Here is a 55,438-nt window from a genome sequence, read left to right on the forward strand (position 1 = left end):
CACCCGCCATGCCTCGGATTTCGCAGTTATGTGAAGCGGGGAATCAGTTTATTGTGATCTACGACTAACTTTGCGATATCTGAGAAGTAGGAAGAGAGTCTGTGATGCCCCCTTCCCAAAATTTCGAAGGCCAAGGATGGCCTGAGAGAAGCGCACATGGATGTGCTTGTAGCGGTTTTGGGAAGGGGGCATCATAGACTCTCCCCTCCCAAGCTAGCAGGCTACAAAAAGACTATTCCCCCGTACCAAAGGGCTTAACCAACACAATCAGGCGCGGCAGCAAAGTCAGGGCGCCTGCCAGGGCCATGAACATGGCGAAGCCGGTGAACAGGCCGAAGTAGATGGTCGGGATGAAGTTCGACAACACCAGGATCGAGAAACCGATGATGATGGTCAGGGACGTGTAGAACATTGCCCGGCCGATGCTGCGGTGGCAGCGGTGCATGGTGGCGATGTAGTCGCCGTCTTTGGCGAATTCGGTCTTGAAGCGGTGGATGTAGTGAATAGTGTCATCCACGGCAATGCCGACCGTAATGGCCGCCACGGTGATCGTCATCATATCCAGCGGAATGCCCAACCAGCCCATCAAACCCAGTACCGAGCCGGCAGCGATCAGGTTCGGAGCCATGCCGATCAATGCCAGAAGAATCGATCGGAATAGGACCAGGAACATCAACATGATGGCCAGGAACACCACGCCCAGGGTCTTGATCTGGGATTCAAACAGACTCTGCAGCATGTTGTTGTACATCACCGTCATACCGGTGAACAGCACCTGGTCGTCGTCGAAGCCCAGCTCGCCGGTCAGGTGCTCGCGAATGGTGTCCAGCAGCTGGTCGCGTCGAAGATCGGGCTTGGTTTCCAGGATACGGACACTGAAACGGGCCTGGTCCTGTTCCTCGGAGATGTACGGGGTCAGCAGGATGTCCCGGAGATCTTCCGGTACCGCGGTCGGCACGAACGCTAACTGAAGGGCATCCAGCGGCTCCCCCCCGTTGACCTGTGCCAGCAGGTCCAGCGTCGTGCTGATGGACAGCACCTTGCCGGTATCCGACAGGCTTTCCAGGTAATTGTGGACGCCCCGCAGGCGCTCCATCTTCTGGTAGGTGAACCAGGTGTCCCGGTACTCCTCGGCCTCGCCGCAGTCCTCCACAAACGGATCACAATCGCTGGCAAAGGGATCCCCGGAACCGGCATCTACCGGAGGAGGATCGTCGGTGATCACCACATCCAGCGGCGTGGTGCCCCCCAGGCGATTGTCTATGGTGATCATGCCCTGATGGATTTCCGTAGTGGACTTGAAGTAGTCGATGAAGCTGTTCTCAACTGTGAGCCTGCTCATTCCAAGCACACACAGCACCGCGATCACGACAGAGCCGCCGAGCACGACCTTACCGTGGTGTTCGGTGAAGCGGGCAAAGGCGTCGGTGAACGGGATCCGGTCGGAAGTGACATAGCGGTCAATGGGCGGCGGCAGCAGCGCCAGCAACGCCGGAAAGACCAGGAACGTAATCAGGAAGGCGACGGACAGGCCAATGGTCATCATCCAGCCAAAATCAATCACCGGACGGATGCCGCTGAAAGTCAGTGAGCCGAAGGCCACGATGGTGGTGATGGCCATGTAGAAGCAGGGTTTGATCATGGCCAGCAGGGTGCGCCGCAACGTATCCCGGGGGGCTGCCTCCGGCTCATCGTGCTGGAATTCCCGGTAGCGGACGATCAGGTGAATCGTCAGGGACAGGGTCATGATCAGCAGTAGCGACACAAAGTTGGAGGAAATCACCGTTACCGGCCACTGCGCCCAGGACAGGTAACCGATCACCAGCCATACGGTGAAACTGCAGCACAGCAGGGGCACCAGCACCCAGCGCCACTGGCGGAAGATGATGGCCAGGGTCAATAGCAGGAAGATCAACACGCCCACGCCAAACGTGGACAGGTCGTTCTTGATGAACTGGATCATGTCCGCAACGATCATGGGCACGCCGCCCAGGTAGATTTCGGCGTCGCCCCGATAACCATCCAGAATGGTGCGGACCTGATGGATGGTCTGGTCCCGTTCCTTGCCGAGCTGTTCAGTGAAACGAATGAATTCGGCGCTGACCTGCTCCAGCTTGTCCTTGTCTGCCGCGGTGGCGTCGGTGCTGTCGGCTTTCTCACGCAGCTGCTCACGCTCGCGCAGCAGTTCGAAATAACGTTCCGGCGTGGGCAGATTGACCTGGATGGCCGTGGTCCCGGCATCCTCGCTGATCAGCAGGTTGGGGTAGAGCGGATTTTCCAGCAGGGCATCCCGGGCGGTTTCCGGCGCCACGTCGTTCTCGTCCATGGACCGGATTTCCGAATCCACCGTGTCGAGGGTCAGGTCCGGGCTGTGGAGCAGTGGCACGTTGAGGATGCTGTTGGTGGAGCTGACGCTGTCCAGCCCCTCCAGGTCGTCCCTCAGTTGGCGAAGGGTGCCGAGGGTTTCTTCAGTGAACAGCTCGCCATCCGGAGTAAAGGTGACAATCAGAAAATCGTCAGAGGTGGTGAAGCGCCGGTTGATCTCGCGATACTGTTCCAGCGACCGGTCGTTCTCCAGCACCAGAGATTCCGCCGAGGCATCAAGCCGGAACTGGTCCAGATTGACGCTGGCGAGTACGAGAATGCTGGCGAACACAATCAGGACAACAACCGGGTGAGGGAGAATCAGCCGGTCATAGAGGGAACGGATCAGGGTCATCGGCACATAGTCCACACTGTTATAAAACGAGTGCAGAGTTTGCCACAAACTGTCAGTTAACTGTGACCCTGTTTGAGGCCTCTTCCCGGGAGTCGATCAAGTTTTTCAGGCGTTGGTCATGTCCATTGGCGGATTTTCCAATGGCTCAGTCGAGGACCTTGACCGGAATCTGCTGAACGTCGCTGGCGGGCACCTCGGGTACGGTCAGGCCCAGGTTGTTCTTGTCGAACACCCGGTCCGCGCGGTAACTGGAGCGCACCATGGGGCCGGAAGGTACTTCCATAAAGCCCTTTTCCAGGCCGATGTCGCGGTAATGGTTGAACTCTTCCGGTGTGACGTAGCGCTCCACCGGCAGGTGGTTCGGGGTGGGGCGCAGGTATTGGCCCAGGGTGAGGATATCCACGCCGACGGCGCGCAGGTCGTCCATGGTTTCCAGGATCTCTTCCTCGGTTTCACCCAGACCAAGCATCAGGCTGGTCTTGGTGAGGACGTTCGGGCGGTATTGCTTGGCATGGGCCAGTACGCTCAGGGTCTTTTCATAACCGGCACGGGGGTCACGCACGCGGCTGGTGAGGCGCTTGACGGTTTCCACGTTCTGGGCAAACACATCCAGGCCGGAGTCCACTACCTTTTCCACATCCGACATCACCGCATCAAAATCCGGAGTCAGCGCCTCGACGGCCACTTCCGGCGTGCGCTGCTTGATGGCGGAAACGCAGGCCGCGTAATGGGCCGCGCCGCCGTCGTCCAGGTCGTCCCGATCCACGGAGGTGAGCACGATATAACGCAACCCCATCAGTTCCACCGACTTGGCGGTGTTCTCCGGCTCTTCATGGTCCAGCCAGCCCTTGGGGTTACCGGTATCCACCGCGCAGAACCGGCAGGCGCGGGTACACACGGATCCCATCACCATGATGGTGGCGGTGCCATTGGTCCAGCATTCGCCAATATTGGGGCAATGGGATTCCTGGCAGACGGTGCTGAGGCGGTGTTCGCTGACATTCTTGCGAACGGCTTCATAGCGCTCTCCGCCGGGCATGCGGGCCCTCAGCCATTTGGGTTTGCGCTCAACGACCGGCGTATCCTTGTGTCCGGATTGCTTGATTCCGTCCTTGATGGCAGAAAAACCATGCTCATTGCGGAATTTGGATCCACTGGTGATACGGGGCTTTGCGCTGTCGCTCATTGCAACCGGACTCTCGTTAAAACTTGGGGTAGCCTTAAAGGGTAATCTGCGGGCAGGGTAGATACAAGGCGGGTACGGACAATCACGGGGGTAACCGGGCCCGACATTCGTCGAACCCGGGTGTGGATGCCACGCCGAATGGAACCGAGCCAGAGCTTCTGGCGTGAAATGAGTACCGCCAGTATTCTATAGGTCATTATGATTAAGGCGTTGTAGGAAGTGCCGGGGATCACGCCGGTGTTCACTCATTGAAGAGAGAGTCTCCATGACTACGAAAACGATTCGTTCCATTGTGATTGCGACAAGCATTGTCCTTGCAGGAAGCCTGTCGACGATACCAGCTTGGGCCCAGTCTGAAGCTGCGGGCAATGCCCAGCGAGCTGCGGAAATGTCCGAGAGAGGCAAAGGCAAGGCCCGCGAAGCTCAAGAGAAGGCGAAAGAAGCCCGTAACAAGGGCAATGAAAAGGCAGCAGAAATGCGCGATCGCGCCAATGAAGATGCCGAGGACGCACGGGATCGCGCGGAAGACGAGGCTGAACAGGCGCGTGAGCGTGCTGAAGACGAAGCCGAGCGTAATCGTGAGCGTGCGGAAGACAAAGCTGAACGTGCCCGCGAGCGCGCCGAAGAGGCTGAGGAAAGGGGCGAGGATGCCCGGGAGCAGGGAGAGGCTTCCAAGCGCGATAACGAAAACCGCAAGGCCGACCCAGCATCAAAAGGCAGTGAAAAAGGACAAGAGAAGAAGAAAGAGAATGCCAAAGCCTGGTGGAATGTCTGGGGCTGAGACAGGTTAGGTCCAGAACGCGGAAAGGCCGGAATAATGTTCAACCCGGCCTTTTCCAGCGGGGCGCTAGTGCCCCGCTGTTCTGGAAAACAGGTTGATAACCGCCACACCCGCAATGATCAATGTCATACCTGCGATCGCCGGCAGGTCGAGTTTCTGCCCATAGATCACCCACGAAACCAGCGCAATCAATACAATGCCCAGCCCGGCCCAGATGGCATACGCCACGCCGATAGGGATGACCTTCAAGGTCAGGGACAGAAAGTAGAACGCCAGCACGTAACCTACCACGACGACGATTGAAGGCATGAGCCTGGAGAAGCCATCGCTCGATTTCAGGGCTGACGTGGCGACAACTTCTGCAACAATCGCCACGCCCAGGAATAACCAGTTCTTCATAGCGTTCTGTACTCGTCTTTAGAGTGGCTTTTACCACTTGCATCGTTGTCTGGGAAGATTGTGTCATAACACCAGGTGAACACGAATGCATACAACAGGTAGAAGGCGATAAACGCCACATCGACGACCAGCGCTTCGATGAGCCCGATGTTCATCCACCATACAGTGAATGGAAGGAAGAACACCAATAGCCCCATCTCGAAACTGATTGCGTGTAATAGACGGATCTTCAGTGATTTTCGGGTCGAGCCGGTGATCTTCTTCAGCCCATGGTCAAACATCAGGTTGAACACATAGTTCCAGACGGTTGCCATGGTTGCTCCAGCGATGCCGAGCACACTGGTTTTGTCTGGATCAAAGCCGAAAACGAATATTGCCAGCGGAACGGAAAGTAAAATTCCGAATGCTTCAAAGGATACTGCCTGGCGGATTCTGTCTGTGGTGGTTCTCATACCCTGGATCCACTAATGCGGGTCGTCCCGCGTTAAATTCCCAGGATGGGTGAGGTCGTCCTCAGGAGTGGAATGTCCCTGTACTGCGCGTCGGTCAGAGACAAATGACAAAAAAGGGCCGCGACGTTAATCGCGACCCTCTCGAATACTGGTAGCAAGGGGCGGAGTCGAACCGCCGACCCCAGCATTATGAGTGCTGTGCTCTAACCAACTGAGCTACCTTGCCATTTCGCTTTGGGCTTCGCCCCAAACGAGGCGCGTATTTTCAGTATTTGGGCCCTTCCTGTCAAGGCTTGAGGCCCGTTTTTTCCTGAAAAGTTAAACGTTGAAGCGGAAGTGGATAACGTCGCCATCCTGGACGATGTAGTCCTTGCCTTCCAGGCGCCATTTGCCGGCATCCTTGGCGCCGGCTTCGCCGTTGTACTGGACGAAGTCGTCGTAGCTGACCACTTCGGCACGGATAAAGCCGCGCTCGAAATCGGTGTGGATGACTCCGGCCCCCTGAGGGGCTGTGGCACCGATTCTGACGGTCCAGGCGCGGACTTCCTTCACGCCGGCGGTAAAGTAGGTCTGCAGGCCCAGGAGGCTGTAGCCGGCGCGAATCACCCGGTCCAGGCCGGGTTCTTCCATGCCCATCTCGTCGAGGAACATGGCTTTCTCGTCGTCTTCCAGTTCGGAGATCTCGGCTTCCATCTTGTTGCAGATGGGCACCACCACGGCGTTCTCGGATTCGGCAATTTCCCTGACGGTGTCCAGATGCGGGTTGTTCTCGAAGCCGTCTTCGTTAACGTTGGCGATGTACATAGTGGGCTTGACGGTCAGCAGGCACAGTTCCCGGATCAGGGCCATCTGGTCCTTGTCCAGGTTCATGCTGCGCACCGGCTTGCCCTCGTTCAGCACGGGCAGCAGTTTCTCGAACATCTCCAGTTGGGCCTTGGCTTCCTTGTCACCGCTCTTGGCCACGCGCTGAACGCGTTTGATGGCTTTTTCCACGGTTTCCAGGTCGGCCAGGGCCAGCTCGGTGTTGATAATGTCGATGTCGGAAGCAGGGTCGATCTTGTTGGCCACGTGAATGACGTTGCCGTCTTCAAAGCAGCGAACAACGTGGGCGATGGCGTCAGTCTGGCGGATGTTGGCCAGGAACTGGTTGCCCAGGCCTTCGCCCTTGGATGCACCGGCAACCAGGCCTGCGATGTCCACAAACTCCATGGTTGTGGGGACCACCCGCTCTGGCTTTACGATATCGGCCAGCTTGGTGAGGCGAGGGTCGGGCATGGCCACCACGCCGGCGTTGGGTTCGATGGTGCAGAACGGGAAGTTTTCCGCGCCAATGCCTGATTTGGTCAGTGCGTTGAACAGGGTGGATTTGCCGACGTTGGGAAGGCCGACGATGCCGCAGTTAAATCCCATGGAATGCCTCTGCTGGTGCTGGAAAATTTGGGCGGATTATACCGGTGTATGGTGGCGTAAGCGAGTAAGGGGAAGTCTTCAGGGGTGTCGGATTACGCTTCGCTAATCCGACCTACGTGAGGGGCAGCTTATTGTAGAACTGTAGGTTGGATTAGCCGCAGGCGTAATCCAACAAGGCCGGCTCACGGATTCGGCTTGAAACTGTGGAGCCGGTTCATGGCGGCGGGGAGTTTGCCGCTGGCTGCGTCCGGAAGCACGCGCATGATTTCGTCGATCACCGCGTTCAGCTCTTCGGTTTCCTGTTTGCCGAGGCGGCCGAGTACGTAACCGGTAACCTTGCGGCTGTCGCCGGGGTGACCAATGCCAACCCGCAGTCTCAGGAAGTCATTGCTGCCCAGGTGGGTGATGGTGTCCCGCAGGCCGTTATGTCCGCCGTGTCCGCCGCCTTTCTTGAGCTTGGCGGTGCCGGGGGGGATGTCGAGCTCGTCGTGGGCGACCAGGATCTGGTGGGGCTGAATCTTGAAGAAATCCGCCAGTGCCTTGATGGACAGGCCGCTGCGGTTCATAAAGGTGGTGGGGGTCAACAGGTGCAGGTCGAGACCCTGCCACTGGATGCGGGCATAAAGCCCATGGTATTTGCGTTCGGGGCGGAGCGTCTGACCCGCAGCGCGGGCCAGAGCTTCGACGAACAGGGCGCCGGCGTTATGGCGGGTATTCTCGTAGTCAGCTCCGGGATTTCCCAGACCAACCACCATGAGGATATCCTGTGCCATCCGCCGTTGCCCTCGTCAGTACAGGAGTGATTACTCCTTGCTTTCGCCTTCTTCGCCTTCTTCACCTTCTTCCGCGTCATCAACCTTGGCGCCGCGCGGCTTGTGGATAGCCACAACAGACTGGTCGTGATCTTCACCCTGAAGCAGGGCGGCGATACGAACGCCTTTCGGCAGTTTCAGGTCGCTCAGGTGAACTACCTGGTCCATTTCGACAGTGGCCATATCCACTTCGATGAACTCGGGCAGGTTCTGCGGCAGACAGATCACTTCCACTTCGTTGATCTGGTGGTTGGCTACGCCGCCCTGAAGCTTGATGGCCGGTGCGCTCTCTTCGTTGAGGAAGTGCAGCGGAACGTTAACGTGGATCTCGTGGTCCTTGTCGACACGCAGGAAGTCGGCGTGGGTCAGCAGCGGCTTGTAAGGATGACGCTGCAGATCCTTCAGGATCACGCTTTCTTTCTTGCCATCGAGTTCGATGGTCAGTACGTGAGAGAAGAAGGCCTCGTTCTCCAGAGCTTTTTTCAGCTCGTTGTGCCAGATGGAGATCGGAGTGGCTTCCTTGTTGCCACCGTAGACGATGGCCGGGATTTTACGTTCCTCACGACGCAGGCGGCGGCTCGCACCTCTCCCCTGATCGCCACGAGGAAATGCTTCGATAACAAATTCCTGGGACATGATATGTACCTCAATCGTCATCTGAACTGCCCGCGACCAGGCGTTTGAACAGATGAAGTTTCTTGAATAGCCTCAGAAAACTTTCTTCGGCTGACTAAAAGAGTCGGGAGCCTTGCAGGGCTCCCGACTCAGATGCTTTTTCAGCGTGTTGTAACTTGCTGAGTTGCCTTGTATTTCCGGATCAGGCGTTCTCGAACATGGCGCTGATGGACTCTTCGTTGCTCACGCGACGAATGGACTCTGCGAGCAGGCCGGCCATGCTGAGGACGCGGATTCTATCACAATTCTTTGCTTTGTCACCCAACGGAATGGTGTCGCAGACCACAAGTTCGTCCAGTTCGGACGAATTGATGTTGTCGATGGCCGGGCCGGAAAGGACAGGGTGAGTGATGTAGGCCACAACCCGCGCGGCGCCGTGCTCCTTGAGTGCGTTGGCGGCTTTGCAGAGCGTGCCGGCGGTGTCGATGATATCGTCCACCAGGATGCAGGTCTTGTCTCTCACGTCACCGATGATGTGCATGACCTGGGATACGTTCGCCTTTGGGCGGCGTTTGTCGATGATGGCCAGGTCGGCGTCATCCAGTCGCTTGGCGACAGCCCGTGCGCGAACAACGCCGCCCACGTCCGGGGAGACGACCACGAAGTTTTCAAAGCGCTGCTTCTCAATGTCTTCGAGCATGACCGGGGTGGCGTAGATGTTGTCCACCGGAATGTCGAAGAAGCCCTGAATCTGGTCCGCGTGCAAATCCAGTGTCAGTACGCGATCCACGCCGATGCTGGAGATCATGTCTGCCACGACTTTGGCGCTGATGGCTACCCGCGTTGAGCGAACGCGACGATCCTGTCGGGCGTACCCGTAGTAGGGAATAACGGCGGTGATACGTGTTGCGGAGGCACGGCGAAGTGCGTCAGCCATCACGATCAGTTCCATCAGGTTATCGTTAGTGGGGTAGCAGGTGGGCTGGATGATGAAGACATCATGGCCCCGGACATTCTCATCGATCTCGACGGTGGTTTCACCATCGCTGAAGCGGCCGACAGTGGCCTGACCCATGGGAATGTGGAGTTTCTGGGCAATAGCTTTGGCAAGGTCTGGATTGGCGTTGCCAGCAAAAATCATCAGTTTGGACACGACGGCATCCTTCACGGTATCGGCGTTTGATTCAGAAGAAGCGGGAGAAAGGTGGCTGGGGTGGCAGGATTCGAACCTGCGCATGACGGGATCAAAACCCGTTGCCTTACCACTTGGCGACACCCCAGTATCGTGCTTTTTTGGCATCATTCTAGCTCTGTCAGCTTTGTGTGAAGCGGTGAAATATTCACCCCTTGAGCGACGAACCCCGTGATGCCGGAGGGTTTGCTTTCCCAGATAATCCGGGCTGCGGATTCTGTCGGGAAACGTCCAAAAATGCAAGCCCCGGTTCCGGTTAATCTTGCAGGTCCGAATTGTGAAAGCCATTCCAGGCTTTGGTTAACCTCCGGATACAGTTTACGAACTACATCCTCACAGTCGTTTCGGTACCTCGAGGCGTCTCCCTCAAAAGCGGGCGCTATTTTGATTCTAGGGGTGTTCCTTGTCAACCCTTGCTCGGAAAAAATCTTACCGGTGTTTATATCGCAGGCGGGTTTAAGAACTAAAAACCAGTCTTCGGGAGGATTGGCCGGGGTCAGTTGCTCGCCCACACCTTCGCCCCACGCGGCGTGACCACGAACAAACACCGGTACGTCGGCGCCCAGTTGCAGGCCCAGTTCCGCGAGCTGGTCGATCGTCAGCCCCAGTTGCCAATAGTGATTCAGTCCGAGCAGGACCGTCGCTGCATTGGAGCTGCCGCCACCAAGGCCACCGCCCATGGGCAGGCGCTTGTCGACGGACAGGGTGACGCCCGGCAGTTTCTGTTCCCGGGTGCTGGCCAGCAGGCGGGCGGCACGAAGGATCAGGTTGTCGGCGTCCGCGATGCCGGGTATCGAGGGCTCAAGAAGGATGTCATGGCTGCCATCCTCCGCTGGCCGGAAGGTGATGTCATCACCGTGGTCGAGAAACTGGAACAGTGTCTGTAGCTCGTGATAGCCGTCGGGCCGGCGCCCGACGATGTGCAGGCAGAGGTTGAGTTTGGCCGGGGAGGGCAGGGTGAACGGTTTCACCGGGCCGGGTCCGTGGATTCATTCCAGTGGGTAACGACCAGTCTCACTCGTTTGTCCTCTTTCACGGCGGTGATGCGTGCCGGCAGTTCCGGGTATCCGTCTATAAACGATTGCCAGCGGTCGTAGCGAATTTCCCAGCCCTGCTGGCGGATCATCGCCAGTTGGTTGTTCTCATCAAACAGCAGGCGGAAATCACCTTCCGGTCCCGGCAGGCCGCGAATCCACCACACCAGGCTATTCAGGGGTAACTGCCAGCCGGTGGCTGCTTCGATAAGGGCTTCGGGGTCACCAGAGCGATAGGTTTCACCATCAGGCAGGGTCAGCGAGATAAAACCGGGCACGCCCTGAAGGCTGGTCCTGCCCATGCCGAGGAAGGAGGAGGACAGCTCCAGGTCGTAGGCTTCCCGTTCCTGAATCCAGTGGTTGATAATGGCAGTGCCACTGTCGGACGGCTGTTTCACGGCGAGCTTGCCGCTCAATTCCCAGGAATGGAAATCTCTCAGTTGCTCGCTGCGTTCGCTCCAGTCAGCGGGGGGCTGGTCTGTCAGGCCTTCAGGAAGGGGTTCCAGCTGGATCGAGGTACAGGCGCCCAAAGTCAGGGCGCAGATGACTGCCAGCAGCAGTCTGGGGCTGAACAAATTCAAAGTGCCTGTTCTCCTGTCAACCGTTCAATGGTTTCAATGAGGATTGGGTGACCGGGGTCGGCATCAATGCCTTCCTTCCAGATGATGCGTGCCTGGTCCTCGGCGCCGGTGCTCCACAGTACTTCACCGTAGTGGGCGGACACTTCCGGGTCAGGGTAAGCGGCCCAGGCCTCTGACAGGTACGCCAGGGCTTCCTGTTCCTGGCCCTGCAGGTAGAGTACCCAGCCCATGCTGTCGAGAATCGCCGGGTTTTCCGGGTCAAGTGCCAGCGCCTGCTCTATATAGCCGCGCGCCTCGTCCAGCCGGTTGCTGCGGGTAGTGAGGATGTACCCCAGTGCGTTCAGAGCGACCGCATTCTGTGGATCTTCATCAATGATCCGTCGCAGGTCGCCTTCCGCCTGCTCTGGAGAGTCCATGCTGTCGAACAGCATGGCGCGGGCGTAACGGATCCGGATGTTGTCGGGGAAAGCGCCCAGTGCTTCGGTGGCGGCCTCCAGGGCGGCGTCTTCCTGTTCCTGGTCCAGCAGCAGGTTGACCTCAAGCAACCAGAAGTTCTCGGCCTGATCGGGATTGGCCTCCCGCAGTTCACGAATGTCGGTCAGGGCGGCATCCAGTTCACCTTGTCCGGCCTGGAGGGCGCTGGCCCTGGCCAGGGCAGGAAAGTAGTAGTTGCCTTCCTCCACGCTGCGGTAATAGCCGATGGCCTGGTCGGTTTTGTTTTCCTCGTCGGCGATCCGCCCGAGGTAATAGTGGGCTTCGCTGGTGTGGTGGCCCTGCTGGATCAATCGTGTCAGGTCCTGCTTGGCCAGGTCCGGCTGCCCGTTTTCCAGGGCCACGAGGGCGTGGGACAGGCGCAGGCTGGGGGTGTTGGGGAATCGTTGCATCAGTCGGCTGAATTCATCCTGGGCCGCCTGCATCTCTCCCTCGCCGATCAGCATTCGGCCATAAAGTGTGCCCATCTGGCGGTTCGCCGGGAAGCGACGGGTATTGACCAGCAGGTGGTCCAGCGCATTGCGGCGTTTGCCCACCTGGTACAGCAGGTCACCCTTGAGGATGATGGCTGGCTGGAACTCCGGTTCGTCTTCCAGTAGTGCTTCGATGCGTTCCAGCGCCTCTTTGGGTTTGCCGGTTACCTTGAGGAGCAGGGCGGTGCTGTAATTGAGTTCCGGTGTTTCCGGGTGGCGTTCGGCCATTTGTTTGTAGAGGTCCAGCAATTCCTGCTGTTGTTCCGGTGGCAGGTTGCCAGCCATGGCTGCAAGGCTGTCGAAATCCGCATCCCCGCCGAGATCCATGATTTTTTCCATATGGGTCAATGCGGTCTGCAGTTCGTTGTTCTTGACGGCCTGAATGGCGGATACCCGGTGCGCCTGGAGATTGTCCGGATCCACTTCCAGCCACAGACTGGCGAGCTGGCGCTGGGCATTGTCGCCGTTGAGAGACTGGGCGATACGCATTGCCCGCTCAATCACGCCTTTGTCACGGGATATTTGGGCGGCATTCAGGTAATTCACCAGGGTGACGTCATAGCGCCCACGCTGGGCTGCAATTTCGCCGGAGAGGAGCAGGTAAAGAACCTCCGGTTCAAAATCGGCGTAATGGATTTCCTGTTCCCTGGTGCTGTCCGGGGTGTTTCCTGCGGCAGTTTGTTCTCCGGTATCGCCCGACTCCTCCGGTGTTCCGGTCAGTGTGGCGCAGCCAGCGAGTGAAAGCCCTAAAAGGCAGGAAAGCAACAACGGTGCGGATCTATGCATGCAACATCCCGTATTCTGTATACAACGCATCTGCAACAGTCGCCCCGGAATGGGGGACCATGCAGCGCCGAGCTTCTATGATGGCACAAGCGTTTGATATTGCCCAACCTGTCAGCACTTCCCGAACTCTCTTGGGTTTTTGGGTGGCGACAGGGGCGACTGGTCGGTAAAATGCGGTATACAGTCCGCACTCTGGCATAAGGCTACGCAACCCCGAAATGGCTCTGGTTACGCTGGGAATCAATCATCGCACCGCACCGGTCGAACTGCGCGAGCGCGTCGCGTTCACGCCTGAGCGCATGGCGGAAGCATTTTCCGAATTGCGCGCCATGTGCGGTGCCAGCGAAGCGGCAATACTGTCGACCTGTAATCGCACTGAGCTCTATATCGCCGGTGATGATCAGTGCGCACCGGTGATTCTGCGCTGGCTGGCCGGCTTTCACGACCTGGAGGCCGCTGATTTGGAACAGGCGCTGTACCTGCACCGGGACGGTGATGCCGTGCGCCACATGATGCGGGTCGCTGCCGGCCTGGATTCCATGGTGCTGGGTGAACCGCAGATTCTCGGGCAGTTAAAGGATGCCTACGCGTTGTCCCGGGAACACGGCGCGAGCGGTACTTTTCTTTCCCGCCTGTTCGAGCATACGTTCTCGGTGGCCAAACGGGTGCGCACTCAGACCGCCATAGGCGAGAACCCGGTGTCGGTCGCCTATGCCGCGGTCAGCATGGCGCACCACATTTTTGCGGATATGTCCCGCAACAAGGCGCTGCTGATTGGCGCCGGCAAGACTATCGAACTGGTGGCCCGCCACCTGGCCGATGCCGGTGTGAAGGATTTTCTGGTGGCCAACCGTACACTGGAGCGCGCCCAGGCGTTGGCGGAATCCCGGGGCGGCAAGGGTATTCTGCTCTCTGACATCCCCGATCATATCCGGGATGTGGACATCGTTATTTCCTCCACGGCCAGTCCGTTGCCCATTCTGGGCAAGGGCGCTGTTGAACGGGCTTTGAAAAAACGCAAGCACCGGCCCTATTTCATGGTGGATATTGCGGTGCCCAGGGATATTGAACCGGAAGTGGCTTCGCTGGCCGATGTCTACCTTTATACCGTGGACGACCTGCGCCAGGTGATTGAAGAGAATATCCGCTCCCGCGAGGGTGCCGCCCGGGAAGCGGAAAACCTGGTGACTGACGGGGTTCAGGATTTTCTGAGCCAGTTGCGGGCGCTGGATGCGGTATCCACTCTCAAGGAGTTTCGGCAGCGAGCAGAAACCCTGCGGGATGCCGAAACCGAAAAGGCGTTGCGGGCCCTGCGTAACGGTGGTGATCCAGAAACCGTGTTGCGCAGTCTTGCCCGTGGCCTTACCAACAAATTCCTCCACGAACCATCCATTCAGGTTCGTAAGGCAACAACCGAAGGTCGCAGTGAAGTGACCGAGTGGCTGAGGGAGCTACATCAGCTGGATTCCCAGGACGACGACGCCACCACCCCGGAAAAACTATGAAATCATCGATCCAGAACCGCCTCGAGCAATTGTCAGATCGCTTCGAGGAAGTCAGTGCGTTATTGAGTGATGCCAGCGTTATTTCCAACCAGGAAAAGTTCCGGGACCTTTCCCGGGAGTTCGCAGAAATTGAGCCGATTGTTCACTGTTTCCAGGCCTGGAAAAAATCCCTGGCGGATATTGAAGAGGCCCGTGAACTGGCCCGTGATGGCGACGCCGACATGCGGGAGATGGCCGAGGAAGAGCTGGCGCTGGCCGAGCAGAAAACCGATGAGCTGGACGAAGAGCTGCAACGGCTGATGCTGCCGAAAGACCCTAATGACGGCAAGAACGTGTTCCTGGAGATTCGTGCCGGTACCGGTGGCGATGAGGCCGCCATTTTTGCCGGTGATCTGTTCAAAATGTACTTGCGGTACGCTGAGCGCCACCGCTGGCAGGTGGAAGTGATCAGTGAAAATGAGGGCGAGCACGGCGGCTATAAGGAAATGATTGCCCGGGTGGCGGGTACCGGGGTCTATGGCACGCTTAAATTCGAGTCCGGGGCGCACCGGGTACAGCGAGTGCCGGAAACCGAGTCACAGGGGCGTATTCATACGTCGGCCTGTACCGTGGCGGTGATGCCGGAAGCGGACGAAACGGAAGCGATCGAGATCAACAAGGCTGACCTGCGGGTGGACACCTTCCGTGCCTCCGGCGCCGGTGGTCAGCACGTCAACAAGACGGATTCGGCCATTCGCATTACCCACCTGCCCACAGGCTTGGTGGTGGAGTGCCAGGAAGAGCGCTCCCAGCACAAGAACCGCGCCAAGGCGATGAGCCTGTTGGCGTCGCGGCTGCAGAACGCGGAAACCGAGCGCCAGCAGAAATCCATGGCGGAAACCCGCAAGAGCCTGGTGGGCAGTGGCGATCGGTCCGAGCGTATCCGCACTTACAATTTCCCCCAGGGCCGGGTGACCGATCATCGCATCAACCTGACATTGTACAAGCTGGATGAAGTCATCTCCGGCGATCTCGACGCGGTGGTGGTTCCATTACAACAGGAACACCAGGCTGAACTGCTCGCATCGCTCTCCGATGAGTGAGTTGTCGCTTACCTGCGATTCCCTGCTGCGGAAAGCGACCATCGCGATTGCCGGAGAGTCCCCGCGGCTGGATGCCGAGTTGTTGCTCAGCTACGTGACTGGCCTGTCCCGCACCAGTTTTCGTGCCTGGCCGGAACGGCAGGTGACGGCCACCGAGGCGAGACGCTTCGAAGCGCTGGTCCAGCAGCGTGCCAGCGGACATCCGGTGGCCTATCTGCTTGGTGAACAGGAATTCTGGTCGCTTCCTTTAAAGGTGAATGCCTCTACGCTGATTCCCCGGCCGGATACGGAGTGTCTGGTGGAGGCGGCGTTGGGGCTGCCGCTTCCGGATAACGCGCAGGTGCTGGATCTGGGTACCGGAACCGGCGCCATTGCCCTGGCGCTGGCCAGTGAACGTAGCCATTGGCAGGTGCTGGCGTGTGATGCGGTGGCATCGGCGGTGGAGCTTGCGGCCGAAAATGCCCAGCGCCTGAATTTGCCGATTACCGTGGTGTTGAGCCATTGGTTTGACAATCTGCCGGCAGGACGTTTTGACCTGATTGTTTCCAATCCGCCGTACGTTGCCAGTGGTGATCATCATCTTGATGAGGGGGATGTGCGCTTTGAACCTTCGTCCGCGCTGGTCGCCGGCGACGATGGTCTGGACGATATCCGGGTCATTGTGGCAACCAGTCCCCAGCGGCTGAGCGCCAATGGCTGGCTAATGGTTGAGCACGGTTTCGATCAGGGCAACGCGGTTCGTGATCTGTTCCGGAAGGCGGGACTGGTTGCTGTGGAGACTCGTCGGGATTATGGCAATCGCGACCGGTTGACGCTGGGTCAATGGCCGGGCTGAATAGGCAGGACTATGGGTTTTCAAATGGGGGTGGGCAATGCTCGGCGATGAAGAACTGATGCGTTACAGCCGGCAGATTCTGATGCCAGCGTTCGATATTGCTGGACAGGAGAAGCTGAAGTCTGCCCGCGTGTTGGTGGTGGGTGCCGGTGGTCTGGGTTGCCCGGTGGCGCTTTATCTGGGCGCGGCCGGGGTGGGTCATCTGACCTTGGTTGATGATGATGCCATTGAGTTGGCCAACCTTCAGCGTCAGATTGCCTTCAGTCAGGATCAGTTGGGGGATGCCAAGGCGGAGAGCCTGGCGGATCGGGTGCGCCGGATCAATCCGCTGGTATCGGTGGAGGCCATTGGCCATCGACTGGAGAGTGATGAGCTGGTGCGCCAGGTGGGTGAGGCGAGCCTGGTGGTGGATTGCACGGATAACTTTAATACCCGGTTTGCCCTGAACCGGGCCTGTGTTGCGGCGAAGGTGCCGCTGGTTTCCGGCGCGGCCATTCGCGGTGAGGGGCAGGTGTCGGTTTATGATTCCCGTGATCCGGAGAGTCCCTGTTATCACTGTCTGTATCCGGAGCAGGGCAATGAGGATTTGTCCTGTTCTGAGGCCGGTGTTATCGGGCCTTTGGTGGGGATGATCGGGGCCAGTCAGGCGATGGAGGCGGTGAAGGTGATTTCCGGGGTTGGTCGGCCTTTGGTGGGGCGGTTGTTGATTCTGGATGCCTGGCGGATGGAGTGGCGGGAGATGAAGCTCGCCAGGGATCCCGGTTGCCCGGTTTGTTCTGGACAATAATCTTTAATTCTGGAGTAGGCCGTAGCCGTCAGCCAACCACTGCCCAAAACACGCCGTGAATACGTCCGTGTAGGCTCCGCTCCGCCATCCATGGCTCCGCAGGGTTTTGGGCAGTGGTTGGCTGACGGCTACTCTCAGCTCCGGAGTCAGTCTTTCAACGCCTGAAATTTTGCGATTGCCTCTTTTCTACTTTCCTTCAGATCCACAATCGGTCGTGGATAACCCTTCGGAATAACACCACCCCTACCGGGATCATGGATGCGTTTGTCGTCCAGCTTCCGCAATTCTGGAACCCATTCACGAATAAACTCCCCCTTCGGATCGAACCGTTCACTTTGGGTCGCCGGGTTGAACACCCTGAAATAGGGGGCGGCGTCGGTGCCGGTGGAGGCGCTCCATTGCCAGCCGCCGTTGTTGGAGGCCAGGAAGCCGTCGACCAACTTGGACATAAAATAAGCCTCGCCCAGGCGCCAGTCGATGAACAGGTTCTTGGTCAGGAACATGGCGGTGATCATGCGCAGGCGGTTGTGCATCCAGCCGGTCTGGTTGAGTTGGCGCATGGCGGCGTCGACGATGGGGATGCCGGTGTGGCCGGTTTTCCAGGCTTCAAGGTGATCGCCCGGGGTGTTCCAGGCGAGGTGTTCGGTTTCGGGTTTGAATGCCCGGTGCATGCTGACCCGTGGGTAGTGGTAGAGGATGTGGATGTAGAAGTCCCGCCAGGCGATTTCGTTAACCCAGGTGCTCAGGCCTTCCTGGTTGCTGCCTGCCCCTTGGGCCTGGCGGGCGGCGATCAGGCATTGGCGCCCGGACAGCACGCCGTTGGCGAGGTAGGGCGAGAGTTGGCTGGTGCCGTCGATGGCGGGGAAATCCCTTTGTTCCTTGTAGTTGCCTCCCCGTTCGCTGAGAAAAGCTTCGAGCTGGTCGTGGGCGGCGTTCTCGCCGGTTTTGACCAGGGCCGGAGGGGCGTCGGCGAAGCCGGCCGGGATGGCGTCGAGTTGTTGCGGTTTTACTGCATCGCCCTGTGGCGCGGGAACCGGGAAGACGGTCGGGTTGCTTTCTTCGATCCAGGTGCGCCAGCGGCGGGAGAAGGGGGTGAAAACGGAATAGGGTTCCTGCTGCTGGGTCAGGATGGTGCCGACCGGAGCTACGGTCTGGTCCCGGTATTTGTTCACCTTGATGTCGCAGGCTGTCAGTTGTTCCCTGGCCGTCTTGTCCCGCCGGCGTTCGTTGATGCCGTATTCTTCGTTGAAGTGCACGGTGGTGATGTTGTTTTCGCGGCAGTGACGGGTCAGCGATTCGATGCTGTCGCTGAACTGGTGTGCTTCGAGGAAGGTCAGGGAGATGCCCAGCTTCGCGAGTTCCCTGGCCAGGGCGTTGGCGTGGGCGATGACGAAATGGACCCGGGCAAGGGACCAGTCGTGTTCCTGCCATTGTTGCGGTGTCACGATAAAGCAGGCTTTAACCGGGCCTCCGGCCTTGCAGGCGGCGGTCAGTGCCGGGTTGTCGGCCAGGCGGAGGTCGTTGCGGAACCAGACAAGTTGGGTCATCAAACGTCCTGTCAGAGGGTGGCTGGTAAAGCGGGTAAGGGTAATTACCATCGCTCTGGATGAGTAAATATCATGATCAGGATATTCGCTGGAAGGCATTGATTGGATTATAGTTAAACCTGTTTTTTCGCCAGAATGTTCAGGATGCCAATGGCCGATAAAAAAGAAGAATCTGCGTCGCTGCGTGATGGTGGCTGGGCTCGCCCCTATACCCTGGAATCCGGGCAGACCCAGTTTCATGAACTCAGCCAGACGCGCCTCTGGGTCACCCGGCTTGATCTTGAGTGGCAGATTCGATCGGAAACCGTCAGGAAAGATGTCGACCCCATGCGCTGGACTGAACAGACCAGCCATGTATTGCCGGGCAGTGGTGTTCCGTTGCAACGGTTTGTACGGCCGAATGACAGTAATGAAGTGGTGTTTCTCCCTGCGCTGGCACGCCTCCCCACGGTGATCCGGCCCTTTCAGCCGTTAACGATCCCCGCCGGTGGCGAGTGTGTGATCTATGTGGGGACGGTGGTGTGGATGCAGATCTGCGTTGGACGACAGCGCACGCAGCTGACAGAGCTGGCGCTGGCGGAGCCTTCGCAGACTTGGGTTGGGAAAAATACCATGGAAGGGGAGCTGTGCTATTCGGCTCCCAGCTATGCCCGCCTGGTTCTTGAGGCGGTGCCCAAACGCCCCTGGCGAGCCATTACTCCGGTAAAAATCGTAAATCGCCGCGCCGAACCGCTGTTGCTGGAGCGTTTTAGCCTGCCGACGCCGTTGCTGTCGTTGCACCAGAACGAGCGGGGACAGCTCTGGACGCCGGGAGTGAAGGTTGTCTGTGAAACCGAAATGAATTCGGCCAGCCTGAACGTGGATCGGACGCTGTTCGCGGCGGCCGGTACCTGCAAACTGGTGTCACCAGCGCGTGAGAAAGGCGGCCGCGGGCGACTGATACGAACGTTCGACAGAATGTTCGGATAAGAATGCGAGAGTCAACAATGGAGCCAGTGGTTTGATCGAGGAAATGGAACGCAGTCTGGTGCAGGTGGCCAGTGGTTTGCCCTGGATGCAGTGGCTCAGCGCTGCGTTCCTGCTGATTCTGGGGATTGTCCTGGGGTCCCTGGCGGCACGGAGCGTTTCCCGCGTCATGCAGGCAAGAACATCGCGACACCATACGGTGATGTTCCGCCGTCTGGTGTTCTATATTGTGGTTGCCCTGTTTGCCATGGCAGCACTGCGGGAGGCGGGATTTTCGCTGGATGTGCTTCTCGGGGCTGCGGGTATCCTGACGGTGGCCATAGGCTTTGCTTCCCAGACCTCGGCCTCGAACATGATCAGCGGGCTTTTCCTGTTGGTGGAGCGCCCCTTTGAAATCGGTGATTTTATTGAAGTGGATGCCACCCTTGGGGAGGTCGTCGGCATTGATATGCTGAGTGTGAAACTGAGAACCACTGATAACCTGTATGTACGGATTCCCAATGAGACCCTGATCAAGACCCGGGTGGTGAACCGTTCCCGGTTTCCGATTCGCCGTCTCGACCTGACGGTGGGGATTGCCTACGCTGAAGATGTGGAGAAGGTCGAAGCACTGCTTCTGGAGCTGGCCGGGCGTAATCCGGCCTGCCTGGAGGAGCCGCGACCGTTTGTGCTGGTCACGTCATTCGGACCGTCCTCCGTTGACCTGCAGTTTTCGTTCTGGGTACCGAAAGAGCGGGTACTGGAAAGCCGCAGTAGCATGATGGTGGACATCAAGAAGACTCTGGACCGAAAAGGAATCGAGATTCCTTTTCCCCATACCAGTATTTATGCCGGAAGCCATTCCGCCCCCTTCCGGGTGGAACTGCTGCGACCGGAGAGAGCGACCCATAAGGAACTGCCGGATGCCGACGAAAACGGATAAACCCACAAAACCTGTCACGTACCCGACGCTTGAGGGCAGGATCAACCTTGGCTGGCGGGAGTGGGTGGCGTTGCCCGACCTGGATATTCCCCGTCTGAAGGTAAAGGTGGACACCGGGGCCCGCACGTCCTGTCTGCATACTTTCCGCGTTGAACCATACGATGGTGACGGTGAGCGGCGCGTGCGTTTCTGGGTGCACCCGGTCCAGAACAACCTTCACCACGTAGTGGAATGTGATGCGGCCGTACTGGATGAGCGCTCAGTATCGGATTCCGGTGGCCACCGGGAGCTGAGGCTGGTGATCGAGACCCGTCTGGTGATCGGTGATGCCGTATGGCCCATCGAAATGACATTGACCAACCGGGACTCCATGCGGTTCCGGATGTTGCTGGGGCGTACCGCCATGGCGAGGCGCTCCGTTATATATCCTGAAGCTTCCTATCTTGCCGGTGAACCGGCCCTAAGGACGATCAAATGAAGATAGCGATTCTGTCGCGTAACCGTCACCTGTACTCCACTCGTCGTCTGGTCGAGGAAGGCATCAATCGGGGGCATGAAGTGCGGGTTATCGACTGCCTTCACTGCTCCATGAACATCACATCGTCGAAACCCCAGATTCACTACCATGAAGAGGTGCTGGAGGATTTCGATGTGGCAATACCGCGGATTGGTGCCTCGGTCACCTTCTACGGCACGGCGGTCTTGCGGCAGTTCGAGATGATGGGGGTGTTTCCCGTCAACGAGTCTGTGGCTATTACCCGGTCCCGGGACAAGCTGCGCTCCTTGCAGTTGCTGGCCCGCAAGGGCGTGGGTATGCCGGTGACCGGGTTTGCCAACAAGCCGGACAACGTGCCCGAACTGCTGAAGATGGTGGGTGGCGCGCCGGTGGTGATCAAGCTGCTGCAGGGCACCCAGGGTATTGGCGTGGTGCTGGCGGAAACGCGCAAGGCCGCCGAAAGCGTGATTGAGGCCTTCATGGGCCTGAAGGCAGACATTCTGGTGCAGGAATTCATCAAGGAAGCCGGTGGTGCCGACATCCGCTGCTTTGTTATCGGTGATAAGGTCATTGCGGCGATGAAACGTCAGGGCGCGGACGGGGAGTTCCGTTCCAACCTGCATCGTGGCGGCACTGCCTCACTGATTCGCATCACGCCGGAAGAGCGCCGCACCGCGATCACGGCGGCCAAGGCCATGGGCTTGAATGTGGCAGGCGTGGACCTGTTGCGCTCCAGTCGTGGACCACTGGTGATGGAGGTCAATTCGTCACCGGGGCTGGAAGGCATCGAAAATGCCACTGGCAAGAACGTCGCGGGCATGATTGTTAACTGGATTGAGAAAAACCAGCAACCCTGGAAAACCCGCACCAAAGGGAGGGGGTGAGATGGCCAGAGCGCCATTTGTCATCGCCGGTACCGAGATCAAGGCTGGCACGCGTCAAACAGTGGAGGTGCCGGTCGCCAAGTTGTATACCCACACGCCGCTGCACATTCCGGTGGAGGTGATTCATGGTCGCCGGGACGGACCGGTGTTGATGGTCTGTGGCGCTATCCACGGGGATGAAATCAACGGCGTGGAAATTGTCCGTCGGGTGCTGACCAATTCGGTACTGCGACACCTGCGCGGCACCCTGCTGGCCGTGCCCATTGTTAATGTTTTCGGGTTCGTGCAGCGCACTCGCTACCTGCCGGACCGGCGGGATCTGAATCGGTGTTTCCCGGGCAGTGAGAGTGGTTCCCTGGGGGGGCGTATTGCCTATCTGTTGCGCACCCAGATCATGGAGCATGTCACTCATATCATCGACCTGCACACCGGGGCGATTCACCGGTTCAACCTGCCGCAGATTCGCGCCGAGCTGAAGAACCCGGAAACCATCCGCATGGCGGAAGCCTTCGGGGCACCGATCATTATCAACGCCAGCCTGCGGGAGGGCAGCTTGCGGGCCTACGCGGATTCTCTGGATATTCCGGTGGTGACCTATGAGGGGGGAGAGGCCCTGAGGTTTGATGATGTGGTGATCATCAGTGGCGTGAAAGGGGTCATGCGGGTGATGCGGGAATTGGAAATGGTGCCCGCCAAGAAAACCCCGAAAGCCCCCAGGAAGCGCTCCGAAACCGCTGCCAACTCCCTCTGGGTGCGGGCGGATATTGATGGCATCATGCGCCCCGTGGCCCACCTTGGCCAGAAAGTCCGCAAGGGGCAGAGACTGGCCATGGTGGCGGACCCATTCGGTGAAACCGAGGTGGCGGTGCTGTCGCCGGTGGCTGGTATCGTGATCTGCGTGAACAACCTGCCGCTGGTAAATGAAGGCGAGGCCATCTATCACATTGCCCGCTTTGACGAGCTGGGCGAGGCGGAAAAGGCCATGAACTATTTCCGCAGTACCTACGAGACAGAAGTGACCGAGGCGGTGGTGCCAGTCCACCCGTGGGACGAGCTGCAAAAGTAGGTACAATGGAGTAAGCAGGCAAGGAGAGATCAATGATCTGGGATCAGAGCTTTATTGAACTGGCGCCATTGCCCCGGGGGTTCCATCTGGTGACCAATGAAGTGTTGGCCCAGGCGCCGGATTTGCGAAACTGCGAAATGGGGCTGTTGCACCTGTTTATCCAGCACACCTCGGCATCATTGGCGATTAATGAAAATGCCGACCTGGATGTGCGCGGGGACCTGGAGCGGCATTTCAATGTCATGGTGCCGGAGCATGCGCCCCACTACAAACACACCACGGAAGGGCCGGACGACATGCCGGCCCATATCAAGAGTGTATTGATTGGTTCGTCACTGACCATTCCGGTGGCCAATGGTCACCTGGCCCTGGGAACCTGGCAGGGCATTTACCTGTGCGAGCACAGAGATCATGCCGGCGGACGGCGCATTGTGGCGACGCTTCAGGGGCGGTGGTAGTACCGGCCAGCTCAGGCCAGCTTACCCCTTGCCCGCTCCTGCCTCCAGTTCCATCAGCGCCTCATCAAGGTAATCGATCAACCGTTGCATGCCGGGCACGGTTTTGCGGCAGGCGACAATACCGAACTCCATCTGGTCAACGTAGCTGGTCACGGTGATATTCAACGCCACGCCGTTGGTCACGATGGAAACCGGATAGTGGCCCTGCAGCTCGGCGCCGTTCCAGTACAGCGGTTTCCGTGGCCCGGGCACGTTGGAAATGGTCACGTTGAAGGGCGGCCGCAGGGTCTGGCTCGACATCCCCAGCAACATGGGCAGGCCAATCGGCAGTGACATCAGGGTGGAGTACAGCATGATCTCTGATTGGGTCATGGACGCCACCAACTCCTTACCTTCCTTCATGGAACGCTGGATTTTCCGCAGGCGCTCGATCGGGTCCAGTTCGTTGGTGGCCAGGGACGCGATCACCAGCGACACGGCATTGCCGTAGTCATCGCTATCAGCGGGGCGTACCGACACCGGCACCAGCGCGGTGAGGGCCTGTTCCGGCAGAGCGTTATGCTCCAGCAGGTAGCGTCGCAGGGCGCTGGCGGTGATGGCCATGACAATATCGTTGAGGGTAGCGTCATATTGCTTCGCCAGGGTCTTGATGCGGGTCAGGCTATAGGCTTGCGCCACGAATCGGCGCGACTGGCTGATCCGTTGGTTGAGCATGGAGGCCGGGGCCTGGAACGGCGCCACTATGCCGTCCAGTTCGCCCCGGCGGATGCCGTCGTAGTACTTCTTGAGTCCCTTCAGGACTCCGGGAATGGCGCCGACCTGCGTTTGCACCTGCTCGGCCACCGCGCTCAGCGCGACCAGGGAACTCCCGCCCGCGGACTTGGCCTTGGCACGGCGCGGCATCGGATTGGCCCAGGGCGGCAGCATGCCCCGTTTTTCCGGGTCTTCCGAGAGTGAGTTCTGCAGGATTTTAACCGCCGCGCCACCGTCCGCCAGGGCATGGTGGAGCTTGAAGTAGATGGCAAAGCGATTCTTATCCACGCCCTCCATGATATGGGCCTCCCACAGGGGGCGGTCGCGGTGGGTGGGAGTGCTGTGCAGACTGGATACCAGGGCGAACATTTCCCGGTACCGGCCGGGCTTGGGCACCGAGTAATGGCGAATGTGGTATTCCAGGTCGATGTCGTCTTCCTCGACCCAGTGGGGCAGGCCGCCCCTTGACAGAGGCCAGTGGAGCTTCTGGTTGAAGGGATAGACCACGGGCGCGGTTGACAAGGTGAGCTGCTCGCGCAGCCAGTCCTGATCGGCGCCCTCCGGGTAGTTGTACAGATGCAGGCCACCCACATGCATGGGCATGTTGGAGCGCTCCGCGTAGAGAAATCCAGCGTCGTGGGAAGAAAGGCGTTTCATTGGCTTATCCTTGGTCAATTACTGCTCCTCGCGGTGCAGAAAAGTCACGATAACGTCGGCGAGTTCTTCCGCCTCGGTATCCAGCATGGCGTGGCAGCCACCGTGCACCTCATGGAGCTGGGCCCCGGGAATGCGCTTTTGGAGGTCGTGGGCGTGATGGGCCGCGATGATCAGGTCATTGGAGCCGGTAATGACCAGTGTAGGGGTTTTGATGCGTTTCAATCGGCGGCGGCTGTTAAACATCTGCAGGGCGAGGTATTGCCTCAATACGGTCGACTTAGGTGTCCGCTCGTTGTTCCTGCGCTGCAGGAACCCTTCGATGGCCGGTGTCGGGTTGGCCTTGACGTCGCGGGAAAACAGCATGTCCAGGAGGAACTCCTGGACGGTGCGGTCGCGCTGCAACAGAAAGCCGAACCAGGCCTGTTGCTGTTCCCTGCTCAAACCCCGGATGATGCCCGCCCTTGCCGTGGTGGACATCAGGATCAGGTGCCTTAGCCGTTCCGGATAGCACAGGGCGAGCTCCTGGGCCACCATGCCGCCCATGGAGACCCCCAGCACGTGCGCCCGCTCGATGCCAAGTGTATCCAGCACCGCGATGGCATCCCGAGCCAGTGTACCAAGGGTATAGAGGCCGGTGCTGTCGCCGGAGCGCCCGGTGCCGCGATGATCCATCAAAATCAGATGAAAATGAGGTGTCAGCCGGGATAGCAGGGACTCCGGCCACCAGGTCCGGTTGCCCTGCCACCCCATCAGCAGCAACAGGGGTGGACCCTCCCCGCGGGTTTCGTAGTGGATGCTGATATTGCCGTTGGATGCGAGTGGCATGTGCTCTCCATAGCGTTAAGTCGAATAAGTACTAGTGGATCAAGAGCACCACTGGGACAAAAGGTACCAATAGATCGGCAAATATGAATTTAGGGCGACTGTGCAAGCCTGTCCAAAATATAAGCATACTATATTTAATAACAACATTGCTCGCAATTAGATTGTGCAAAATATTAATGGCCGACTGCGGCAAGGCTCGCGAACTTACTCGATGTGGTACCGCCTTTCCGGACGCCCGACATTGCCGTAGGTGACTTCCGCGGTCAGCTCGCCGTTGCCGACCAGAAACTCCAGATAGCGACGAGCGGTAGTCCGGGAGGCGCCGATGGCATTGCCCAGTTCCTCGGCACTCCATTGCTGTCCGGATGACAGCACCTCACGGATCTTGTCCAGCGTGATACTGTCGATGCCCTTGGGCAGCCGTTCTTCGCGGGCCGGCTGGGTATCCTCGCCCGAACTCCGGGGCAGCAGGGCATCTACCTCTTTCTGTGCCAGCCGGACCAGGCCTGACAGGTGGCGAAGGTGGTCCCGGTATCGGCTGACGGCTTCCTCAAGACGTTCGAACACCAGTGGTTTGAGAATATAGTCGAACACCCCGCCGCGCAGAGCGCTTCTCAGGGTTTCTACCTCCTTGGCGGCCGTGATGAGAATGACGTCACTGCTGCTGTCTTTTGCCCGGAGTTCTCTGAGCAGTTCAAGCCCGTTCCCGTCGGGGAAATAGATGTCCAGCAGGATCAGGTGAGGCACCATCACGTCGATCAGGTCTCTTGCGTCTTCAAGGCTGTGGGCGATGCCACACAGTTCGACGTCGTCCAGGCGTTCGACGAATCGTCGCTGGATTTCCGCAATTTTCCGGTCATCTTCGACAATCAGAACGCGAATGGTGGTCAATGACAGTCCCTCCCTTTGCTGGTTTTGGGTAGGTAAAGAGTAAAGCGGGAACCTTTTCCAGGTAGGTCGTCTACGGTGACCGACCCGCCCCAGCGATTCAGGAACTGGCGTACCAGGTGCAGGCCATAGCCATGGGTATCACCTTGCTTTGTGCTCACGCCTTTCTCAAAAATCTTCTGGCGCGTGTCTTCGGGAATGCCCGGTCCCTGATCTTCCACCTCGAAAATCAGTTCGTGTCCGAGGTCCGTCATGGATAGCTGAACGAGTCCGCCATCCCCGGTCTGCTGACGGGTTGCTTCAAGGGCATTGTCGATCAGGTTGCCGAGCACGCTGACCAGTTGATCCCGCGGCATATCGGCGGGGATGTCCGTCATCCGGCTTTCCGGATCGATGTGAAGGCGCAGGCCCATTTCCCGTGCCCGGTTGTACTTGCCCAGAAGGCAACCGGCGATGACGGGGTCGGGCACCGCATCCAGTAACAGGTGAATCAGCGCCTGGTGGTCACTGACTTCGCTGCCAATCAGGTTGAGTGCGTCTTCATAGGCTTCGATCTGGATCAGGCCGGCAATGGTATGGAGTTTGTTCGAGTACTCATGGGTCTGGCTTCGTAAGGTGTCAGCGTATTGCTGTATCCGCGTTAGCTGCTGGCTGACCTGATCCACTTCGTCCCGAAGCCTGAAACTGGCGACCACGCCAATAATGTCCGCGCCCTGGCGGACCGGTAGCCGGTTCACGATCATCTGCCGGTTCCTCAGCCACACTTCCCGGTCAAAGTCCGGCGTGCCGGACTCAAGCACCGAAAGCAGGTCACTCTCGGGCAGGACGTCGAGAATGGGGCGGCCTGCCAGAGGTGTGTGCGGGTCCAATCCAAGGGTTTCCAGGGCGGTTCGATTCACGGTGGTGATGATGCCCTCGCGATTGATGGCGATGATGCCTTCCCGGACCGACTGGAGGGTGGCGTCCCGCTCCTGGAACAGGCGTGCGATTTCCTCCGGCTCCAGCCCGAATATGGCACGTTTGAAGCGACCGGCAATCACGATGGCAATCACTATGCTGATCAGCAGCGCCAGGCCAACAACGCTGTAAAGCACGATGCTGTAACGTTCAATGGTTGCGTTCACCTGATCGACGCCATAGCCGACGGAAACAATGCCGATAATCTCGCCGCTATCCGGTTCCATCACCGGTGCCTTGCCACGCATGGATTCGCCCAGGCTACCTTCGGCCCTTGCAATGTAGGACTCACCATTGACCAGGGCGCGCCGGCCATCGTCACCGTCGTCGTCTGCCATGGAGTGGCCAATCCGGTCGGCGGAAGGGTGGGCAAGGCGGATGGCCTGGTGGTCACCGATCACAATGAACAGGGCTTCGTTGGTGTGTGCCAGGCGTCTGGCCAACAGGTTGAGGGCCCCGATATCACGCTGGTGGATGCCCTCTATCACCGAGGGCGCGGCAGCAACGGTTTTGGCAACCATCAGCGCCCGCTGTCCGATCTCGTCAAACAGGGAGTCACTGAGGTAATAGCCGGCGAATACGCCGATCAGTGTGGTTTGCAGGGCACTGACTAACCCGAGCGAAAGGATCATTCGGGTTTTAAGTTTGGTTTTTCGGAACACGTTATCAGCAGCAATTGGTTTGTTGTCATTATTCCCTTCAGGGTAAATCACAAGTTTTGCGATTACCCGTAAATTTTATGAACTTAACGCCCATTAATTTCTTTAAAGGCTTTACGCCCAGAAACTTCTGGCGGCGTTGATTGCCCTCTAGTCTGTTTTTGCGAGTCTCCTTCCAGCGGCATCCAGCAATGAGATCCGCCCTGGAAGAGACCATAAAAACAAGAGTGAGGTGACAATCATGACTATCAAACGAACACTTTCCCTGGTGGCAGCCGCCACCTTCAGCATGTCCGCGTTGGCCTGGCAGCCTTCCGGTAAGGTCGAGTGTATTGCTCCTTCCGATCCGGGCGGTGGCTGGGACTTTACCTGCCGCAGTGCCGGCAATGTCCTGAGGGAGCTCGGCCTGATTGATGGCACGGTACAGACCGTGAACATGGCTGGCGCCGGTGGCGGGGTTGCCTTCGCCCACACCGTCAGCAAGCGGGCCGAGGACGACAAGCTTATTGTGGCCGCATCGACAGCCACCACCACACGCCTGGCCCAGAAGCAGTTCCCCGGTCTTGACGCAGATATGGTGAATTGGGTTGGGGCGTTGGGGGCCGACTACGGCGTGATTGCCGTGGGCAGCAATTCCAAATACCAGAACCTGAACCAGCTTCTGGATGCCGTCAAGGCGAATCCCAAGTCGGTGAAATTCGCGGGCGGCAGTGCCCGGGGCGGATGGGATCATCTCAAGGTTCTGATCACGGCAAAGGCCGCCGGTGCTGAACAGCTCCCGGCGATTCCCTACCTTTCCTACAACAACGGCGGCGAAGCCATGACCCAGGTGGTCGGCGGCCAGGTTGATGCCTTTACCGGTGACCTCTCAGAAATCACCGGCTTTATGGAATCCGGCGATCTCCGCGTGCTGGCGGTACTGTCGGATGAGCGTGTGCCGGGCGACTTTGCAGAGATTCCGACGGCAAAGGAGCAGGGCATTGATGCGGTCGGTCCGAACTGGCGCGGTTTCTACATGCCGAAGGACGCCTCCGAAGAATCCAAGACCTACTGGGCCAATACGGTCGATACCCTTTACGCCAGCAAGGAATGGAAAAAGGTTATGAAGGCCAATGGCCTGATTCCCTTCCACCCGCCGGCGGGTGAATTTGACAGCTTTGTTCGGCAACAGGTGCAGGACATCGAAACTCTGTCTCGTGAGATAGGACTGCTCAAATGACTGGCTTCGGTGATCGACTTCTTGGTCTTGGCCTTATGGTGCTGGCTGTGGCCTACGGTTGGGTGGCCCAGCAGTGGCCGGAACCGTTTGGTGGCGCCGAAACCGTGGGGCCGGAAACCTTTCCCACCATCCTGGCGGTTGTTCTGGTGGCCGGTGGTATCTACCTGATGATCAGGCCGGATCCCGACGCCCAGTGGCCGCTGGGTAAGTCTGCACTGGAGCTTGTGGTGTCCCTGCTGGTTCTGGTGGTGTACGCCATGCTGCTTGAGCCCCTGGGGTTTGTCATCTCGACAACCCTGGCTGTGGGCGCGCTGAGCTGGCGCATGGGCGCTAATCCCCGAAGTGCATTTGTGACGGGGCTGATCAGTGCCGTAGTGGTGTTTGTATTGTTCAACTACGGCTTGTCACTGAACCTGCCCGCTGGCCTTCTGGAGGTGAACTGATGGAAACGCTCAGTTTTCTGATGGACGGCTTTGCGGTGGCACTGACGCCGTACAATCTGATGTTTGCCCTGCTTGGTGCCTTTGCCGGTACCCTGATCGGTTGTATGCCGGGCCTCGGTCCCGCCAATGGCGTGGCCATTCTTATCCCTCTGGCATTTACCCTGGGTCTGCCGCCGGAAACGGCCATGATTCTGCTCACCTCGGTCTACGCGGGGGCCATGTATGGCGGCCGCATATCCTCCATCCTGCTCAATATCCCCGGTGACGAGCCGGCGATGATGACCTGTCTTGATGGCTACCCGATGGCCCGCAAGGGCAGGGCGGCGGATGCGCTGGCGATCTCTGCCATAGCGTCATTCTCTGGCGGTCTGATCGGGACGGTGGGTCTGATCATGCTGGCTCCGGTGCTGGCGAAGTTTGCCCTCAGCTTCGGACCGGCGGAATACTTCGCGCTGTTCCTGCTGGCGTTTGCAACGCTTGGTGGTATTACCGGTAAGAACCCGATGAAAACCGTGATTGCCGCCACCCTGGGGATCATGATTTCCACTGTGGGGATCGATATCTCCACCGGCACCCAGCGCTACACCTTTGGCGTGCTGGAGCTGTATGAAGGGATCGACTTCATTCTCGCCATTGTGGGTCTGTTTGCTATCTCGGAGTTGTTGTTCTTCGTCGAGTCACGTATGGGCCGTGGGCGCGAGAAGGTGAGTGTGGGCAAGCTGACCCTCGGCTTCCGGGAACTGGTCAGCACCATTCCTACCCAGTTGCGTGGTGGTGTGCTCGGGTTTATTTCCGGGGTCTTGCCGGGGGCGGGCGCGTCTCTGGGCAGCTTCATCAGTTACACGCTGGAGAAGCAGATTCTGGGCAAGAAGGGCAAGTTCGGTGAAGGCGATATCCGCGGTGTGGTTGCGCCTGAAGCGGGTAACAACGGTGCTTCATCGGGTGCGCTGGTGCCCATGTTGACCCTGGGTGTACCTGGCAGTGGCACGACAGCGGTCCTGCTGGCGATGTTGATTTCACTGAACATCACGCCTGGCCCCCTCATGTTTACCCAGAACGCCGATATTGTCTGGGGCGTCATTGCAGCCCTTCTCATCGGGAATGTGTTGTTGCTGCTGCTGAACATTCCTCTGGTCGGGCTCTTTGTACGGCTGCTGTCGGTTCCCCCCATGTACCTGTTGCCGATCGTGACCATGGTTGCCTTCGTGGGCATTTACTCCATCAGCAACAGTACCTTCGATCTGTATTTCATGGTGGCGTTTGGTGTTGCCGGTTATTTCCTGCGCAAGCTGGAAATCCCGGTGGTGCCCATCATTCTCGGTCTGTTGCTGGGACCGGAGATGGAAAAGAACCTCGGGCATGCCCTTGTGCTGTCAGATGGTGACTGGAGCATTCTTTGGGCCAGCACTCTGGCCAAAAGCTTCTGGCTGGTCGCCGGGCTGAGCCTGGTGCTGCCGTACCTGGTTGGCCCCCTGCTGCGTCGCCGCATGAACGCTGCCATGCAGGAAAGCCCGGTCAGTGACTGACCGGGCTCCAGTGTGTTCCCGCCAGACTGGTGTCTGGCCTGAAAAGCAATAAATACAATTCAATAAGGAAGGATGTAATGAGAAAACAAAAAAGATTGGTTTCATGTATTGCGTTGGTGGTTTGTGGTTTCTCCGCTTCAGGTGCGTATGCCCAGACGGCGGGCTCGAAGCTTGTTGCGGATGCGCCAGTGTCGAATGTTTCTGCTGACGTGTATGGCCAGTTGAACTATGGCGTGCTGGTCGGGGATAGCGGCGACGGCAGTGAGCACTTCATCGTCGATAACGACAACAGCGGGAGCCGGATCGGCGCCAAGCTGAAAGGCGACCTTAACGATACCGACCTGGTGATCGGTGCCCACGTGGAGCTGGAGTATCAGCAGAATCCCTCAAATCAGGTGACTCTCGAAGAGCGCTCGATCAGCGGCGAATTCAATGAGCGTCAGCTGAACCTGTTTGTCTCCGGTGGGTTTGGCAAATTATCACTCGGTCAGGGTGATGGGGCCGCGAACGGCAACATCGAAAGGGATCTGTCGGGTACCAAGGTTATTTCGTGGACCAACCCTGCGCTGGTTGGTGGCGGGTTGGACTTTCTGGATGATGCCACCGATACGCGGGTCCGGCTGGGGGCTGCCACGAGCGATCAGGATTTCGAGAGCCGATACAGTCGTGTGAAGTACGATCTGCCAGCCCTGGTCGGGCTGCAGCCTTCGATAAGCCAGGGCATCAAGGGTGGTGATGATGTTTCAGAGATCGGGGTGCGCTTCTCTGGCCGGTTCGGGGGCAAGATCTCCGGTGCTCTCGGTTATTCAGTCAAGGACAGTGGCGGGCAAACCGGGGATGTTGAAACCCTTGGCGGTTCGTTGTCGTGGTTGCACGACAGCGGTATCAACCTGACGGGCGCCTACTCAACCAGCAGTGATGATGACTCTGCTAATCCGGATTCTGATTTCTACCTGGCGAAGTTGGGATACATAATGGGCAGACATGCCGTCGACATTCATTATATGGAAACAGAAGACCGCGTTGAAAAGGGCGACTCGGCGGAAACCGTCGGGGTAGGTTATGTCTTTACCCCAATCAAATGGTTTGAGGCTTATGCCGGTTACAACAATCATTCCCTGGATCGTGCCGGTGCTGACTTTGACGATGTGGACACCGTTCTGGTCGGGGGACGGCTGAAGTTCTGATTTGCGCCTCTTTGTTGTTGTCCCTGGGTGGTTGAGCCCAGATTTGCCGCACCGGGGCACGGTGCGGCTTTTTTGGTTCTGGTGGGGCGTCAGAGGTTGGCTTCGGCGTACTCCGCCAGAACCGACCTCGGTACCCCCTGGAGATGGATGTGGCCGCCATGGCGGAAGCCCTTGAAGCGTTCCGTCATGTAGGTCAGGCCGGAACTCAGGGCGCTGAGATAGGGGGTATCTATCTGCGCCAGGTTACCCAGGCAGATCACCTTGGAGCCGTTGCCGGCGCGGGTGATGATGGTCTTGATCTGATGCGGCGTCAGGTTCTGGGACTCGTCAATAATGATCAGACTGTGCTGGAAACTGCGCCCGCGGATGTAGTTCATGGATTTGAAGTGCAGCGGCACCTTGCTGAGGATGTAGTCGACGCTGGCGGTCATGTTTTCGTCGTCTTCATGGAGCGCTTCCAGGTTATCGACGATGGCGCCCAGCCAGGGCTCCATTTTCTCTGCTTCGGTACCGGGCAGGAAGCCGATGTCTTCATCCAGCCCCTGGATGCTTCGGGTGGCGATGATGCGCTTATACAGTTTGCTGGCGACGGTCATCTCAATGCAGGCGGCCAGTGCCAGGATGGTCTTGCCGGACCCTGCCGAGCCGGTGAGGTTCACCAGGTGAATGTCCGGGTCCAGCAGCAGGTTCAGGGCCAGAGCCTGGTAAATGTCCCGGGGGACCAGGCCCCAGACTTCCTCGTTCATCAGATCGTGTTGATGCAGATCCTGCATGACCAGTTGATCATCGGACAGGTCCACCACCTTGCCAACGAATCCCTGTTCGTCCACCACGAATTCGTTAACGTTGAGCCTGGCCAGTTCACCTTCGCGCTTGAGGATATGCTCGGTGATGCCTTCGCGCTGAATGGTTTCCACCTTGGCGATATTGTCCCAGAAGGAATTGGGGAATTGCTTGTAGCCTTTGGGCAGCAGGTCGATGTCATCCAGCAGCATGTCGTTGTGGTAATCCTGGGCTTCCACACCGAAACCGCGGGCTTTCAGCCGCATGTTGATGTCTTTGCTGACCAGGATGATGTCACGGGATTTGTGCTGGTCCTGCAGCGCCGCCAGAGTGTTGATGATCTTGTTGTCGTTGAGGTGTTCCGGCAGGGAATGATTGCCGTGGTTCTCGGTACTCATCAGGATCGACAGGGTGCCAAGGGGCTCGGCCTTCTTTGCCCTTACAATGGGAACGCCTTTCTCAATGTCCTTCGGGCTGGCATCACCCAGCAGTTTGTCGATGTTGCGGATGGCCTGGCGACAATCGGCGGCTACGGTCTGTTTGCCGGACTTGAGGCTGTCGAGTTCTTCAAGGACCGTCATCGGAAGGATGACATCGTGTTCTTCAAAATTGAGGAGGGCGTTCGGGTCGTGAATCAGGACGTTGGTGTCGAGGACATACATCTTTCGGCGAGCTTGCGATGCTCCTGGCATAAGGCGCGTTACCTCTCTGGTGGCTCAGTCGTTTCAGGCACAGCGGCTGGTGAGTTCTTTGTCTGAAATCAGTTTTAGCATGTCGTAAGTGGTGATGATACCGGTGATCTTGTCGTCTTTTGTAACGAAGATCCGGTGCAAGTGTTCACGCATCATGATATCGGCGATATCGCGCACCGGGGTCTGTTCATCAACGGAAAGGACGCTCGGCGTCATGATATCCCGCACTTCGACGGGGACCTTGCCCATCTCCTCGAAGATGGCCATGCGGAGACGGCGGGCTTCCCGCTCCTCTTCCGGGGTCAGCCGGGCGTCGTTGTCATTGCGGTTGGCGTTCCAGCGAAATTCGGTGATGTCTTTCAGGGTGGCGATACCGACAATGTCACCGTGTTCATCGGTGACCGGACTTCCAGTGATTTCGTTGTCGGTGAGGAAGCGGGCCAGCCTCTCCATCGTCCATGATTGTGGTACGGCCTTGATGCTTGGGGTCATGATCTCGTAAGCGAGAACAGTCATTTACCGGGTCCTGTTCTGTTGAAGGGTCCTTTTCACCAGAGCTTAGCTTGTCCCGTGCAGCTAGTCATCCCCCGATTGTAACGGCGGCGCCACATTGATGAGTTTTCCTTCATTGTCATACACCAGTGTGTGACCCTGGTAGCGCTCCCGACGGCTGACCCGCTCCAGTTGCTCCATGGATCTTACCGGAATGTCCACCAGCAAGGTATTGACCAGCCAGCCGGGTATCGCGCCATTGGGTTCGGTGTGCTGGATCCAGACCATACGGGTCTTGTCGCCTTCGGGAATAAAACGATACAGCGTATCAGAGCGATCCACCCGGACGAGGCCATCGACCTCCTCGCGGCGATCAGGGACAGCGTTGAGGTCCATCACCACCTCGCCAGTGGACTGTTCGCCATGGGTGCGGATGCGCAGCACGTAGTCCCGGTCGGTCACCGGCCAGGGCATGTCGTTCACCGAGTAGGCGTACCGGTCGAGGAAGTTGCCGTCACCAAAGGCATGGGATTTGGTGCAATTGTGAACCCACTCAACGCAGGACTCCGGATTGACCATCACCGCCATCAGGTTTCCCATGGAGGTATCCATCAGTGCTTCGGCCTTGAACGCCTGGAAGCTGGAATCTTCCTGATCGATGGTGTAGACCTTGATGTTGTCGGTTTCCTTGCGCAGGGTCCAGCCATCGGCATTTTCAGCGGGTAATGCAGCCTGGACAAGCGCCGGGAAGATGGCGGAGCAGACCAGGATGGCCGTCAGAATGCTGAATGCGGGCTTGCCGTGGGCGCTCGGGTTACGCATAGAGTACACTTCCTTGGTTGTAGTGCCAGGAGTCTATCACGCACATTTATGGGGGCGTGGCGTCGAATCCAGGGATTGTGAACTGGGTATCTGCCTTTACATCCACACACTGAATCTGGCCCGAATTGACGATGACGATAAAGCAGCTGATCGATACCAGGGGAAGGGTGCAAACCGGCGTGTTTTCAAGTCCCGTGGAAACGATCAATTACCTGGATTATGACTTGCGAACGGTGATGGACCGACCTCGCTCCCGGCTGGCCCGGAAATGGCGATTCAATCAGTTCCAGTTTGTCAGTGTCATGTCGGAACACTGGGTATTTGGTCTGGCCATTGTTGACCTGAAACTGGTGAGCAACGGATTTTTTTACCTTTATGATTTTGCTTCCGGAGAGATGCTGGAACAGACCTTCCTGCAGCCGCTGGGCATGGGCACTGTGATTGAACCGCGTCCGGAGGACGGTGTGGCCAGTTTCCGCAGCAAGCAGGCGAACCTGAGGATTATTCCGGGCCCGGAAGGTCGCAGCATCAGTGTTACGGCGGGTGACACTGTTCGTGCGATGTTTGCACTCCATGAAGACCGGGATCCCCTGAGATTGTCCTGTCCTGCGGGATACAGTGGCTGGGTATTTACCCGTAAGTCTGCGGGCTTGCCGGTCACCGGTGAAATTCGCTGGGGAGACCGGGTCTGGCGCTGTGATGACCATACCCGGGGTTCAATCGACTGGAGTTGCGGTTTCATGCGCCGTGAAACCGCCTGGAACTGGGCGTGCCTGGCCGGCCAGCTGGCAGATGGCACCTCCGTAGGCCTGAACCTCGCGACCGGGGTGAACGAATCGGGGTTGACCGAGAATGCCCTATGGCTCAACGGTCGCTGCATCAAGCTTGATCTGGCCAGGTTCGAGTTTGATCGCTACGACCAGGGCGCACCCTGGCGGGTCACCACCAGCGATGGCCGGGTGGATCTCCGCTTTGTGCCGTCGGGCGTTCGCAAGGAACGGCTGAATGCACTGGTGCTGGCGTCCAACTTCCGCCAATACGCGGGGACGTTTGAAGGCTTTGTGGTGGATGATGAAGACAAAACAATCCCCATAGCAGGGCTACGGGGATTGATGGAAGATCATTTCGCCCGCTGGTAGCTGCGGGCGTGTTGCGAATGATCTGGAGAGTGATCTGGAAAGTGATTTAAAGCGCGATCAGCTTTCCGGCAGAGTGACGTTCAGTTCCAGTACCGAACAACTGTCGTTGCGGTCCACTTCCACCTGGACCATATCGTCACTGATCTGCACATACTTGCGAATAACCGCCAGCAGTTCCTGCTGCAACTGGGGCAGGTAGTCCGGTTGTTCGCGTTGCCCCCTTTCGTGGGCAACAATGATCTGCAGGCGCTCTTTGGCAACGTTGGCGGTACTGTTGCTTTTCTTACTTCTGAAATAATCGAGGAAACTCATCCCTTAGCCCCCCTTGAACATCCGTGAGAAGAAGCCCTTTTTCTGGGCAGACATAAAGCGGTGTTCCCGCTCCTCGCCCAGCAGCCGGCCCACGGCGTCGTCATAGGCCTGGCCTGCGTCGCTGTCTTCTTCAAGGATGACGGGCAGACCCTGGTTGGACGCGTTCAGCACAATCTGGCTTTCCGGGATGACGCCCAGCAGCGGGATAGCAAGAATCTCTTCCACGTCTGCTACCGACAGCATTTCGCCCCTTTCCACCCGGGACGGGTTGTAACGGGTCAGCAGCAGGTGCTCCTTGACCGGGTCCTGGCCCATCTCGGCGCGGCGGGACTTGCTCTGCAGGATGCCCAGGATACGGTCGGAATCCCGCACCGAGGACACTTCCGGGTTGGTGACCACAACGGCTTCATCCGCGTAGTACAGCGCCATCAGTGCACCGTGTTCGATACCGGCCGGGGAATCGCAGACAATGTAGTCAAAGGTCTCCGACAGTTCGTTAATGACTTTTTCAACGCCTTCCCGGGTCAGGGCTTCTTTTTCCCGGGTTTGCGAGGCCGGCAGGATGTACAGACTTTGAACGCGCTTGTCGCGGATGAGTGCCTGGTTCAGCGATGCCTCGCCCTGGATGACGTTGACAAAGTCATACACCACCCGGCGTTCGCAGTTCATGATGAGATCGAGGTTGCGCAGGCCCACGTCAAAATCAATGACCACGGTCTTGTGGCCGCGTTTGGCCAGACCGGTACTGATTGAGGCGCTGGTGGTGGTTTTGCCTACGCCACCTTTTCCTGAGGTAACGACAATGATTCTAGCCAAGGTTACATTCCTGTTTCACGGTGGATTCGTCATTTATGCCGAATAAATCGGTCGTTATAGTCTTGTCAGGCCTTTTCCAGTGGCGTCACCACCAGCAGGTCGTCCCTGAGCTGGATCTGAACAGCGGTTTTCCAGCCGTGGTCCTGAAGATCCTCAGAGATTTTATAGTGTCCGGCGATGGACACAAGCTCCGCTTCCAGTGACTGGCAGAAAACCCGGGCGGATGGCGCACCGTGTATGCCAGCAAGGGCGCGACCACGCAACGGACCGTAGACGTGGATATTACCTGCCGCCAGTACTTCCGCGCCAGCCTGAACCGGGGCCAGAATGATCAGATCGCCTTCGGGGGCATACACCTGCTGGCCGGAACGCACCGGCTGATTGATGATGCGGGCCGGTGCGGGTTCGGCTGGCGCCTCTGTTGCCGGGACGGCTTCCGCTGCGGTGACCTGTGCCGGCTCGTTGGCGGCCGTGGCATTCTGATCGGACGGGCTGACGTCACGGTCACGCTGACTGCCACCGGGCAGCAGGGCCAGTGCAGCTCCCCGGGCCAGTCTGCGCTGGTCGTCGTTGCCGCCGCGAACACCGATAACGTGGATATTATGGCGGCGGCAGGTGCCGATAATCTTGAAGAAATCCAGCTCGCTGCTCAGACCTTCGTACTTCTCCAGGCTGATGATCAGCGGGATGTCCTTGAAGAACCCGGGAGCCTGACTGATCTTGTCCCGCAGGGTGTCCTCGAATTCGTCATTATCGAAGTAATAAAGCTCCAGGGCCGTCATGGACACGCTGGCGCTTTTCAGTTGAAAGCAGTGTTGTACCCCTGAGGTGGCGGTATCGCTCATGAAAGGCTCTCTTCCTTGGGATCGTTCCGGGTGTCGGCAGGGCGGGCGCGAAGTGGCTCGCCTTCAAAGCGGATGCCGGACCAGCCGGTGCTGATGAACTGACGAATGTTACCATGGCTGCCGCCTGCGGGATCATTCAATACCTGTTGGTAATGTTGTGCGAACAACTGCAGGGTATCGGCTTCGTTGAGGCTGCAGTACTGACCCAGTGCAAATACCCTGCAGGAGCCTGCATTCTCGCCGGCGGCGTTGAGCAGTGGGCCGTTGTGGAACCCGGTCGGCTGATACTCGAAATGGCGGTCAATCAACGCCAGGGTATCGTCAAAGTCGGCATGGCCAGCTTTCAGGGACGCCAGATGAATCCGCACTGATTCATTGATGTTCATTATTTATGGTCCTGTTTGGGACCCTTCTGGTAACGGGATTTCCATTCTTCATAGGGCATGCCGTAAATAACCTCGCGGGCGTCCGGATCGGACAGCTCATAGCCCCGTTCGGCGGCCTCTGCACGATACCACTTGGACAGGCAGTTACGACAGAATCCGGCCAGGTTCATCAGGTCCAGGTTCTGGACCTCGGTGTGATCACGCAGGTGTTGTACCAGGCGCCGGAATGCTGCGGCTTCGATTTCGGTTTGTGATTGCTCGGGAATGGGGTTTGTCATGATTGCTCACCTGTTGGGCTGTAGAGTGCCTGAAGAGTTCCTGACATTCTCTGTATGTTAGCTTAAGATACAAGGCTGTATATATGTACAGATTGTCGACCCGAGTTGTTACCCGATGTCCCAGCGCAAGATCATACATGTGGATTGCGACTGCTTTTATGCCGCCGTGGAGATGCGGGACGATCCCTCGTTAAGGGAGGTTCCCCTCGCCGTGGGCGGAGAAGGCGGTCGGGGTGTGGTGTCCACCTGCAATTACCGCGCCCGGGCGTTCGGGGTGCGGTCTGCCATGCCGGGCGGGGAGGCCCGCCGCCTGTGCCCGGGACTGGTGACAGTGCCGCCGGACATCGCGCGATACCGCGCCGTGTCGCAACAGGTCATGGCCATCCTGCGTGAGCTGACCGACCTGGTGGAGCCGCTCTCCCTGGACGAGGCGTTCCTGGACGTCAGTGATGTCACCGATCACAAGGGCAGTGCCACGTTAATGGCGCAGTACCTTCGCCAGCGTGTGCGGGACGAGGTGGGCATCACCATTTCCGCTGGCGTGGCGCCCAATAAGTTTCTCGCAAAAATCGCCAGTGACTGGCAGAAGCCGGATGGCCTGTTCGTGATTCGCCCCCGGGACGTTGAAGGTTTTGTCGCCGAATTGCCGGTGGAAAAACTGTTCGGGGTGGGGCAGGTCACTGCCGGCAAGCTTCGAGCCCTTGATGTGACCACCTGTGGCGACTTGCAGGCGATCGGCGCCGATGTGTTAATCGACCGGTTCGGCAAGCAGGGCTACCGGTTGCACGAGATGGCGTTTGGCCGTGATGAGCGCCCGGTGGTGGTGTCCCGCATCGCCAAGTCACTGAGCGTGGAGCGAACCTTTTCCCAGGATCTGCCCGACAAGACCGCCTGTGAGTCAGTCATGGCCTCGCTGGTGGCCGACCTGAACCTGCGGCTGAACCGCAAGGCCCGCGACAAACCGATTCACAAGCTGTTTATCAAGATTCGCTACAGCGACTTTTCGACCCATACCCTGGAGCGGGTCCGGGAACAAATACGGGAACCCGTAGTGGAAGATTTTGGCGCGCTACTGGATGAATTGGTCACGGACAGTTCGCGTCCGGTTCGGCTTATGGGGCTGGGTGTGCGCTTCCGGAACGACGACTCGCCCGTCACGCAGTTGCGACTGTTCGAATAAAGGCCGGCTCAGGTGGCAAACAGGGCCCAGACCGGCGCGGTCAAACCGTAGACCGCGAGGCTGCCCAGGCATCCGCCGATCAGTGCTCCGGCGGCGACATCGCTGGGGTAGTGCAGGCCCAGGACGACCCGCGAGGCAGCCACACTCAGTGTGAAGGGGAGCAGCGGCCAGAACAGACCCGGCGCCAGCAGCGCAAGCATGGTGGTAAAGCAGACAGCGTGCAGGGTGTGGCCGGACGGAAAGCTGTAGCGGTCCAGCGGCGGCGTGCCGCAATTGATATTCGGGAATGAGATAAACGGTCGCTCACGGATCAGCCAGCGTTTGAGCAGCTTGTAGGTCACCGTGCAGGTGAGTCCGGTGGCGACCATCAGCAGGGCCAGTGCCAGGCCATCGTCGGGCCGGATCACCGGCATGGCGAGAATCAGCGCATACCACAGCCAGCCGTCACCCAGGCGACTGACCAGTTGAAAATAGCCGTGTACCGGCCGGAAGCGCAGGCTGCGGTTAATCGCCTGGCACAAGGCGTATTCCCGCTGGTCCACCAGATTAAAGAAGCGAGATGCTTTGGTTGTTGACGGCATGGTAGTTGGCCTTTGTTGGCTGATTGAATACCAGCTGTTCAAACTGCTCGATCTGGCTGGCCCAGTTCAATTCCAGGGCGTCCAGGCGTGCCTGGGCGCGGATTCGGTTCAGCAGCGTGGGTTGGTCGGCGAGGCGCAGGGCATTGTCCACGAAGCTCTCATCGTCGTTCAGCGGCGCCTTCATGCCGTTTTCTTCCTGGCGAATGTGCTCGCTGGCGGCGGCATCGTCGAAGGCCACCACACCGAGGCCACTGGCCATGGCCTCGGTTACCACGTTGCCGAAAGTGTCGGTTTTGCTCGGGAACAGGAAAATATCCCCGGAGGCATAGTGGCGCGCCAGGTCATCCCCCCGCCGGGTGCCACAGACGATGTAATCCGGGTGTCGTTCCACCAGCTGTTTGCGCAGCGGACCATCGCCCACCAGGATGAACCGGGTCTGGGGGTGCAGTCCCCGAAGGCGTTCAAAACAGGCGACGGCCATCTGCAGGTTTTTCTCGGAGGCCAGCCGGCCGACATAGAGCACGGCCCGGTCAGTGTCTTTCAGGCCCCACTGTTGACGCAGTGCCTCGTCTCGTTTGTGTGGGCTGAAGCGGTGGCAGTCCACGCCCCGGCTCCAGAGTCCCGTCGGGACGATGCCCATATCCCCCACCGTGCGCTGCATTTTCCGGGTGGGCACCAGGGTGATGGCGGTGCGATTGTGAAACCAGCGTCCATAGGCACAGAGCAGCTTTTCCAGGAACCCTGCACCGTAATATCGGCTGTAGGAATGGAAATTGGTGTGAAAGCCGGAGCTGACCGGTATGCCCAGACGTCTGGCGGCGGTGACGGCTGCCAGCCCCAGCGGTCCCTGGGTGGCTACGTAAACCGCGTCCGGACGCTGCACTTTCCAGAGTTTTGTCAGCGAGCGGGCTCCGGCCAGTCCAAAGCGAAGATCCGGATAGCCGGGCAGGGGCAGGCCCGTCACCACGTGTTCGGCGGAAAACAGCTGATCTCCGGCGCGGTCCACCGGTCCTTTGACTTCATGCTGCTGGCGGGGGCGTACCACGGCTACCCGGTGCCCGCGCTGCAGCAAGCCCTGGCACAAGTGCCTCAAGGTGTTCGCCACACCATTGATTTCCGGAGGAAAGGTTTCGGAAACGATGGTAATGTGACGGCTGCGCTTGATGGCCTGCGATGAATTGGTCACGGTGCGTCCTGTGTTTCCCTGAATCATGTTTCCACTATGGGAAGTCGCTGTGACAGTTATGCGACAGCCCCGTGACAATCTGTTTACCTTTTGACCAGACGAACCGGAGAAACTATGCAGACGCGCAAGCTCGGCACCACCGATATCGATGTCAGCCTGATTTGCCTCGGCACCATGACCTGGGGCGAGCAGAACACGGAACAGGAAGCGTTTGAGCAACTGGACCTGGCCGTTTCCGAAGGTATTAACTTTATTGATGCGGCAGAAATGTACCCGGTGCCGCCTCGAATTGAGACCCAGGGGCGGACCGAGCAGTATCTCGGCAACTGGCTGGCTCGCCGTGGTCGTCGGGATGACCTGGTGATTGCGTCCAAGGTGGCGGGGCCAGGGAATGGCCTGAGTTATCTGCGGGACGGGCCCCGGCTGACCCGCGATCACATCCGCCAGGCCTGTGATGACAGTCTGAAGCGTCTGCAGACCGACTACATTGATTTGTACCAGGTGCACTGGCCGGACCGGCATACCAACTTTTTCGGCAAGCTGGGTTATGTCCATAACCCGGAGGAGCAGTCGACACCGATTGAGGAAACCCTTTCGACTCTCGACGAGTTGGTGAAAGAGGGCAAGATTCGCCACATCGGACTGTCCAATGAAACGCCCTGGGGAGCCATGGAGTACCTGAGGCTTTCCCGGGAAAAGGGCTGGCCAAGGGCTGTGAGTATCCAGAATCCCTACAACCTGCTGAACCGCTCCTACGAAGTGGGGATGGCGGAAGTGTCACACCGGGAGCAGGCCGGGCTTCTGGCCTATTCGCCGCTGGCGTTTGGCATGTTGTCCGGCAAGTATCTGGATGGACAGCGCCCGCCGAAGGCCCGTCTGACCCTGTTTGAGCGTTTCAGCCGGTACTCCGGCGGCCGTGGCGAGGCGGCGACCCGTGCCTATGCGGATCTGGCCGGGAAACATGGTCTGTCACCGGTGCAGCTGGCCCTGGCCTGGGTGAACAGCCGTGACTTTGTTACCAGCAATATCATCGGCGCTACCACCATGGAGCAGTTGAGGGAGAACATCGGATCGGCCCAGATTACGTTGGACAGTGAGGTGATTGAAGCCATCGAGGCCATTCACCAGGAGTTCACCTACCCCTGTCCCTGAGTGAGCCACCCTGACGTCTTTCCCGGAAGAGTGTCAGGGTGCAGTTCTGCCGCCAGGGTGTAATGAAACCAAGGAAGATAATTTATTGACATAAACGGTTTCATTTGGTGACAAAAAATCGACTATTTTGTGTGCAGATTCACATCTTTTTGGCCTCGAATCGTTAGACTTTAGCCTTATACGAACGTAGACTGCTGCTCTAATAAAAAAGGTCGTCAGAAGTATCATGATTATCCGCATTTTTGTAGCGCTGTTAGCCCTCAATATGATTGCATTCGTCGTTCGTGCCGAGGCGGACGAGCGAGTCATCGCCGATGAAAACGTTTCCGAGGATGTTTACGAACTCCAGGAACGGATGGCGGGTGATTTCGAGCGTGATGATTCCGAGGACGCACTGACGGAAATCGGTTCCCGCCTGTTAAGTCTCAGCCTGTATCGTTCCGGGGCCGGCGGAAAACGCTACGCTTCTGATCGGGCCCGTGCGGACCACGGCGTTGCCCTGCTGGAAGAGGGCGCGGCCCTGAACCTGAAGTGGAATTTCTGACCGCCACTCTACCTCTGCCATCTCCCCGGAGTTTGCTGTTTTAGCTCCCGACTAAGTCGCCTGGCTCATTGTCTGCCTGCACCTATCATGTGATGATCCTCTCCGGAACCCTCTACGAAGGTTATAAAGGAGTATGGATATGGTGGCAGACGCGCCATTGCGCCTGAGTGATACCAATGCCTGTGTGGACGCCGTTATCGATCGGGTGGGCAAGAACATAACCCTCGGCTTGCCGCTGGGGCTGGGTAAGCCCGTTCGGTTTGTGAATGCGCTGTATCAGCGCGCCAAGGACGATCCCTCCATTAACCTTCACATTGTCACCGCGCTGTCACTGCTCGCTCCCCGGGGCAGCTCCTCCCTGGAGAAGCGATTTATGGGGCCGTTCGCTGAGCGTCTGTATGGACGTATTCCGGAACTGGCCTATGCCCGTGATGTCAGTGCCAACCGCCTGCCGGACAACGTCAAAGTATCCGAGTTTTTCTTCAAGGCCGGATCGTTCCTCAACAATGTTGATCAGCAGCGCAATTACGTTTGCACCAACTATACCCATGCCGTGCGGGATCTTATGGCGCTGGGGGTGAATGTGATCGGGCAGATGATCGCGCCCGGGGATGGCTCGGGTCAGGTCAGTCTCAGTTCCAATCCGGACCTGTCCCTGGATCTGTTGCCCCTGATGCGTGAGCGGGAAGCTGAAGGGACGCCGGTGGCTGTTATTGGCGAGCTCAATGAAAACCTGCCGTTCATGGGGCAGCATGCGGCGATTGCCGAGACCAGCTTCGATGTCCTGCTGGAACACCAGCCATCCGACTATCCACTGTTCTCCGCTCCGCAGATGGCCGTGAGCCCGGCAGATCACCTGATCGGTTTCTATGCCAGCGCCCTGCTCAGGGATGGCGGCACCTTGCAGGTGGGGATAGGTTCCCTGGGGGCGGCTCTGGTGCACAGCGCCATCATGCGCCACAAGCAGAATGATGCCTGGAATGCGGTCTTTGACAAACTGAGTGTGGCGGACCGGTTCCCGGTAACAACAGTGGACGGTGGCACCGGGCCGTTCCGGGAAGGGCTGTATGGCTGCAGCGAAATGATGGTCGACGGTTTCTACTATCTGCTGGATGCCGGCGTACTGACCCGCGAGGTATATGACCACGCTGGCCTGCAAACCCTGATCAACCAGGGCGATATCAGTCAGCAGGTCTCACTGGAAACACTCGATGTTCTCCGCCGGGAAAAACTGATTGATTCCCCGATGCGAGCCCGGGACGTTCGCTGGTTGACCCGTTTCGGTATTTTCAGGGACACCGTCGAGTTCAAGGGTGGTCGCCTCAGGATAGGGGAGCAATCGCTGGATGCGGATCTGGATAATGCCGATTCCAGGGAGGCCATCCGGACCCTGGCGCTGGGTGACCGGCTGACCGGCGGCGTGGTCATGCACGGTGGCTTTTATGTCGGGCCGGAATCGTTCTACCAGGCGCTGCGGGATCTGTCTGACGAGGACCGTCAGCGCATCTGCATGACCAGCGTGAACTACATTAACCACCTTTATGATCACGCCTTCGGCAATCAGCGGTTAAAGGCCGCTCAACGCGTTCACAGCCGGTTTATCAATTCGGCCATGATGCACACCCTCAGCGGCGCCGCCGTTTCCGACGGCCTGGACGATGGCCGCGTGGTCAGTGGGGTGGGTGGTCAGTACAACTTTGTTGCCATGGCTCACGAGCTGCCGGACGCCCGCTCAATCCTGACGTTGCGGAGTACCCGTCAATCTGGCGGTGAGGCGGTGTCTAATATTGTGTTCAGCTATGGCCATTGCACCATTCCCAGACACTTGCGGGATATTGTGGTGACCGAATATGGCATTGCCGATCTGCGTGGACAGTCTGACGAACAGGTCTATCTGAGGTTGATCCGCATCGCCGATTCCCGCTTTCAGCAGGATTTGTTGAAACAGGCCCAGAAGGCAGGCAAGGTGGCGCCGGATTTCAGGCTGCCCGCCGACTGGTGCAATAACACACCGGAAGCCGTGCGCCAGGCGGTGGCCAGCAGTGGGAACGAAGAATTGTTCCCGGCGTTTCCCTTCGGCCGCGACTTCACCGACGAGGAACTGACCCTGGGCAAGGCGTTGCAGACCCTGAAGGCCGCAACGTCGACCCGACGTGGTAAACTGGTGACGCTGTGGCAGGCCCTTCGGGAGAAGGACGAGGATGGCCGTTACGCGGCATTGTTGCAGCGAATGGGGCTGGAGAATCCCCGGGGCCTGAAAGCCAGGCTTGATCAGCGCCTGGTTATTCATGGCCTGCGCAAACTTGATACACCATCCGACACGGGAAGCAAAGAAACCTGATGCAAAAACCTGATGTTTTTACCGTTCACTATGTCCTGAAGAACAAGATCGGGGAGCTGGTTGATACCTCGGAGGGTAGTGAGCCTCTGCACTTCCTGTATGGCAGCCCGGGCATTATCGCCGGCATTCAGGAGGCGGTAAAAGACCGGAACGTGGGCGATTGCCTTGAGGTCACCGTGCCGCCCTCCATGGCCTATGGCGAGCACAACCCGGAATTGATTCGCAAGGTGCCTCGCTCGATGTTTGAGGGGGTGGAGAACCTTGATGTTGGCATGAAGTTCCAGACCAACACCGGAGACAGCGCCCAGGTTGTCCAGGTTGTGAGTATTGATGGCAACCTGGTGAAGGTGGATGCCAATCATCCGCTGGCAGGTTTTACCCTGTACTTCGATCTGGAAATTGTCGGCAAGCGGGAAGCTACGGAAGAGGAAGTTGCCCAGGGGCGCCCGCTTTACTGAGCGGCGGGGTGCCTGTACGGCTTACGCCTGCTGCCGCACAGGCTCGCTTGCGTCTCTGCCAGCTTCAATGGCCCTTTCCCGATAGATCTGCCGCACCCCACTGGCGACCGTTTCCTGTACCTGCTCAACGACCTCCGTCAGTGACCTGTCGGCGTCAATCTGCACTGGCGGGTGAAACACCACGGTAACGTCCGCGGCTGGTTGTCGCAGCAGTCGGGGCAGGTGGGACTGGAACTCGTCATCGCCGATAAACGGCGCCAGGTGGTCCGGCCTTCCCTGTCTGGTGTAGGCAATGCTGATGCCCTGAATGGCAACATTGGCATCCGCCGCCGCCTGCAGCAACCGGCTGTGGAACGGGAGTACCGTCAGCCCCGTGCTGGTCGTGCCTTCCGGAAATATCAGCACGGATTGCCCGCCGCTCAGGGTGGTGGCGATTTCCTGCCTGGCTTCTCGTGCCCTGCCGCCGCCACGGACAATGAACAGTGTTCCGGCTTGTCGCGCGAGCCAGCCGATCACCGGCCAGCGGCCCACTTCCGCCTTGGACAGGAACCGGAGCGGGACGGTGCCGCCGAGCACCGGAATGTCGGACCAGGAAATGTGGTTGCTGACAAGCAGTGCGGGCCCGGTGGCCGGGGTGCCCTGCTGGCGAATGCGCAGGCCCAGGCAGCGGCTGGCGCCATGGAAGCAGAAGCGGGCGATCGGAGCACGGTTGATGGCGCGCCGCGTGACGGTTTCCGCCAGTAGGCAGGCTGAGGCGATCAGTGCGGTAGTGAGCAGGAAGGCGGAAAACAGCGCCAGCCTGACGGTGAGCCGGATCCCTCCCATGGTCGTCAGGCCCTGGCCAGGAAGTGTCTGCTGTAACGCGAAGCCAGCCGGCTGACTTCCAGCACCACCAGGACGTCGGCGCAGCGAAATTCCGGATCCCAGCAGGGTTCCCCGCATACTTTGGCCCCCAGTCGCATGTATGCCTTGATCAGGGCAGGTACATTCACCGGCCGGCCTTCGCTGACCGGATGGGCCAGGTGGGGCAGCTCCCGCTTCGGAGTGACCCGAAAGGCCTCATCGGACATGAATTCACGCTGCAGGTAGCGGGCGATGTTCCAGGCTTTCAGTCCGCCATCGGCCATGCTGATACTGGCGCAGCCGATCAGGTAGTCTACCTGGTGCTGAACCAGGTACTCCGCCAGTGAGGCCCACAGCAGGGTGATGGTGGCGCCATTCCGGTAATCCGGGTGGACGCAGGTTCTGCCCAGCTCCGCCACGGTGCCCGGTAGCCGGTGAAATGCGGCCAGGTCAAACTCCCCTTCGGAATAGAAGCCGCCGGCCTTTGCCGCTTCCCGCTGGTGCAGGATGCGGGTGGTCGCCACCAGCTGTCCGCTGGACTGGTCCGTAACAATCAGGTGATCGCAATACGCATCGAAACTGTCTGCATCGATACCCGGGGTCGTGGCGCCGAGGTCGGAGCCATATTCCTCGGAGAATACCCGGTAACGCAGACGCTGGGCAGCTTCCACGGTGGCCGGGTGGTTTGTTATTCCAGCCTTTAGCTGGCGGGCGGGGCGGGTGACGTCAACGGATTGTGCGCTCATAGCTTGGTCTCATTGTTGCCGTTTCCAGACAAGGCTATGAACCGGGTGTGACAGCCGAATGACCGCCCGATGACGACTGGGTTACAGTGCTTTTTGGACAAATCAGGTTGTGAGGTATGTCACCAGCTGTAACGGAGTGGCGGTTCCATGTATATTTCTGAATAGCATGTATAATTGCTGTTACAGCAGGTTGCCTGTATTGTCAGTAACAGAATGCTTCTTCTGAAACCGGAATAACAAAACCAGAGATGGACGGCGTGGAACAGACAAACGAAAGTTGGCGAATTCTCATTGTCGAGGATGATGAACGGCTGGCAGAGCTGACAAGGGAATATCTGGAGAGTAACGGCCTGACCGTTTCCCTGGAGACCCATGGTGGTCGTGCAGTCGAACGTATCCGCAACGAGCAGCCTGACCTGGTTGTTCTTGACCTTATGCTGCCGGGCGAGGATGGCTTGTCCATCTGTCGCCGAGTGAGGCCTGCTTATCAGGGCCCGATCATCATGCTCACCGCCCGGACCGATGACCTGGATCAGGTGCTGGGTCTGGAGATGGGCGCGGATGACTACATCGGCAAACCGGTAAAGCCCCGGGTGCTGTTGGCAAGGATTCGCGCCATGTTGCGACGAATCACCGAGGGCAGCCAGGGCGGGGCCGAAGAAGTCAATGGTGAGGAACCGGTTCGGCTTCAGTTCAATGACCTGGTGGTGGATCGCTCCATGCGCGAAGCCTGGCTCAATGACGAGAGTATCGATCTGACCAGTGCCGAGTTCGATCTGCTCTGGTTGTTGGCCAGTAACGCCGGGCGGGTACTTAGCCGGGAGGAAATCTTCACGGCCCTGCGGGGTATTGAATATGACGGCCAGGACCGCTCCATTGATGTCCGGGTGTCACGGATTCGTCCCAAGATCGGTGATGATCCGATACACCCCCGCCGCATCAAAACGGTTCGCAGCAAAGGCTATCTGTTCGTAAAAGAAGCCTGAACCATCAGCCTCTGGCGCCGGTTGCCTTTCCCGCGGGGTGGGGCCGGCGTTCGTTGCCAGGGTTAACGCGATGCCCCTGAAGTTTTTCCTCAAACTCTACCTTCGCCTGATCGGCCTCACCTTTCTGGTCCTGCTGCTGTGTGCTGTCCTGTTTGTGGGCGTCAATTCGGTTCGTTCCCAGTTCTGGAATGAACGATTTCCCGAGCCGCTCATGCGCTGGCTGGCGGCGGCACCGGCACCACTTCGGCAATATCATTGGCTTGAATCGCTCTACGATTTCCAGGTGTCCGCGCCCGACGGCCTGTCTCTGTCGCCGGTTGTTCTTGAGCGGTTGGCGTATGGTCAGGTTGTGGCCAGGGAGTCCAGTATCGGTCAGCAGGTTCTGGTTCAGGGCGTGGATGGGTCGGTGCTTTCGATCCGCTTCAGGGATACCTATCGCGATGTGGCTGAAGCGGTGGCCCTGATTGTGCGGCAGCATATGGATGATGTGGGGCCTGGCCGTGAAGAGCTGATGATCGGTCAGTTGGAAGAGACCTTCCGTTTATCCCTGTCACGGATTGAAAGTCCGGACCGTGTGCCGGGCTCCGAAGTGCTGGAGCGGGTGTCGGAACGGGGACTGGCACTGTACCAGAAGGACGGCACTGACCGTGCCAATGTATTGATTCGGCTTGGGGACGGTTCCCTGATCGATCTCACCATGCCGAAACCGTTCAGTCCCTGGGCATGGCCCGTGATTCTTCTGCTGCTGGCGGTCAGTGGCGGCGTGTTGGCGTTGGCGCTCTACCTGGCGCTGAGGGAAGTGGATGGCAATCTCCGGGCGGTTGAATCGGTGGCTGTGCGCATCGCCCGGGGGGAAATGGGCGCCCGGGTGGATGCCGGGGACAGTAAGCTGGTTTCCCGTCTGGCGGCGGCCTTTAATGGCATGGCAGAGCATATTCAGCGCCTGGTGGGGGTTCAGCGGGAGATGATCCACGCGGTGTCCCACGAGTTGCGCACGCCGGTTGCCCGCATTCGTTTTGGTGTACAGATGATCGAGGGAGCCTCCAGCCCGGAGGCACTGCAAAAGCAGCTGGATGGCATCGACGGCGATATCCAGGAACTGGATGAACTGATTGATGAGATTCTGACCTACGCCCGACTGGAGCAGGGTGGGCCGGTGTTCTCGCTGCAGGAAACCTCGGTTACGGATATTGTCCGGCAGGTGGTGGGCGAGCAGCAGCTGATCCGCCCGGAGCTGACCATCACGGCCAGGATTGACGAGGAGTCGGAGCAGTGGGGGCTGTCAGATGTCGAGCCTCGCTACATCCACCGGGCCATCCAGAACCTGGTCGGGAATGCCGGCCGTTATGCCCGCGAGAAAGTGATGGTCTGCTGCCATTTCGACGAAGACAACTGCCGGGTGGACGTTGAGGACGACGGCCCCGGTATTCCGGAAGAGGACTGGGAAAAGGTCTTTACCGCCTTTGCCCGTCTCGATGACAGTCGCACGCGTACCTCCGGCGGTTACGGGCTGGGGTTGTCGATTGTGCGCCGTATTCTGTACTGGCATGGCGGGCAGGCATTCGTCAGTCGTAGTGAGACGCTGGGTGGCGCCAGGTTCAGCCTGGTGTGGCCACGCAAGAAGCCGGTGGACGCGATAGTGTGAACTGAGTCTCGCTCTCTCACCTGATGTAACAATCCGCATACATAACCTCAACTGAACAGGGTCATCCCCTTGTCCATAATTCGCAGTGTAAGGGATGACTTTTGAGGTTGTAGTTCTTACGAACTTTCCTTGTTTCATTCGTCATTTGAGGGCCGGTTTTTACCGGCCCTTTTTTTTGGGTTTTTGTTGCCGGTTTTGCTTTCCTCAGGCTCTCCACTGTTAGAATTATGGAAAAACAATGGAGTGCCAATCACCATGCCAGATTACCTTCTCGCCATTGACCAGGGGACGACCAGCTCCCGCGCTATCGTGTTTGATGAAACCGGGACCAGCGTTGCCGTGGCCCAGCAGGAATTCCATCAGTATTTCCCCCGGGATGGTTGGGTTGAGCACGATGCCGCCGAAATATGGGACAGCACCCTGGCGGTGTGTCGCGAAGTGCTGGAAAAAGGCGGCATAGACGCCGCGACCCTGGCGGGGATCGGAATCACCAATCAGCGTGAGACAACGATTATCTGGGACCGGCAGACTGGTAAACCCATTCATCACGCCATTGTCTGGCAGGATCGCCGTACGGCGTCCATTTGCACCAAGCTGAAAACCGATGGGTATGAAGATACCGTTGTCGAGCGTACCGGGTTACTGATTGACCCATACTTCTCAGCCACCAAAATCGCCTGGATTCTGGACCATGCCGATGGTGCACGGGCCCGCGCCGAGGCCGGGGAACTGGCGTTCGGCACTGTTGACAGCTGGCTGTTGTGGAACCTCACCGGCGGTCGGTCGCACCTGACCGATGCCACCAACGCCTCTCGCACCGCGCTGTTCAATATCCATGACCAGGCCTGGGACGATGAACTGCTTGAGCTGTTCCGGGTGCCCAGGGCGCTGCTTCCGGAAGTCATGGATTGTGCCGCGGATTTCGGTACCACCGACGCGGCATGCCTGGGCGCGCCGGTGCAGGTCGCGGGTATCGCGGGTGATCAGCACGCCGCTTTGATCGGCCAGGCCTGTTTTGAGCCCGGCATGGCCAAGAGCACCTATGGCACCGGCTGTTTTCTCATGCTCAACACCGGAGAGCAGGCGCTACGCTCCGAGAACCGTCTGTTGACCACCATGGCCTATCGTCTGAATGGCAAGCCCTGTTACGCCATCGAGGGCAGTATCTTTGTCGCGGGTGCGGCGATGCAGTGGCTGCGGGACGGCCTGAAGCTGATTCGTCATGCCAGTGAATCTGCCGCTTGTGCGGAGCAGGTCGGGGTGGATAACCCGGTGTACCTGGTGCCGGCGTTTACCGGTCTGGGGGCGCCCCACTGGGACCCTCACGCCCGGGGTGCAATCATGGGGCTGACCCGGGATACCGGTATCGCCGAGATTGTCACTGCGGGCCTGCAGTCCGTGTGTTATCAGACCAAGGACCTGGTCCGCGCCATCCAGAACGACGGTGCTCACCTGCAGGCGCTGCGGGTCGACGGCGGCATGGCGGTGAACGACTGGGTCATGCAGTTCCTGTCGGATATTCTGAATGTGACGGTGGACCGCCCGCGGGTGACAGAAACCACGGCGTTGGGAGCCGCGTACCTGGCCGGGCTCCATACTGGCGTCTACAAGAGTCTGGATGAGATTGCGCAGTTGTGGGAGCGGGAGCGACGGTTTGAGCCGGCCATGAGACCGGCCCTCAGGGAATCGCTCTACGCCGGATGGCTGGATGCCGTGGAGCGGGTCTGCAACAACTGACGGCCAGGTCAGGCGGTGCGTTCAAACGCGATCAGGTGGTCGGCTTCGACGCGCACCGGCACGGTTTCGCCCAGATGAAAATCCAGATGGCTGCGGAACAGGGCCTCGAACTCCGTGTCTTCCGAGCAGCGGAAACGATACAGGGTTGAGGTGCCGGCAAAGGTTTTCTCGACCACCTTGGGTTTGAGGCCGGAGTCCGCGTCGTAGACGATGTCGTCAGGCCGGATCAGCACGTCTACCAGGGTGCCGGGTGCCCATTTGTAGGCCCTGTTGCCGTGAATGATGCCCAGCTCCGATTCAATGGTATCCGGACCCAGCGCCTTGCCGGGAACAAAGCCACCCTGGCCGACAAAGCCGGCCACAAAACGATTGGCGGGTTCGTGATAGAGGTTGTAGGGCACGTCCCACTGCTGGATGCTGCCGTTTTTCAGTACCGCTACCTGATCGCACATGGCAAAGGCTTCCTGCTGGTCATGGGTGACCAGGATGGCGCTGATACCGAGGGTTTTGAGGATCTCGCGCACATCCAGGCTCAGACGCCGGCGCAGATCGGTGTCCAGGTTGGAGAAGGGTTCGTCCAGCAGGATCAATGTTGGTTCCGGCGCCAGTGCCCGGGCGAGAGCGACCCGTTGTTGCTGGCCGCCTGACAGTTCGTGGGGGTAGTTGTCCGCCAGGTCCTGAAGGTGCACCAGAGTCAGCAGTTCCATGACTTTCTGGCGCTTCTCGCTGCGGCTCTCCTTGTGCAGGCCAAACCCCACATTGTCGGCGATGGTCAGGTGCGGAAACAGCGCGTAATCCTGAAACACCATGCCGATGCGGCGTTTCTCCGGCGCCAGTGTCCGGCCGGGCAGGCTGATGGATTGTGACTGCAGGCGGATTTCGCCGGTATTGAGCGGCAGAAAACCGGCCAGCGCACGAAGTATGGTGCTTTTACCGCAGCCGCTGGGCCCCAGGAGGCAGCCAATGTCGCCGTGGCTCAGTGAGAAGCTGACGTCCTTGACCACCGAGCCGTCACCGTACCCGCAAGACAGGTTGTGCACTTCCAGCAGCCAGTCGGCGGGTTGGCTCAGGCTCGGGCTCATCCGGTCAGTCCAGTTTGTTGAGAATCAGGAACTCAAGCAGTGCCTTCTGGGCGTGCAGACGATTTTCCGCCTCATCCCATACCACGGAGCTGGCGTGCTCCATCATGTCCGTGGAGATTTCCTCGCCCCGGTGAGCCGGCAGGCAATGCATGAAGAGTGCGTCCTTGTCTGCCAGGGCCATCAGCTCAGGGCTGATCTGGTAACCCTGGAATGCCTTTTCACGGGCTTTCTGCTCGTCTTCCTGGCCCATGGAGGCCCATACGTCGGTGACCAGCAGGTTGGCGCCACGGGCTGCCTCCTGCGGATCGCGGACGATGCTGACGCGGTCGCTGTGCATCTGCATCAGTGAGGCGCTGGGGTCGTAGCCTTCAGGGCAGGCAATGCGCAGGTTAAAGCCGAACTGGGTAGCGGCATTGATGTAGGAATGGCACATGTTGTTGCCGTCGCCCACCCAGGTCACCGTGGCGCCACGGATGCTGCCCCGGTGTTCCCGGTAGGTCTGCATGTCGGCCAGCAGCTGGCAGGGATGGAAGTCGTCGGTCAGCGCGTTGATGACCGGCACGCGGGAGGCGCTGGCAAACTTTTCCACTGTATCGTGGGCGAAAGTGCGGATCATCACCGCATCCACCATGCTGGAAATGACGATGGCGGAATCCTCGATGGGCTCACCCCGTCCCAACTGGGTATCGCGGGGGGACAGAAACAGCGCGGCGCCACCGAGCTGGGTCATGCCGGCCTCGAACGATACCCGGGTTCGAGTGGATGATTTCTCAAAGATCATCGCCAGCACCCGGTTCTTCAGGGTGTCCCGGGTAACGCCGCTGCGCCATTCCTTGCGAAGTTTGCTTGCATGGTCCAGCAGGCTCTCAAGCTCGCCGGATGTCATGTCATTCAATGTCAGAAAGTGTCTTGCTGCCATGTTCTGGCCCTTTATCAAACGAAAACCCTGCCGCACATTTACGGACATGCTGGTTGTTACAACTGGCCCGTAAAAATCCGCGTCGGAAAACCACAACGCGCCAGACTGCGGATAAAACCGCACCGGCGGGTGAACGTGACGGGAGCTGCGCTGACTGCCTGTAAGACAGGGGCTCAAGTCTAGCCCTTAAGGCAGATGATGACAACGGCGTTGCCGCAGTGGTTGCGCTGCATCAAGCGGGGAGTTTGGTGCCGCCGACAGACGGCGTGTACAATAGGCCTCAAGTGCATTGCCGATAGGCAATTCCGTTTCCAATCAGAGGTGAATGTTCATGGACATTAATGAAACCATTAAGAGCCAGCTTGAGGGTAACCCGGTCATTCTGTACATGAAGGGTACTCCGCAGGCTCCACAGTGCGGTTTCTCGGCAAAAACCGTCCAGGCATTGATGGCCTGCGGTGAGCGCTTTGCGTTTGTCAATATTCTGGACAATCAGGAGCTGCGTGAAGCCCTGAAGGTTTATTCCAGCTGGCCGACCTACCCGCAGCTATACATCAACGGTGAGCTGGTGGGTGGCTGTGACATCGTTCTCGAGATGTCCGAGAGTGGCGATTTGGCCAAGGCTGTCAAGGATGCGGCCAAGCAGGCTGAAGCCTGATCCGCTAGTTTTCCAGACGCTCCGGGGAGAACACCAGTTCAACCCGGTAGCGTTGCTGTCCTTCCTCTTTGCCTGGCGGCTCCGGATAGGGGCTGGCTGCCAATGCAGCCCGGTAGGCTGCACCATCGATTCCTTTCACACCACTTGATCGGGACACGTTCGCCCTGGTCAGAGCGCCATTTCCCAGCAGATGAAGTTCAACCTCCAGGGTGACGGGCGAG

At 58.7% G+C, this 55,438-nt stretch carries 56 protein-coding genes and 2 tRNA genes (1 of these 58 cut by a window edge); 25 read left to right on the forward strand and 33 right to left on the reverse strand.

Features of this window, described 5'->3' with window-relative positions; translation table 11 throughout:
- Positions 1-232: 232 nt before the first annotated feature.
- Together ACJO5Y_RS08680 and lipA are read right to left on the reverse strand one after the other, a co-directional pair.
- Positions 233-2,719, reverse strand: coding sequence for an efflux RND transporter permease subunit (locus ACJO5Y_RS08680; RefSeq protein WP_406986231.1), 2,487 nt, complete (start codon positions 2,717-2,719; stop codon positions 233-235).
- A 145-nt stretch (positions 2,720-2,864) separates the two neighbouring features.
- Positions 2,865-3,905 carry a lipoyl synthase gene (gene lipA / locus ACJO5Y_RS08685; protein ID WP_406986232.1) on the reverse strand — a complete coding sequence of 347 codons (1,041 nt, stop codon included), beginning with the start codon at positions 3,903-3,905 and terminating at the stop codon, positions 2,865-2,867.
- 265 nt (positions 3,906-4,170) lie between these two features.
- On the opposite strand from lipA, the gene ACJO5Y_RS08690 reads away from it, so the two are divergent.
- The gene (locus ACJO5Y_RS08690) at positions 4,171-4,686 is read left to right on the forward strand and encodes a hypothetical protein (RefSeq protein ID WP_406986235.1); all 516 of its coding nucleotides are present in this window, start codon (positions 4,171-4,173) and stop codon (positions 4,684-4,686) included.
- A gap of 66 nt (positions 4,687-4,752) precedes the next feature.
- On the opposite strand, the gene ACJO5Y_RS08695 is transcribed toward ACJO5Y_RS08690, so the two are convergent.
- From ACJO5Y_RS08695 to ACJO5Y_RS08745, 11 genes are all read right to left on the reverse strand, one after another.
- A complete protein-coding gene (locus ACJO5Y_RS08695; protein WP_406986238.1) occupies positions 4,753-5,085 on the reverse strand; it encodes a DMT family transporter in 333 nt (110 codons plus the stop codon).
- A complete protein-coding gene (locus ACJO5Y_RS08700) occupies positions 5,082-5,537 on the reverse strand; it encodes a PACE efflux transporter (protein WP_406986240.1) in 456 nt (151 codons plus the stop codon). The genes ACJO5Y_RS08695 and ACJO5Y_RS08700 overlap by 4 nt, the downstream gene beginning before the upstream one ends.
- A 149-nt stretch (positions 5,538-5,686) precedes the next feature.
- Positions 5,687-5,763: transfer RNA gene (locus ACJO5Y_RS08705), tRNA-Met, on the reverse strand.
- 92 nt (positions 5,764-5,855) lie between these two features.
- Complete coding sequence (ychF, locus tag ACJO5Y_RS08710) at positions 5,856-6,947, reverse strand: redox-regulated ATPase YchF (RefSeq protein ID WP_406986243.1); 1,092 nt, start codon at positions 6,945-6,947, stop codon at positions 5,856-5,858.
- Between the two features lie 182 nt (positions 6,948-7,129).
- Complete coding sequence (gene pth / locus ACJO5Y_RS08715) at positions 7,130-7,720, reverse strand: aminoacyl-tRNA hydrolase (protein WP_406986245.1); 591 nt, start codon at positions 7,718-7,720, stop codon at positions 7,130-7,132.
- Positions 7,721-7,750: 30 nt separating this feature from the next.
- Positions 7,751-8,395: a 50S ribosomal protein L25/general stress protein Ctc gene (locus ACJO5Y_RS08720; RefSeq protein ID WP_406986390.1), complete on the reverse strand. Its 645-nt coding sequence runs from the start codon at positions 8,393-8,395 to the stop codon at positions 7,751-7,753.
- A 181-nt stretch (positions 8,396-8,576) separates the two neighbouring features.
- Entirely contained in the window at positions 8,577-9,527 is a 951-nt protein-coding gene (locus ACJO5Y_RS08725) for a ribose-phosphate diphosphokinase (protein WP_406986248.1), read from the reverse strand.
- A 52-nt stretch (positions 9,528-9,579) separates the two neighbouring features.
- Positions 9,580-9,654, reverse strand: a tRNA-Gln gene (locus ACJO5Y_RS08730).
- Between the two features lie 19 nt (positions 9,655-9,673).
- Positions 9,674-10,537, reverse strand: a complete 864-nt coding sequence (gene ispE / locus ACJO5Y_RS08735) for a 4-(cytidine 5'-diphospho)-2-C-methyl-D-erythritol kinase (RefSeq protein ID WP_406986249.1) — start codon at positions 10,535-10,537, stop codon at positions 9,674-9,676.
- Positions 10,534-11,175, reverse strand: coding sequence for a lipoprotein insertase outer membrane protein LolB (lolB, locus tag ACJO5Y_RS08740; protein WP_406986393.1), 642 nt, complete (start codon positions 11,173-11,175; stop codon positions 10,534-10,536). Before lolB ends, ispE begins: the two co-directional genes overlap by 4 nt.
- A gap of 2 nt (positions 11,176-11,177) precedes the next feature.
- On the reverse strand, positions 11,178-12,932 hold the full coding sequence (locus ACJO5Y_RS08745; protein ID WP_406986252.1) for a tetratricopeptide repeat protein: 1,755 nt from the start codon (positions 12,930-12,932) through the stop codon (positions 11,178-11,180).
- 218 nt (positions 12,933-13,150) lie between these two features.
- On the opposite strand from ACJO5Y_RS08745, the gene hemA reads away from it, so the two are divergent.
- The 4 genes from hemA to ACJO5Y_RS08765 are packed head-to-tail and all read left to right on the forward strand — an operon-like array spanning position 13,151 to position 17,141.
- Entirely contained in the window at positions 13,151-14,437 is a 1,287-nt protein-coding gene (hemA, locus tag ACJO5Y_RS08750; RefSeq protein ID WP_406986254.1) for a glutamyl-tRNA reductase, read from the forward strand.
- Entirely contained in the window at positions 14,434-15,519 is a 1,086-nt protein-coding gene (gene prfA / locus ACJO5Y_RS08755) for a peptide chain release factor 1 (RefSeq protein ID WP_406986257.1), read from the forward strand. Before hemA ends, prfA begins: the two co-directional genes overlap by 4 nt.
- Positions 15,512-16,354: a peptide chain release factor N(5)-glutamine methyltransferase gene (prmC, locus tag ACJO5Y_RS08760; RefSeq protein WP_406986260.1), complete on the forward strand. Its 843-nt coding sequence runs from the start codon at positions 15,512-15,514 to the stop codon at positions 16,352-16,354. Before prfA ends, prmC begins: the two co-directional genes overlap by 8 nt.
- A gap of 37 nt (positions 16,355-16,391) precedes the next feature.
- Complete coding sequence (locus ACJO5Y_RS08765; RefSeq protein WP_406986262.1) at positions 16,392-17,141, forward strand: molybdopterin-synthase adenylyltransferase MoeB; 750 nt, start codon at positions 16,392-16,394, stop codon at positions 17,139-17,141.
- 146 nt (positions 17,142-17,287) lie between these two features.
- On the opposite strand, the gene phrB is transcribed toward ACJO5Y_RS08765, so the two are convergent.
- Positions 17,288-18,688 (reverse strand): deoxyribodipyrimidine photo-lyase, encoded by a 1,401-nt coding sequence (phrB, locus tag ACJO5Y_RS08770; RefSeq protein ID WP_406986265.1) that lies wholly within the window; start codon positions 18,686-18,688, stop codon positions 17,288-17,290.
- 150 nt (positions 18,689-18,838) lie between these two features.
- On the opposite strand from phrB, the gene ACJO5Y_RS08775 reads away from it, so the two are divergent.
- Genes ACJO5Y_RS08775 through ACJO5Y_RS08800 form a run of 6 tightly spaced genes read left to right on the forward strand, consistent with a single transcriptional unit; the run spans position 18,839 to position 23,480 of the window.
- A complete protein-coding gene (locus ACJO5Y_RS08775) occupies positions 18,839-19,657 on the forward strand; it encodes a DUF432 domain-containing protein (protein WP_406986268.1) in 819 nt (272 codons plus the stop codon).
- 31 nt (positions 19,658-19,688) lie between these two features.
- On the forward strand, positions 19,689-20,576 hold the full coding sequence (locus ACJO5Y_RS08780) for a mechanosensitive ion channel family protein (protein WP_406986271.1): 888 nt from the start codon (positions 19,689-19,691) through the stop codon (positions 20,574-20,576).
- Complete coding sequence (locus ACJO5Y_RS08785) at positions 20,557-21,054, forward strand: ATP-dependent zinc protease family protein (protein WP_406986273.1); 498 nt, start codon at positions 20,557-20,559, stop codon at positions 21,052-21,054. The genes ACJO5Y_RS08780 and ACJO5Y_RS08785 overlap by 20 nt, the downstream gene beginning before the upstream one ends.
- The gene (rimK, locus tag ACJO5Y_RS08790; RefSeq protein ID WP_406986275.1) at positions 21,051-21,956 is read left to right on the forward strand and encodes a 30S ribosomal protein S6--L-glutamate ligase; all 906 of its coding nucleotides are present in this window, start codon (positions 21,051-21,053) and stop codon (positions 21,954-21,956) included. The genes ACJO5Y_RS08785 and rimK overlap by 4 nt, the downstream gene beginning before the upstream one ends.
- A gap of 1 nt (position 21,957) precedes the next feature.
- Complete coding sequence (locus ACJO5Y_RS08795; RefSeq protein ID WP_406986278.1) at positions 21,958-23,022, forward strand: succinylglutamate desuccinylase/aspartoacylase family protein; 1,065 nt, start codon at positions 21,958-21,960, stop codon at positions 23,020-23,022.
- A gap of 32 nt (positions 23,023-23,054) precedes the next feature.
- Positions 23,055-23,480, forward strand: coding sequence for a secondary thiamine-phosphate synthase enzyme YjbQ (locus ACJO5Y_RS08800; protein WP_406986280.1), 426 nt, complete (start codon positions 23,055-23,057; stop codon positions 23,478-23,480).
- 21 nt (positions 23,481-23,501) lie between these two features.
- Here ACJO5Y_RS08800 and ACJO5Y_RS08805 read toward each other — a convergent pair whose 3' ends face one another.
- From ACJO5Y_RS08805 to ACJO5Y_RS08820, 4 genes are all read right to left on the reverse strand, one after another.
- Entirely contained in the window at positions 23,502-24,890 is a 1,389-nt protein-coding gene (locus ACJO5Y_RS08805) for a WS/DGAT/MGAT family O-acyltransferase (protein ID WP_406986283.1), read from the reverse strand.
- Between the two features lie 18 nt (positions 24,891-24,908).
- On the reverse strand, positions 24,909-25,715 hold the full coding sequence (locus ACJO5Y_RS08810) for an alpha/beta fold hydrolase (protein ID WP_406986286.1): 807 nt from the start codon (positions 25,713-25,715) through the stop codon (positions 24,909-24,911).
- A 204-nt stretch (positions 25,716-25,919) separates the two neighbouring features.
- Complete coding sequence (locus ACJO5Y_RS08815) at positions 25,920-26,606, reverse strand: response regulator (RefSeq protein ID WP_406986289.1); 687 nt, start codon at positions 26,604-26,606, stop codon at positions 25,920-25,922.
- Positions 26,603-28,192 carry an ATP-binding protein gene (locus tag ACJO5Y_RS08820; RefSeq protein ID WP_406986291.1) on the reverse strand — a complete coding sequence of 530 codons (1,590 nt, stop codon included), beginning with the start codon at positions 28,190-28,192 and terminating at the stop codon, positions 26,603-26,605. The genes ACJO5Y_RS08815 and ACJO5Y_RS08820 overlap by 4 nt, the downstream gene beginning before the upstream one ends.
- Positions 28,193-28,460: 268 nt before the next feature.
- Here ACJO5Y_RS08820 and ACJO5Y_RS08825 point away from each other — a divergent pair, with 268 nt between their 5' ends.
- The 4 genes from ACJO5Y_RS08825 to ACJO5Y_RS08840 all read left to right on the forward strand — a co-directional run bounded on the left by ACJO5Y_RS08825 (position 28,461) and on the right by ACJO5Y_RS08840 (position 32,594).
- Positions 28,461-29,438 carry a Bug family tripartite tricarboxylate transporter substrate binding protein gene (locus ACJO5Y_RS08825; protein ID WP_406986294.1) on the forward strand — a complete coding sequence of 326 codons (978 nt, stop codon included), beginning with the start codon at positions 28,461-28,463 and terminating at the stop codon, positions 29,436-29,438.
- A complete protein-coding gene (locus ACJO5Y_RS08830) occupies positions 29,435-29,881 on the forward strand; it encodes a tripartite tricarboxylate transporter TctB family protein (RefSeq protein WP_406986296.1) in 447 nt (148 codons plus the stop codon). Before ACJO5Y_RS08825 ends, ACJO5Y_RS08830 begins: the two co-directional genes overlap by 4 nt.
- Entirely contained in the window at positions 29,881-31,407 is a 1,527-nt protein-coding gene (locus tag ACJO5Y_RS08835) for a tripartite tricarboxylate transporter permease (protein ID WP_406986298.1), read from the forward strand. The genes ACJO5Y_RS08830 and ACJO5Y_RS08835 overlap by 1 nt, the downstream gene beginning before the upstream one ends.
- A gap of 77 nt (positions 31,408-31,484) precedes the next feature.
- Positions 31,485-32,594, forward strand: a complete 1,110-nt coding sequence (locus tag ACJO5Y_RS08840) for a porin (RefSeq protein WP_406986299.1) — start codon at positions 31,485-31,487, stop codon at positions 32,592-32,594.
- An 89-nt stretch (positions 32,595-32,683) separates the two neighbouring features.
- Here ACJO5Y_RS08840 and ACJO5Y_RS08845 read toward each other — a convergent pair whose 3' ends face one another.
- The 3 genes from ACJO5Y_RS08845 to ACJO5Y_RS08855 all read right to left on the reverse strand — a co-directional run bounded on the left by ACJO5Y_RS08845 (position 32,684) and on the right by ACJO5Y_RS08855 (position 35,383).
- The gene (locus ACJO5Y_RS08845) at positions 32,684-34,039 is read right to left on the reverse strand and encodes a PhoH family protein (RefSeq protein WP_406986396.1); all 1,356 of its coding nucleotides are present in this window, start codon (positions 34,037-34,039) and stop codon (positions 32,684-32,686) included.
- Between the two features lie 63 nt (positions 34,040-34,102).
- Entirely contained in the window at positions 34,103-34,585 is a 483-nt protein-coding gene (locus ACJO5Y_RS08850; protein ID WP_406986301.1) for a CBS domain-containing protein, read from the reverse strand.
- Positions 34,586-34,645: 60 nt separating this feature from the next.
- On the reverse strand, positions 34,646-35,383 hold the full coding sequence (locus ACJO5Y_RS08855) for an START domain-containing protein (RefSeq protein WP_406986304.1): 738 nt from the start codon (positions 35,381-35,383) through the stop codon (positions 34,646-34,648).
- Positions 35,384-35,514: 131 nt separating this feature from the next.
- Here ACJO5Y_RS08855 and ACJO5Y_RS08860 point away from each other — a divergent pair, with 131 nt between their 5' ends.
- A complete protein-coding gene (locus tag ACJO5Y_RS08860) occupies positions 35,515-36,522 on the forward strand; it encodes a DUF2804 domain-containing protein (RefSeq protein ID WP_406986307.1) in 1,008 nt (335 codons plus the stop codon).
- Between the two features lie 57 nt (positions 36,523-36,579).
- Here ACJO5Y_RS08860 and minE read toward each other — a convergent pair whose 3' ends face one another.
- From minE to ACJO5Y_RS08885, 5 genes are all read right to left on the reverse strand, one after another.
- Positions 36,580-36,834, reverse strand: a complete 255-nt coding sequence (minE, locus tag ACJO5Y_RS08865) for a cell division topological specificity factor MinE (protein WP_406986309.1) — start codon at positions 36,832-36,834, stop codon at positions 36,580-36,582.
- Between the two features lie 3 nt (positions 36,835-36,837).
- Complete coding sequence (gene minD, locus ACJO5Y_RS08870; protein WP_406986311.1) at positions 36,838-37,650, reverse strand: septum site-determining protein MinD; 813 nt, start codon at positions 37,648-37,650, stop codon at positions 36,838-36,840.
- Between the two features lie 65 nt (positions 37,651-37,715).
- Positions 37,716-38,495 (reverse strand): septum site-determining protein MinC, encoded by a 780-nt coding sequence (gene minC, locus ACJO5Y_RS08875; protein WP_406986314.1) that lies wholly within the window; start codon positions 38,493-38,495, stop codon positions 37,716-37,718.
- Positions 38,492-38,881 (reverse strand): HopJ type III effector protein, encoded by a 390-nt coding sequence (locus tag ACJO5Y_RS08880; RefSeq protein WP_406986317.1) that lies wholly within the window; start codon positions 38,879-38,881, stop codon positions 38,492-38,494. The genes minC and ACJO5Y_RS08880 overlap by 4 nt, the downstream gene beginning before the upstream one ends.
- Positions 38,881-39,159, reverse strand: coding sequence for a DUF1244 domain-containing protein (locus ACJO5Y_RS08885; RefSeq protein WP_406986319.1), 279 nt, complete (start codon positions 39,157-39,159; stop codon positions 38,881-38,883). The genes ACJO5Y_RS08880 and ACJO5Y_RS08885 overlap by 1 nt, the downstream gene beginning before the upstream one ends.
- A gap of 115 nt (positions 39,160-39,274) precedes the next feature.
- On the opposite strand from ACJO5Y_RS08885, the gene dinB reads away from it, so the two are divergent.
- The gene (gene dinB, locus ACJO5Y_RS08890; RefSeq protein WP_406986322.1) at positions 39,275-40,339 is read left to right on the forward strand and encodes a DNA polymerase IV; all 1,065 of its coding nucleotides are present in this window, start codon (positions 39,275-39,277) and stop codon (positions 40,337-40,339) included.
- Positions 40,340-40,347: 8 nt separating this feature from the next.
- On the opposite strand, the gene ACJO5Y_RS08895 is transcribed toward dinB, so the two are convergent.
- Both ACJO5Y_RS08895 and ACJO5Y_RS08900 read right to left on the reverse strand, forming a co-directional pair.
- Positions 40,348-40,920 carry a phosphatase PAP2 family protein gene (locus ACJO5Y_RS08895; protein WP_406986325.1) on the reverse strand — a complete coding sequence of 191 codons (573 nt, stop codon included), beginning with the start codon at positions 40,918-40,920 and terminating at the stop codon, positions 40,348-40,350.
- Positions 40,886-42,133, reverse strand: a complete 1,248-nt coding sequence (locus tag ACJO5Y_RS08900) for a glycosyltransferase family 4 protein (protein ID WP_406986327.1) — start codon at positions 42,131-42,133, stop codon at positions 40,886-40,888. The genes ACJO5Y_RS08895 and ACJO5Y_RS08900 overlap by 35 nt, the downstream gene beginning before the upstream one ends.
- An 87-nt stretch (positions 42,134-42,220) precedes the next feature.
- Between ACJO5Y_RS08900 and ACJO5Y_RS08905 the strand changes: the two genes are divergently transcribed.
- From ACJO5Y_RS08905 to ACJO5Y_RS08920, 4 genes are all read left to right on the forward strand, one after another.
- The gene (locus ACJO5Y_RS08905) at positions 42,221-43,258 is read left to right on the forward strand and encodes an NADP(H)-dependent aldo-keto reductase (protein WP_406986329.1); all 1,038 of its coding nucleotides are present in this window, start codon (positions 42,221-42,223) and stop codon (positions 43,256-43,258) included.
- A 226-nt stretch (positions 43,259-43,484) separates the two neighbouring features.
- Entirely contained in the window at positions 43,485-43,802 is a 318-nt protein-coding gene (locus tag ACJO5Y_RS08910) for a hypothetical protein (RefSeq protein ID WP_406986331.1), read from the forward strand.
- A gap of 139 nt (positions 43,803-43,941) precedes the next feature.
- Entirely contained in the window at positions 43,942-46,143 is a 2,202-nt protein-coding gene (locus tag ACJO5Y_RS08915; protein ID WP_406986334.1) for an acetyl-CoA hydrolase/transferase C-terminal domain-containing protein, read from the forward strand.
- On the forward strand, positions 46,143-46,601 hold the full coding sequence (locus ACJO5Y_RS08920; RefSeq protein WP_406986335.1) for an FKBP-type peptidyl-prolyl cis-trans isomerase: 459 nt from the start codon (positions 46,143-46,145) through the stop codon (positions 46,599-46,601). The genes ACJO5Y_RS08915 and ACJO5Y_RS08920 overlap by 1 nt, the downstream gene beginning before the upstream one ends.
- A 21-nt stretch (positions 46,602-46,622) precedes the next feature.
- Here ACJO5Y_RS08920 and ACJO5Y_RS08925 read toward each other — a convergent pair whose 3' ends face one another.
- Together ACJO5Y_RS08925 and ACJO5Y_RS08930 are read right to left on the reverse strand one after the other, a co-directional pair.
- Positions 46,623-47,426, reverse strand: a complete 804-nt coding sequence (locus ACJO5Y_RS08925) for a lysophospholipid acyltransferase family protein (protein ID WP_406986338.1) — start codon at positions 47,424-47,426, stop codon at positions 46,623-46,625.
- Between the two features lie 5 nt (positions 47,427-47,431).
- Positions 47,432-48,190 (reverse strand): GNAT family N-acetyltransferase, encoded by a 759-nt coding sequence (locus ACJO5Y_RS08930; RefSeq protein WP_406986340.1) that lies wholly within the window; start codon positions 48,188-48,190, stop codon positions 47,432-47,434.
- A 248-nt stretch (positions 48,191-48,438) separates the two neighbouring features.
- Between ACJO5Y_RS08930 and ACJO5Y_RS08935 the strand changes: the two genes are divergently transcribed.
- The 3 genes from ACJO5Y_RS08935 to glpK all read left to right on the forward strand — a co-directional run bounded on the left by ACJO5Y_RS08935 (position 48,439) and on the right by glpK (position 52,558).
- Entirely contained in the window at positions 48,439-49,176 is a 738-nt protein-coding gene (locus tag ACJO5Y_RS08935) for a response regulator (protein WP_406986342.1), read from the forward strand.
- A 70-nt stretch (positions 49,177-49,246) separates the two neighbouring features.
- Positions 49,247-50,821 (forward strand): ATP-binding protein, encoded by a 1,575-nt coding sequence (locus ACJO5Y_RS08940; protein WP_406986345.1) that lies wholly within the window; start codon positions 49,247-49,249, stop codon positions 50,819-50,821.
- A gap of 255 nt (positions 50,822-51,076) precedes the next feature.
- Positions 51,077-52,558, forward strand: coding sequence for a glycerol kinase GlpK (glpK, locus tag ACJO5Y_RS08945; protein WP_406986347.1), 1,482 nt, complete (start codon positions 51,077-51,079; stop codon positions 52,556-52,558).
- A gap of 8 nt (positions 52,559-52,566) precedes the next feature.
- On the opposite strand, the gene ACJO5Y_RS08950 is transcribed toward glpK, so the two are convergent.
- Positions 52,567-53,640 carry an ABC transporter ATP-binding protein gene (locus tag ACJO5Y_RS08950; protein WP_406986349.1) on the reverse strand — a complete coding sequence of 358 codons (1,074 nt, stop codon included), beginning with the start codon at positions 53,638-53,640 and terminating at the stop codon, positions 52,567-52,569.
- Positions 53,641-53,644: 4 nt separating this feature from the next.
- Entirely contained in the window at positions 53,645-54,559 is a 915-nt protein-coding gene (argF, locus tag ACJO5Y_RS08955; protein ID WP_406986352.1) for an ornithine carbamoyltransferase, read from the reverse strand.
- A gap of 331 nt (positions 54,560-54,890) precedes the next feature.
- Here argF and grxD point away from each other — a divergent pair, with 331 nt between their 5' ends.
- A complete protein-coding gene (gene grxD / locus ACJO5Y_RS08960; protein WP_406986354.1) occupies positions 54,891-55,217 on the forward strand; it encodes a Grx4 family monothiol glutaredoxin in 327 nt (108 codons plus the stop codon).
- 4 nt (positions 55,218-55,221) lie between these two features.
- Here the strand turns inward: grxD and ACJO5Y_RS08965 are convergent, their stop codons facing one another.
- A protein-coding gene (locus ACJO5Y_RS08965) for a TonB family protein (protein WP_406986356.1) crosses the window boundary here: on the reverse strand, positions 55,222-55,438 show its 3' portion. It continues 569 nt past the right edge of the window; the window shows 217 of its 786 coding nt (coding positions 570-786); its start codon lies off the right edge, out of view; it ends in the stop codon at positions 55,222-55,224.

The sequence above is a fragment of the Marinobacter alkalisoli genome (assembly GCF_045449855.1).
Classification (GTDB): domain Bacteria; phylum Pseudomonadota; class Gammaproteobacteria; order Pseudomonadales; family Oleiphilaceae; genus Marinobacter.

Coding starts and splice junctions, on each gene's coding strand:
- ACJO5Y_RS08680 (WP_406986231.1), bottom strand. CDS start 2,719: ATGACCCTGATCCGTTCCCTCTATGACCGGCTGATTCTCCCTCACCCG.
- lipA (WP_406986232.1), bottom strand. CDS start 3,905: ATGAGCGACAGCGCAAAGCCCCGTATCACCAGTGGATCCAAATTCCGC.
- ACJO5Y_RS08690 (WP_406986235.1), top strand. CDS start 4,171: ATGACTACGAAAACGATTCGTTCCATTGTGATTGCGACAAGCATTGTC.
- ACJO5Y_RS08695 (WP_406986238.1), bottom strand. CDS start 5,085: ATGAAGAACTGGTTATTCCTGGGCGTGGCGATTGTTGCAGAAGTTGTC.
- ACJO5Y_RS08700 (WP_406986240.1), bottom strand. CDS start 5,537: ATGAGAACCACCACAGACAGAATCCGCCAGGCAGTATCCTTTGAAGCA.
- ychF (WP_406986243.1), bottom strand. CDS start 6,947: ATGGGATTTAACTGCGGCATCGTCGGCCTTCCCAACGTCGGCAAATCC.
- pth (WP_406986245.1), bottom strand. CDS start 7,720: ATGGCACAGGATATCCTCATGGTGGTTGGTCTGGGAAATCCCGGAGCT.
- ACJO5Y_RS08720 (WP_406986390.1), bottom strand. CDS start 8,395: ATGTCCCAGGAATTTGTTATCGAAGCATTTCCTCGTGGCGATCAGGGG.
- ACJO5Y_RS08745 (WP_406986252.1), bottom strand. CDS start 12,932: ATGCATAGATCCGCACCGTTGTTGCTTTCCTGCCTTTTAGGGCTTTCA.
- hemA (WP_406986254.1), top strand. CDS start 13,151: ATGGCTCTGGTTACGCTGGGAATCAATCATCGCACCGCACCGGTCGAA.
- prfA (WP_406986257.1), top strand. CDS start 14,434: ATGAAATCATCGATCCAGAACCGCCTCGAGCAATTGTCAGATCGCTTC.
- prmC (WP_406986260.1), top strand. CDS start 15,512: ATGAGTGAGTTGTCGCTTACCTGCGATTCCCTGCTGCGGAAAGCGACC.
- ACJO5Y_RS08765 (WP_406986262.1), top strand. CDS start 16,392: ATGCTCGGCGATGAAGAACTGATGCGTTACAGCCGGCAGATTCTGATG.
- phrB (WP_406986265.1), bottom strand. CDS start 18,688: ATGACCCAACTTGTCTGGTTCCGCAACGACCTCCGCCTGGCCGACAAC.
- ACJO5Y_RS08775 (WP_406986268.1), top strand. CDS start 18,839: ATGGCCGATAAAAAAGAAGAATCTGCGTCGCTGCGTGATGGTGGCTGG.
- ACJO5Y_RS08785 (WP_406986273.1), top strand. CDS start 20,557: ATGCCGACGAAAACGGATAAACCCACAAAACCTGTCACGTACCCGACG.
- rimK (WP_406986275.1), top strand. CDS start 21,051: ATGAAGATAGCGATTCTGTCGCGTAACCGTCACCTGTACTCCACTCGT.
- ACJO5Y_RS08795 (WP_406986278.1), top strand. CDS start 21,958: ATGGCCAGAGCGCCATTTGTCATCGCCGGTACCGAGATCAAGGCTGGC.
- ACJO5Y_RS08800 (WP_406986280.1), top strand. CDS start 23,055: ATGATCTGGGATCAGAGCTTTATTGAACTGGCGCCATTGCCCCGGGGG.
- ACJO5Y_RS08805 (WP_406986283.1), bottom strand. CDS start 24,890: ATGAAACGCCTTTCTTCCCACGACGCTGGATTTCTCTACGCGGAGCGC.
- ACJO5Y_RS08810 (WP_406986286.1), bottom strand. CDS start 25,715: ATGCCACTCGCATCCAACGGCAATATCAGCATCCACTACGAAACCCGC.
- ACJO5Y_RS08820 (WP_406986291.1), bottom strand. CDS start 28,192: ATGATCCTTTCGCTCGGGTTAGTCAGTGCCCTGCAAACCACACTGATC.
- ACJO5Y_RS08825 (WP_406986294.1), top strand. CDS start 28,461: ATGACTATCAAACGAACACTTTCCCTGGTGGCAGCCGCCACCTTCAGC.
- ACJO5Y_RS08830 (WP_406986296.1), top strand. CDS start 29,435: ATGACTGGCTTCGGTGATCGACTTCTTGGTCTTGGCCTTATGGTGCTG.
- ACJO5Y_RS08835 (WP_406986298.1), top strand. CDS start 29,881: ATGGAAACGCTCAGTTTTCTGATGGACGGCTTTGCGGTGGCACTGACG.
- ACJO5Y_RS08840 (WP_406986299.1), top strand. CDS start 31,485: ATGAGAAAACAAAAAAGATTGGTTTCATGTATTGCGTTGGTGGTTTGT.
- ACJO5Y_RS08845 (WP_406986396.1), bottom strand. CDS start 34,039: ATGTATGTCCTCGACACCAACGTCCTGATTCACGACCCGAACGCCCTC.
- ACJO5Y_RS08850 (WP_406986301.1), bottom strand. CDS start 34,585: ATGACTGTTCTCGCTTACGAGATCATGACCCCAAGCATCAAGGCCGTA.
- ACJO5Y_RS08855 (WP_406986304.1), bottom strand. CDS start 35,383: ATGCGTAACCCGAGCGCCCACGGCAAGCCCGCATTCAGCATTCTGACG.
- ACJO5Y_RS08860 (WP_406986307.1), top strand. CDS start 35,515: ATGACGATAAAGCAGCTGATCGATACCAGGGGAAGGGTGCAAACCGGC.
- minE (WP_406986309.1), bottom strand. CDS start 36,834: ATGAGTTTCCTCGATTATTTCAGAAGTAAGAAAAGCAACAGTACCGCC.
- minC (WP_406986314.1), bottom strand. CDS start 38,495: ATGAGCGATACCGCCACCTCAGGGGTACAACACTGCTTTCAACTGAAA.
- ACJO5Y_RS08880 (WP_406986317.1), bottom strand. CDS start 38,881: ATGAACATCAATGAATCAGTGCGGATTCATCTGGCGTCCCTGAAAGCT.
- ACJO5Y_RS08885 (WP_406986319.1), bottom strand. CDS start 39,159: ATGACAAACCCCATTCCCGAGCAATCACAAACCGAAATCGAAGCCGCA.
- dinB (WP_406986322.1), top strand. CDS start 39,275: ATGTCCCAGCGCAAGATCATACATGTGGATTGCGACTGCTTTTATGCC.
- ACJO5Y_RS08895 (WP_406986325.1), bottom strand. CDS start 40,920: ATGCCGTCAACAACCAAAGCATCTCGCTTCTTTAATCTGGTGGACCAG.
- ACJO5Y_RS08900 (WP_406986327.1), bottom strand. CDS start 42,133: ATGATTCAGGGAAACACAGGACGCACCGTGACCAATTCATCGCAGGCC.
- ACJO5Y_RS08905 (WP_406986329.1), top strand. CDS start 42,221: ATGCAGACGCGCAAGCTCGGCACCACCGATATCGATGTCAGCCTGATT.
- ACJO5Y_RS08910 (WP_406986331.1), top strand. CDS start 43,485: ATGATTATCCGCATTTTTGTAGCGCTGTTAGCCCTCAATATGATTGCA.
- ACJO5Y_RS08915 (WP_406986334.1), top strand. CDS start 43,942: ATGGTGGCAGACGCGCCATTGCGCCTGAGTGATACCAATGCCTGTGTG.
- ACJO5Y_RS08920 (WP_406986335.1), top strand. CDS start 46,143: ATGCAAAAACCTGATGTTTTTACCGTTCACTATGTCCTGAAGAACAAG.
- ACJO5Y_RS08925 (WP_406986338.1), bottom strand. CDS start 47,426: ATGGGAGGGATCCGGCTCACCGTCAGGCTGGCGCTGTTTTCCGCCTTC.
- ACJO5Y_RS08930 (WP_406986340.1), bottom strand. CDS start 48,190: ATGAGCGCACAATCCGTTGACGTCACCCGCCCCGCCCGCCAGCTAAAG.
- ACJO5Y_RS08935 (WP_406986342.1), top strand. CDS start 48,439: ATGGACGGCGTGGAACAGACAAACGAAAGTTGGCGAATTCTCATTGTC.
- ACJO5Y_RS08940 (WP_406986345.1), top strand. CDS start 49,247: ATGCCCCTGAAGTTTTTCCTCAAACTCTACCTTCGCCTGATCGGCCTC.
- glpK (WP_406986347.1), top strand. CDS start 51,077: ATGCCAGATTACCTTCTCGCCATTGACCAGGGGACGACCAGCTCCCGC.
- ACJO5Y_RS08950 (WP_406986349.1), bottom strand. CDS start 53,640: ATGAGCCCGAGCCTGAGCCAACCCGCCGACTGGCTGCTGGAAGTGCAC.
- argF (WP_406986352.1), bottom strand. CDS start 54,559: ATGGCAGCAAGACACTTTCTGACATTGAATGACATGACATCCGGCGAG.
- grxD (WP_406986354.1), top strand. CDS start 54,891: ATGGACATTAATGAAACCATTAAGAGCCAGCTTGAGGGTAACCCGGTC.